Origin of the sequence: Agromyces atrinae (assembly GCF_013407835.1) — a bacterium.
GTDB lineage: Bacteria > Actinomycetota > Actinomycetes > Actinomycetales > Microbacteriaceae > Agromyces > Agromyces atrinae.
Genome location: NZ_JACCBI010000001.1, coordinates 173015 through 227768, shown reverse-complemented (window position 1 = coordinate 227768; position 54754 = coordinate 173015). Strand labels below are relative to the sequence as shown.

The 54754-nt window shown below is 68.8% G+C and carries 60 protein-coding genes, 2 tRNA genes and 1 other RNA gene (2 of these 63 cut by a window edge); 22 read left to right on the top strand and 41 right to left on the bottom strand.

Annotation, left to right across the window (positions count from 1 at the left end):
• The 3 genes in view from BJ972_RS01040 to BJ972_RS01030 are tightly spaced (at most 38 nt apart) and all read right to left on the bottom strand, a layout consistent with a single transcriptional unit that may run on beyond the window.
• On the bottom strand, nucleotides 1-169 hold the 5' end (the start) of the coding sequence (locus tag BJ972_RS01040; RefSeq protein ID WP_129176568.1) for a fumarylacetoacetate hydrolase family protein. Its footprint begins 602 nt before the window's first position; the window shows 169 of its 771 coding nt (coding positions 1-169); the start codon lies at nucleotides 167-169; its stop codon lies beyond the left edge, outside the window.
• 20 nt (nucleotides 170-189) lie between these two features.
• On the bottom strand, nucleotides 190-1296 hold the full coding sequence (locus BJ972_RS01035; RefSeq protein ID WP_129176566.1) for a branched-chain amino acid aminotransferase: 1107 nt from the start codon (nucleotides 1294-1296) through the stop codon (nucleotides 190-192).
• A 38-nt stretch (nucleotides 1297-1334) separates the two neighbouring features.
• On the bottom strand, nucleotides 1335-2393 hold the full coding sequence (locus tag BJ972_RS01030) for a 3-isopropylmalate dehydrogenase (protein ID WP_129176564.1): 1059 nt from the start codon (nucleotides 2391-2393) through the stop codon (nucleotides 1335-1337).
• A gap of 131 nt (nucleotides 2394-2524) precedes the next feature.
• Here BJ972_RS01030 and BJ972_RS01025 point away from each other — a divergent pair, with 131 nt between their 5' ends.
• Entirely contained in the window at nucleotides 2525-2779 is a 255-nt protein-coding gene (locus tag BJ972_RS01025; RefSeq protein ID WP_129176562.1) for a DUF6458 family protein, read from the top strand.
• 27 nt (nucleotides 2780-2806) lie between these two features.
• Here BJ972_RS01025 and BJ972_RS01020 read toward each other — a convergent pair whose 3' ends face one another.
• Nucleotides 2807-4345, bottom strand: a complete 1539-nt coding sequence (locus BJ972_RS01020; protein WP_129176560.1) for an MFS transporter — start codon at nucleotides 4343-4345, stop codon at nucleotides 2807-2809.
• An 87-nt stretch (nucleotides 4346-4432) separates the two neighbouring features.
• Here BJ972_RS01020 and BJ972_RS01015 point away from each other — a divergent pair, with 87 nt between their 5' ends.
• Nucleotides 4433-4990 carry a TetR/AcrR family transcriptional regulator gene (locus BJ972_RS01015; protein WP_129176558.1) on the top strand — a complete coding sequence of 186 codons (558 nt, stop codon included), beginning with the start codon at nucleotides 4433-4435 and terminating at the stop codon, nucleotides 4988-4990.
• Nucleotides 4991-5069: 79 nt separating this feature from the next.
• Here BJ972_RS01015 and serA read toward each other — a convergent pair whose 3' ends face one another.
• The 8 genes from serA to BJ972_RS00975 all read right to left on the bottom strand — a co-directional run bounded on the left by serA (nucleotide 5070) and on the right by BJ972_RS00975 (nucleotide 15114).
• Complete coding sequence (serA, locus tag BJ972_RS01010; protein ID WP_129176556.1) at nucleotides 5070-6659, bottom strand: phosphoglycerate dehydrogenase; 1590 nt, start codon at nucleotides 6657-6659, stop codon at nucleotides 5070-5072.
• A 124-nt stretch (nucleotides 6660-6783) separates the two neighbouring features.
• On the bottom strand, nucleotides 6784-7149 hold the full coding sequence (locus BJ972_RS01005; RefSeq protein WP_129176554.1) for a bacitracin resistance protein: 366 nt from the start codon (nucleotides 7147-7149) through the stop codon (nucleotides 6784-6786).
• Entirely contained in the window at nucleotides 7146-7619 is a 474-nt protein-coding gene (locus tag BJ972_RS01000; RefSeq protein WP_129176552.1) for a DNA polymerase III subunit gamma/tau, read from the bottom strand. Before BJ972_RS01000 ends, BJ972_RS01005 begins: the two co-directional genes overlap by 4 nt.
• Nucleotides 7620-7692: 73 nt before the next feature.
• Complete coding sequence (gene ilvC / locus BJ972_RS00995) at nucleotides 7693-8718, bottom strand: ketol-acid reductoisomerase (RefSeq protein WP_129176550.1); 1026 nt, start codon at nucleotides 8716-8718, stop codon at nucleotides 7693-7695.
• Nucleotides 8719-8783: 65 nt separating this feature from the next.
• Complete coding sequence (ilvN, locus tag BJ972_RS00990; RefSeq protein WP_129176548.1) at nucleotides 8784-9293, bottom strand: acetolactate synthase small subunit; 510 nt, start codon at nucleotides 9291-9293, stop codon at nucleotides 8784-8786.
• A 3-nt stretch (nucleotides 9294-9296) separates the two neighbouring features.
• A complete protein-coding gene (locus BJ972_RS00985) occupies nucleotides 9297-11093 on the bottom strand; it encodes an acetolactate synthase large subunit (RefSeq protein ID WP_129176546.1) in 1797 nt (598 codons plus the stop codon).
• A 59-nt stretch (nucleotides 11094-11152) separates the two neighbouring features.
• Nucleotides 11153-12847 carry a dihydroxy-acid dehydratase gene (gene ilvD, locus BJ972_RS00980; protein WP_129176545.1) on the bottom strand — a complete coding sequence of 565 codons (1695 nt, stop codon included), beginning with the start codon at nucleotides 12845-12847 and terminating at the stop codon, nucleotides 11153-11155.
• Nucleotides 12848-12888: 41 nt separating this feature from the next.
• Nucleotides 12889-15114 (bottom strand): bifunctional alpha,alpha-trehalose-phosphate synthase (UDP-forming)/trehalose-phosphatase, encoded by a 2226-nt coding sequence (locus tag BJ972_RS00975; RefSeq protein ID WP_129176544.1) that lies wholly within the window; start codon nucleotides 15112-15114, stop codon nucleotides 12889-12891.
• A 111-nt stretch (nucleotides 15115-15225) separates the two neighbouring features.
• Between BJ972_RS00975 and BJ972_RS00970 the strand changes: the two genes are divergently transcribed.
• Nucleotides 15226-16170, top strand: a complete 945-nt coding sequence (locus tag BJ972_RS00970; RefSeq protein WP_129176543.1) for a glycosyltransferase — start codon at nucleotides 15226-15228, stop codon at nucleotides 16168-16170.
• A 28-nt stretch (nucleotides 16171-16198) separates the two neighbouring features.
• Here BJ972_RS00970 and BJ972_RS00965 read toward each other — a convergent pair whose 3' ends face one another.
• From BJ972_RS00965 to BJ972_RS00955, 3 genes are read right to left on the bottom strand one after another with little or no spacing between them, the layout of a single operon-like run.
• A complete protein-coding gene (locus BJ972_RS00965) occupies nucleotides 16199-18112 on the bottom strand; it encodes a YhgE/Pip family protein (RefSeq protein WP_129176542.1) in 1914 nt (637 codons plus the stop codon).
• Nucleotides 18109-20994: an MMPL family transporter gene (locus BJ972_RS17615; protein WP_129176540.1), complete on the bottom strand. Its 2886-nt coding sequence runs from the start codon at nucleotides 20992-20994 to the stop codon at nucleotides 18109-18111. The genes BJ972_RS00965 and BJ972_RS17615 overlap by 4 nt, the downstream gene beginning before the upstream one ends.
• A 7-nt stretch (nucleotides 20995-21001) precedes the next feature.
• The gene (locus BJ972_RS00955; protein ID WP_129176538.1) at nucleotides 21002-21586 is read right to left on the bottom strand and encodes a TetR/AcrR family transcriptional regulator; all 585 of its coding nucleotides are present in this window, start codon (nucleotides 21584-21586) and stop codon (nucleotides 21002-21004) included.
• A gap of 98 nt (nucleotides 21587-21684) precedes the next feature.
• Between BJ972_RS00955 and BJ972_RS00950 the strand changes: the two genes are divergently transcribed.
• The 5 genes from BJ972_RS00950 (at nucleotide 21685) to BJ972_RS00930 (ending at nucleotide 24206) form a co-directional block, all read left to right on the top strand.
• Nucleotides 21685-21873: a hypothetical protein gene (locus tag BJ972_RS00950; protein ID WP_129176536.1), complete on the top strand. Its 189-nt coding sequence runs from the start codon at nucleotides 21685-21687 to the stop codon at nucleotides 21871-21873.
• A gap of 130 nt (nucleotides 21874-22003) precedes the next feature.
• Nucleotides 22004-22354: a hypothetical protein gene (locus BJ972_RS00945; RefSeq protein ID WP_129176534.1), complete on the top strand. Its 351-nt coding sequence runs from the start codon at nucleotides 22004-22006 to the stop codon at nucleotides 22352-22354.
• Between the two features lie 65 nt (nucleotides 22355-22419).
• Nucleotides 22420-22818, top strand: a complete 399-nt coding sequence (locus tag BJ972_RS00940) for a linear amide C-N hydrolase (protein WP_129176532.1) — start codon at nucleotides 22420-22422, stop codon at nucleotides 22816-22818.
• On the top strand, nucleotides 22815-23108 hold the full coding sequence (locus BJ972_RS00935) for an Ntn hydrolase family protein (RefSeq protein WP_129176530.1): 294 nt from the start codon (nucleotides 22815-22817) through the stop codon (nucleotides 23106-23108). The genes BJ972_RS00940 and BJ972_RS00935 overlap by 4 nt, the downstream gene beginning before the upstream one ends.
• Nucleotides 23109-23156: 48 nt before the next feature.
• Nucleotides 23157-24206, top strand: coding sequence for a mechanosensitive ion channel family protein (locus BJ972_RS00930; RefSeq protein WP_129176528.1), 1050 nt, complete (start codon nucleotides 23157-23159; stop codon nucleotides 24204-24206).
• An 88-nt stretch (nucleotides 24207-24294) separates the two neighbouring features.
• Here the strand turns inward: BJ972_RS00930 and BJ972_RS00925 are convergent.
• A tRNA-Lys gene (locus tag BJ972_RS00925) sits at nucleotides 24295-24367 on the bottom strand.
• Nucleotides 24368-24463: 96 nt separating this feature from the next.
• Between BJ972_RS00925 and BJ972_RS00920 the strand changes: the two genes are divergently transcribed.
• Both BJ972_RS00920 and BJ972_RS00915 read left to right on the top strand, forming a co-directional pair.
• Entirely contained in the window at nucleotides 24464-25273 is an 810-nt protein-coding gene (locus BJ972_RS00920) for an inositol monophosphatase family protein (protein WP_129176526.1), read from the top strand.
• Nucleotides 25274-25416: 143 nt separating this feature from the next.
• Nucleotides 25417-25932 (top strand): septum formation family protein, encoded by a 516-nt coding sequence (locus BJ972_RS00915; protein WP_129176524.1) that lies wholly within the window; start codon nucleotides 25417-25419, stop codon nucleotides 25930-25932.
• Between the two features lie 93 nt (nucleotides 25933-26025).
• Here BJ972_RS00915 and ssrA read toward each other — a convergent pair.
• Nucleotides 26026-26395: a transfer-messenger RNA gene (gene ssrA, locus BJ972_RS00910) on the bottom strand.
• Nucleotides 26396-26516: 121 nt separating this feature from the next.
• Here ssrA and BJ972_RS00905 point away from each other — a divergent pair.
• The gene (locus tag BJ972_RS00905) at nucleotides 26517-27176 is read left to right on the top strand and encodes an SIMPL domain-containing protein (RefSeq protein WP_129176522.1); all 660 of its coding nucleotides are present in this window, start codon (nucleotides 26517-26519) and stop codon (nucleotides 27174-27176) included.
• Here the strand turns inward: BJ972_RS00905 and BJ972_RS00900 are convergent.
• The 5 genes from BJ972_RS00900 to prfB all read right to left on the bottom strand — a co-directional run bounded on the left by BJ972_RS00900 (nucleotide 27173) and on the right by prfB (nucleotide 31665).
• Nucleotides 27173-27907: a tyrosine-protein phosphatase gene (locus BJ972_RS00900; protein WP_129176520.1), complete on the bottom strand. Its 735-nt coding sequence runs from the start codon at nucleotides 27905-27907 to the stop codon at nucleotides 27173-27175. The genes BJ972_RS00905 and BJ972_RS00900 overlap by 4 nt on opposite strands.
• A 29-nt stretch (nucleotides 27908-27936) precedes the next feature.
• Nucleotides 27937-28413: an SsrA-binding protein SmpB gene (gene smpB / locus BJ972_RS00895; protein ID WP_129176518.1), complete on the bottom strand. Its 477-nt coding sequence runs from the start codon at nucleotides 28411-28413 to the stop codon at nucleotides 27937-27939.
• A 109-nt stretch (nucleotides 28414-28522) separates the two neighbouring features.
• Nucleotides 28523-29437 carry a permease-like cell division protein FtsX gene (gene ftsX, locus BJ972_RS00890; protein ID WP_129176516.1) on the bottom strand — a complete coding sequence of 305 codons (915 nt, stop codon included), beginning with the start codon at nucleotides 29435-29437 and terminating at the stop codon, nucleotides 28523-28525.
• The gene (gene ftsE, locus BJ972_RS00885) at nucleotides 29434-30495 is read right to left on the bottom strand and encodes a cell division ATP-binding protein FtsE (protein ID WP_129176514.1); all 1062 of its coding nucleotides are present in this window, start codon (nucleotides 30493-30495) and stop codon (nucleotides 29434-29436) included. The genes ftsX and ftsE overlap by 4 nt, the downstream gene beginning before the upstream one ends.
• Nucleotides 30496-30558: 63 nt before the next feature.
• A complete protein-coding gene (prfB, locus tag BJ972_RS00880) occupies nucleotides 30559-31665 on the bottom strand; it encodes a peptide chain release factor 2 (protein WP_129176512.1) in 1107 nt (368 codons plus the stop codon).
• Between the two features lie 26 nt (nucleotides 31666-31691).
• Here prfB and BJ972_RS00875 point away from each other — a divergent pair, with 26 nt between their 5' ends.
• Entirely contained in the window at nucleotides 31692-32948 is a 1257-nt protein-coding gene (locus BJ972_RS00875) for an MFS transporter (RefSeq protein ID WP_241830881.1), read from the top strand.
• Between the two features lie 14 nt (nucleotides 32949-32962).
• Here the strand turns inward: BJ972_RS00875 and BJ972_RS00870 are convergent, their stop codons facing one another.
• The 8 genes from BJ972_RS00870 to BJ972_RS00835 form a co-directional block, all read right to left on the bottom strand.
• A complete protein-coding gene (locus tag BJ972_RS00870; RefSeq protein ID WP_129176510.1) occupies nucleotides 32963-33394 on the bottom strand; it encodes a pilus assembly protein TadG-related protein in 432 nt (143 codons plus the stop codon).
• The gene (locus BJ972_RS00865; RefSeq protein ID WP_129176508.1) at nucleotides 33391-33870 is read right to left on the bottom strand and encodes a hypothetical protein; all 480 of its coding nucleotides are present in this window, start codon (nucleotides 33868-33870) and stop codon (nucleotides 33391-33393) included. Before BJ972_RS00865 ends, BJ972_RS00870 begins: the two co-directional genes overlap by 4 nt.
• A complete protein-coding gene (locus BJ972_RS00860) occupies nucleotides 33833-34186 on the bottom strand; it encodes a TadE/TadG family type IV pilus assembly protein (RefSeq protein ID WP_277871237.1) in 354 nt (117 codons plus the stop codon). The genes BJ972_RS00865 and BJ972_RS00860 overlap by 38 nt, the downstream gene beginning before the upstream one ends.
• 35 nt (nucleotides 34187-34221) lie before the next feature.
• Nucleotides 34222-34398, bottom strand: coding sequence for a hypothetical protein (locus BJ972_RS00855; RefSeq protein WP_164989974.1), 177 nt, complete (start codon nucleotides 34396-34398; stop codon nucleotides 34222-34224).
• A gap of 92 nt (nucleotides 34399-34490) precedes the next feature.
• The gene (locus tag BJ972_RS00850; RefSeq protein WP_129176506.1) at nucleotides 34491-35426 is read right to left on the bottom strand and encodes a type II secretion system F family protein; all 936 of its coding nucleotides are present in this window, start codon (nucleotides 35424-35426) and stop codon (nucleotides 34491-34493) included.
• Complete coding sequence (locus BJ972_RS00845; RefSeq protein WP_241830879.1) at nucleotides 35423-36286, bottom strand: type II secretion system F family protein; 864 nt, start codon at nucleotides 36284-36286, stop codon at nucleotides 35423-35425. Before BJ972_RS00845 ends, BJ972_RS00850 begins: the two co-directional genes overlap by 4 nt.
• Nucleotides 36283-37512, bottom strand: coding sequence for a TadA family conjugal transfer-associated ATPase (locus BJ972_RS00840; RefSeq protein WP_179419907.1), 1230 nt, complete (start codon nucleotides 37510-37512; stop codon nucleotides 36283-36285). Before BJ972_RS00840 ends, BJ972_RS00845 begins: the two co-directional genes overlap by 4 nt.
• A 78-nt stretch (nucleotides 37513-37590) precedes the next feature.
• Nucleotides 37591-38184, bottom strand: coding sequence for a hypothetical protein (locus tag BJ972_RS00835; protein WP_129176502.1), 594 nt, complete (start codon nucleotides 38182-38184; stop codon nucleotides 37591-37593).
• 160 nt (nucleotides 38185-38344) lie between these two features.
• Here BJ972_RS00835 and BJ972_RS00830 point away from each other — a divergent pair.
• Nucleotides 38345-38424: transfer RNA gene (locus BJ972_RS00830), tRNA-Leu, on the top strand.
• 26 nt (nucleotides 38425-38450) lie between these two features.
• On the opposite strand, the gene ccmI is transcribed toward BJ972_RS00830, so the two are convergent.
• On the bottom strand, nucleotides 38451-38702 hold the full coding sequence (gene ccmI, locus BJ972_RS00825) for a c-type cytochrome biogenesis protein CcmI (RefSeq protein ID WP_129176733.1): 252 nt from the start codon (nucleotides 38700-38702) through the stop codon (nucleotides 38451-38453).
• Nucleotides 38703-38799: 97 nt separating this feature from the next.
• On the opposite strand from ccmI, the gene BJ972_RS00820 reads away from it, so the two are divergent.
• The 3 genes from BJ972_RS00820 (at nucleotide 38800) to BJ972_RS00810 (ending at nucleotide 40626) form a co-directional block, all read left to right on the top strand.
• On the top strand, nucleotides 38800-38973 hold the full coding sequence (locus BJ972_RS00820; RefSeq protein ID WP_129176500.1) for a multidrug transporter: 174 nt from the start codon (nucleotides 38800-38802) through the stop codon (nucleotides 38971-38973).
• A gap of 91 nt (nucleotides 38974-39064) precedes the next feature.
• Nucleotides 39065-39706 (top strand): biliverdin-producing heme oxygenase, encoded by a 642-nt coding sequence (locus BJ972_RS00815; protein WP_129176498.1) that lies wholly within the window; start codon nucleotides 39065-39067, stop codon nucleotides 39704-39706.
• Between the two features lie 158 nt (nucleotides 39707-39864).
• Entirely contained in the window at nucleotides 39865-40626 is a 762-nt protein-coding gene (locus tag BJ972_RS00810) for a DedA family protein (RefSeq protein WP_129176496.1), read from the top strand.
• A 90-nt stretch (nucleotides 40627-40716) separates the two neighbouring features.
• On the opposite strand, the gene BJ972_RS00805 is transcribed toward BJ972_RS00810, so the two are convergent.
• The 5 genes from BJ972_RS00805 to BJ972_RS00785 form a co-directional block, all read right to left on the bottom strand.
• Nucleotides 40717-41631, bottom strand: coding sequence for a cation diffusion facilitator family transporter (locus BJ972_RS00805; RefSeq protein ID WP_129176493.1), 915 nt, complete (start codon nucleotides 41629-41631; stop codon nucleotides 40717-40719).
• Nucleotides 41632-41697: 66 nt separating this feature from the next.
• Nucleotides 41698-42312 carry an RdgB/HAM1 family non-canonical purine NTP pyrophosphatase gene (gene rdgB, locus BJ972_RS00800; RefSeq protein ID WP_129176491.1) on the bottom strand — a complete coding sequence of 205 codons (615 nt, stop codon included), beginning with the start codon at nucleotides 42310-42312 and terminating at the stop codon, nucleotides 41698-41700.
• Nucleotides 42309-43040: a ribonuclease PH gene (gene rph, locus BJ972_RS00795; protein WP_129176489.1), complete on the bottom strand. Its 732-nt coding sequence runs from the start codon at nucleotides 43038-43040 to the stop codon at nucleotides 42309-42311. The genes rdgB and rph overlap by 4 nt, the downstream gene beginning before the upstream one ends.
• 11 nt (nucleotides 43041-43051) lie before the next feature.
• A complete protein-coding gene (murI, locus tag BJ972_RS00790; protein ID WP_129176487.1) occupies nucleotides 43052-43870 on the bottom strand; it encodes a glutamate racemase in 819 nt (272 codons plus the stop codon).
• Between the two features lie 11 nt (nucleotides 43871-43881).
• Nucleotides 43882-44745 (bottom strand): LysR family transcriptional regulator, encoded by an 864-nt coding sequence (locus BJ972_RS00785; RefSeq protein ID WP_129176485.1) that lies wholly within the window; start codon nucleotides 44743-44745, stop codon nucleotides 43882-43884.
• Nucleotides 44746-44812: 67 nt separating this feature from the next.
• Here BJ972_RS00785 and BJ972_RS00780 point away from each other — a divergent pair, with 67 nt between their 5' ends.
• Together BJ972_RS00780 and BJ972_RS00775 are read left to right on the top strand one after the other, a co-directional pair.
• Nucleotides 44813-45712: an EamA family transporter gene (locus tag BJ972_RS00780; RefSeq protein ID WP_129176483.1), complete on the top strand. Its 900-nt coding sequence runs from the start codon at nucleotides 44813-44815 to the stop codon at nucleotides 45710-45712.
• Between the two features lie 20 nt (nucleotides 45713-45732).
• Nucleotides 45733-47055: a nicotinate phosphoribosyltransferase gene (locus BJ972_RS00775; protein WP_129176481.1), complete on the top strand. Its 1323-nt coding sequence runs from the start codon at nucleotides 45733-45735 to the stop codon at nucleotides 47053-47055.
• Between the two features lie 4 nt (nucleotides 47056-47059).
• Here the strand turns inward: BJ972_RS00775 and BJ972_RS00770 are convergent, their stop codons facing one another.
• From BJ972_RS00770 to BJ972_RS00760, 3 genes are read right to left on the bottom strand one after another with little or no spacing between them, the layout of a single operon-like run.
• Nucleotides 47060-47368, bottom strand: a complete 309-nt coding sequence (locus BJ972_RS00770; protein WP_129176479.1) for a DUF3039 domain-containing protein — start codon at nucleotides 47366-47368, stop codon at nucleotides 47060-47062.
• 56 nt (nucleotides 47369-47424) lie between these two features.
• Complete coding sequence (locus BJ972_RS00765; protein WP_129176477.1) at nucleotides 47425-49002, bottom strand: hypothetical protein; 1578 nt, start codon at nucleotides 49000-49002, stop codon at nucleotides 47425-47427.
• Nucleotides 48978-50324, bottom strand: coding sequence for an ABC transporter ATP-binding protein (locus BJ972_RS00760; protein ID WP_241830878.1), 1347 nt, complete (start codon nucleotides 50322-50324; stop codon nucleotides 48978-48980). The genes BJ972_RS00765 and BJ972_RS00760 overlap by 25 nt, the downstream gene beginning before the upstream one ends.
• Before the next feature lie 10 nt (nucleotides 50325-50334).
• Here BJ972_RS00760 and BJ972_RS00755 point away from each other — a divergent pair, with 10 nt between their 5' ends.
• The 3 genes from BJ972_RS00755 (at nucleotide 50335) to BJ972_RS00745 (ending at nucleotide 53547) form a co-directional block, all read left to right on the top strand.
• Nucleotides 50335-50793 (top strand): hypothetical protein, encoded by a 459-nt coding sequence (locus BJ972_RS00755; protein ID WP_129176475.1) that lies wholly within the window; start codon nucleotides 50335-50337, stop codon nucleotides 50791-50793.
• Between the two features lie 447 nt (nucleotides 50794-51240).
• The gene (locus tag BJ972_RS00750; RefSeq protein WP_129176473.1) at nucleotides 51241-51933 is read left to right on the top strand and encodes a phosphocholine cytidylyltransferase family protein; all 693 of its coding nucleotides are present in this window, start codon (nucleotides 51241-51243) and stop codon (nucleotides 51931-51933) included.
• 135 nt (nucleotides 51934-52068) lie between these two features.
• Nucleotides 52069-53547, top strand: a complete 1479-nt coding sequence (locus BJ972_RS00745; protein WP_129176471.1) for an SDR family NAD(P)-dependent oxidoreductase — start codon at nucleotides 52069-52071, stop codon at nucleotides 53545-53547.
• 10 nt (nucleotides 53548-53557) lie between these two features.
• Here the strand turns inward: BJ972_RS00745 and BJ972_RS00740 are convergent, their stop codons facing one another.
• Nucleotides 53558-53977 carry an NUDIX hydrolase gene (locus BJ972_RS00740; protein WP_241830877.1) on the bottom strand — a complete coding sequence of 140 codons (420 nt, stop codon included), beginning with the start codon at nucleotides 53975-53977 and terminating at the stop codon, nucleotides 53558-53560.
• A 52-nt stretch (nucleotides 53978-54029) separates the two neighbouring features.
• A complete protein-coding gene (locus BJ972_RS00735) occupies nucleotides 54030-54599 on the bottom strand; it encodes an ECF transporter S component (protein WP_241830876.1) in 570 nt (189 codons plus the stop codon).
• 92 nt (nucleotides 54600-54691) lie between these two features.
• Between BJ972_RS00735 and BJ972_RS00730 the strand changes: the two genes are divergently transcribed.
• Nucleotides 54692-54754, top strand: partial view of an ABC transporter permease gene (locus tag BJ972_RS00730; protein ID WP_129176467.1) — the 5' end (the start) only. The gene runs 735 nt beyond the window's last position; only the first 63 of its 798 coding nucleotides appear in the window; it begins with the start codon at nucleotides 54692-54694; the stop codon falls past the right edge of the window.

The window sequence follows — 54754 nt, the reverse complement described above, 5'->3', positions numbered from 1 at the left end:
GCGGGATGACGGGAGCGAGCAGCTTCGCCTCGGCGAGCGGCACGCGCTCCCCCGTCGGGTCGTACCCGGCGAACATCGGGTCGGACTTCAGCACGACGAGGTCGTGCTCCTCTTCATCGATGACACCGAAGGCGATCGACTCGCCGTGACTGAACCGCGCGATCTTCATACCGACAGCCTAACGAGGGCTCAGGCGTCGAGCCGCTGCATCCAGCCGTGACGGTCTTCGACGCGACCGTACTGGATGCCCGTGAGCTCGGCACGCAGGGACAGAGCGAGCTCGTCGGCGGCCGGTCCGGAGTGCACGATCTCGAAGTCCTCGGCGAGCAACCGGCCGATGGGCACGACGACGGCCGCCGTACCGCACGCGAAGGCGCCGACGATCTCGCTCGACGCGACACCGTCGCGCCACTCGGTGATCGTCACGCGCCGACGCTCGACGGTGTGGCCGCGATCGCTCGCGAGCTGCAGGATCGAGTCGCGCGTGATGCCCTCGAGGATCGTGTCGGACTCGGGCGTGACGAGCGTTCCATCACGACGCACGAGCACGATGTTCATGCCGCCGAGCTCTTCGAGGTACTCGCCCTCGTCGAGGAACAGCACCTGCTGGCATCCCTTCTCGTAGGCCTCGGCCTGCGGCAGGAGGCTCGACGCGTAGTTGCCGCCGGTCTTCGCCGCGCCCGTGCCGCCCTTGCCCGCGCGGGCGTAGTCGGTCGAGAGCCAGATGTTGACAGGCTGCACTCCCCCGGTGAAGTACGCGCCGGCGGGGCTCGCGATGACGTAGTACCCGACCTTCTGGGCGGGGCGCACGCCGAGGAACGCCTCCTTCGCGAACATGAACGGCCGGAGGTAGAGGCTCGTGCCGTCGGCGCTCGGCACCCACGCGCCGTCGACGGCGATGAGCTGCTTGAGCGAGTCGATGAAGTAGTCGCTCGGAAGCTCGGGCAGCGCCATGCGGCGAGCCGAGCGCTGCATGCGCGCGGCGTTCTCGTAGGGACGGAACGTCCAGATGGAGCCGTCGCCGTGACGGTAGGCCTTCATGCCCTCGAAGACCTCTTGCGCGTAGTGGAGCACGGCCGCGGCGGGGTCGAGCGGGATGGGGCCGTAGGGCGAGACGCGCGGACGGTGCCATCCGCCCCGTGCCGACCAGCAGACGTCGACCATGTGATCGGTGAAGTGATTGCCGAAGCCGGGGTCGGCGAGGATCGCGTCGCGTTCTTCAGCGCTCTTCGCGTTGTCGTTCGTCGTCACGGCCCACGTGAGATCGGGTCGAGCGAGCGGGAGGTCGATCGTCATGGGTGCTCTTTTCTTCGAAAGCTGATACCAGTGTGCGCTTACGGCGCCGCGGGGGCCAGCCGCGCGGCGATGGCGTCGCCGATCTCGGAGGTCGACCGAGTCGATCCGTCCCGTCCGGCGATGTCGTCGGAGGCTGCTCCACGAACTCGTTCGGCGTCATCCGCCAGGCCGAGGTGGTCGAGGAGAAGTGCTACCGAGAGGATCGCAGCAGTCGGGTCGGCGATGCCCTTCCCGGCGATGTCGGGCGCTGATCCGTGGACAGGCTCGAACATGCTCGGGAACCGGCCGTCGGGGTTGATGTTGCCCGATGCCGCGAGACCGATGCCGCCGCTGATTGCGCCGGCCAGATCGGTGAGGATGTCGCCGAAGAGGTTGTCCGTGACGATGACATCGAATCTAGCAGGATCCGTGACGAGGAAGATCGTGGCCGCATCGACGTGGAGGTAGTCGACGGCGACATCAGGGAACTCGACGGCGACGGCGTCGACCGTGCGCTTCCACAGACCGCCGGCGAAGACGAGCACATTGGTCTTGTGCACGAGGGTGAGCTTCTTGCGACGGCCGGACGCCGCGGCGAACGCGTAGCGCACGACACGCTCGACGCCGAAGGCCGTGTTGACCGAGACCTCGTTGGCGACCTCGGCGGGCGTGCCGACGCGGATCGCACCGCCGTTGCCGACGTACGGGCCCTCGGTTCCCTCGCGGACGACGACGAAGTCGACGTCGCCGGGAGCGGCGAGCGGGCTCTCGACGCCGGGGTGGAGCACGGTCGGCCGGAGGTTCACGTAGTGGTCGAGCGAGAAGCGGAGCTTCAAGAGGAGCCCGCGTTCGATGTTCGCGTTCGCGAGGCGAGGATCGCCGGGAACCCCGCCGACCGCGCCCAGAAGGATGGCGTCGTGCGACGCGACAGCAGCGAGATCGTCGTCGGTGAGCACGTCGCCCGTCTCGAGGAACCGTCCGGCGCCGAGGGAGAAGTGCGTCTCCTCGAACCGGGTCTCGTCACCGACGGCCGCGCGCAGCACCTTGAGCGCTTCGGCGACGACCTCGGGTCCGATTCCGTCTCCGGGAATCACGGCGAGTCTGACGGTGCGGGGCATGGCTCTCCTTCGAAGGTTTCGCCTTCCAGCGTACTGCCGTGCACTACCGCATCCCGTCGCGCGAGTCGACCCGTTGCAGGCGGGAGACCCACGGCCCTACGCTGAGGCATTCCGACAGAAAGGGCTACCCCATGAGCATCGGACTCGGAATCTTCTTGTTCGTCGTCGGCGCCATCCTCGTGTGGGCCGTCGAGGTCCAGCTCGAGTGGATCGATCTCGACATGGTCGGCTACATCCTGATGGGTGCCGGCTTCCTCGTCTTCCTGCTCGGCATTGTGCTCCTCGCGCGTCGCCGTACCTCGTCGACGGTGTCGGCGACCCACGTCGACCCCGCGACCGGCGACCGCGTCACGCGCAACGAGACGCGCGGACCCGACCCGCTCTGATCCATTTCCCGTCGCGTCGGATCGCCCTCAGTCGTGCTCGACCGGCGCGGTCGGGTTACGGAGCGTGATCGCCGCCACGAGGGCTGCCGCGAGCATGAGTCCGACGGCGATCATCGACGTCACGACGACACCCCCGTCGAACGCGTGCGACGCCGAGGCGAGCAGAGCGGCGGCATCCGTCGGCGGGAGCGTCTCGGCGACGTTGACGGCACCCGCGAGCGTTTCGCGCGCGTCGTGCGCCTGGGTCGCCGTGAGCGCGTCGGAGAGCACGATGTTCGCGCGGTAGTGCGCGGTGATGATGCTGCCGAGGATCGCCGTGCCGAGCACGGCGCCGAGTTCGTAGGCCGTCTCGGAGACCGCTGACGCCGCACCAGCCTTGTTCGCGGGCGCGCTCGAGAGGATGAGCTCGTTCGACACGGTCTCGGCCGCGCCGATTCCGAGGCCGAGGAGCACGAAGGCGATGATCGGCGCGACGAGGCCGCCGTCGCTCGAGCCGAGGCCCAGCACGACGTAGCCCGCGGCCGAGATCGACAGCGCCGTCGGCACGAGGATGCGCGGGCGCACGCGGCGCGCGATCGGAACGACACCGAGCCCGGCGATGATCATGACGACGAGGCCCGGCACGAGGGCGAGGCCCGCCTCGACGGGGTCGAGCCCGACGATGAGCTGCAGGTGCTGCGAGACGAAGTAGAGGAAGCCGACGAGCGCGATGACGCTGAAGAGGTTGACCGCGACGGCGCCGCCGAACGAGCCCTTCGTGAAGAGACGGACATCGAGCATCGGCACGGGCCGCCGAAGCTGCCGGCGCACGAAGAGCCAGCCGGAGACGACACCGATGACGAACGTGCCGATCGCGAGCGGCGTGAGGCCCTCCGTCGCGAACTCCTTGATCGCGAAGACGACGGGCGCCATCGCCGCGAGCGACAGGAGGATGCTCACGGGGTCGACCGGTCCCGGCGCGGGGTCGCGGCTCTCCCGCACGAGGAGCGGCACGAGGATGAAGATCGGGATGAGCACGGGCACGGCGAGGAGGAATACGGAGCCCCACGGGAAGTGCAGGAGCAGGATGCCGCCGACGATCGGGCCGAGCGCCGAGCCCGCGGCGAACCCCGAGGCCCAGATCGCGATGGCGAGGCGACGCTGCTCGCGATCCATGAAGATCGAGCGGAGGAGGGAGAGGGTCGACGGCATGAGCATCGCACCGAAGAAGCCGAGACCCGCTCGTGCGGCGATGAGGAGTTCGGCCGTGGGCGCGAAGGCGGCGGCGACCGAGACGAGCGCGAAACCGGCCGAGCCGATGAGGAGCATGCGACGGCGGCCGATGCGGTCGCCGAGGCTGCCCATCGAGACGAGGAGGCCCGCGAGGACGAGCGGGTAGGCGTCGATGATCCAGAGCTGCTGGGCGGCCGTCGGCGACAGCGCGCGAGAGATCTCAGGGATCGCGAAGCTCAGCACCGTGTTGTCGACGGACACGAGCAGCACCGGCAGCATGAGCACCGCGAGCGCCGCCCAGGCGCGCGCGGGCGCACGACCCGTCGTCGGTGCCTCTGTCGTCATCGTGCTCATCTCACTTCGCCTTTCAATACCGTCTAGCCGGTACACTTAAAACCGTCCAGCCGGTATAGTAACAGAATCCCGACAATCGGAGGCACCATGGCCCGGCCACCCCGCGCCCGTGAGGCGATCCTCGATGCCTACGAGAGCATCCTCATCGACGAGGGCGAACGCACCGCGACACTCGACGCCGTCGCGCGCCTCGCCGATGTCTCGAAGGGCGGACTGCTCTACCACTTCGCCTCGAAGGACGCCCTCGTGCACGGTGCGATCGAACGGCTCGACCAGCTCGTCGACGACGACGTCGCGGCGATCGAAGCCGCGGGCGACGACGCGGTCGAGTACTACATCCGCACCTCGGTCGCGCTGCAGAGCCCCCTCGATCGCGCGTTCGTCGCAACGGCCCGACTCGCCCAGGGCGGCGACGTCGCAGCCCAGGAGGCGCTGCAGCGGTGCCGTGATCGCTGGCGCGAGGCGATCGCCCGCTCGGTCGCCGACCCCGGGGCCGTGCTCGCCATCGCCCTCCTCGGCGACGGGATGTACTTCAACACCTCACTGCACGTCCAGGGCGAACACGGCGGAGTGACCCTCTCCCCCGCCGAGGTCGATTCCCTCGTGCGCATCGCGCGCGGCATCGCGGCGACCGGGAACGCCTGACGCGTCATCCCTGCGCCCCGGGAACAGCGCAGCGGGCGGCCGCCTCTCGGCGACCGCCCGCTGACTGCTCGGTGACCGACTACTCGGTGATGTCGACCTCGACGAGGGTGTGCGCCTCGATCGCGGCGCTCACGCGCTCGAGCACCTCGGCGGGGACCACCGAGTCGACGGTGAGCACGCTGAGAGCGGGGCCGCCGGCCTCACGACGCGCGATCTGCATGCCGGCGATGTTGATGCCGGCCTCGCCGAACTCGCGACCGTAGACCGCGACGATGCCCGGGCGGTCGGTGTACTGCATGATGATGTGGCTCTTCGCGAACGGCACCTCGACGTCGTAGCCGTTGATCGCGACGATCTTCTCGATCTGCTTGGTGCCCGTCAGCGTGCCCGACACCGAGATCTGCTCGCCGTCGGCGAGAGCACCGCGGAGCGTGATGACGTTGCGGTACTCGGGCGAGTCGGAGTCGGTGATGAGACGCACGGCGACACCGCGCTGCTCGGCGAGGAGCGGCGCGTTGACGTACGACACGGTCTCGCTCACGACGTTCGAGAAGACGCCCTTGAGTGCGGCGAGCTTCAGCACGCTCACATCGTAGTCGACGAGCTCGCCGCGCACCTCGACGTCGAGGCTCGTGAGCGGGCCGTGCGCGAGGCCGGCGAACAGCTGACCGAGCTTCTCGACGAGGGGGATGCCGGGACGGACGTACGGGTCGATGACGCCGCCCGCGACATTCACCGCGTCGGGAACGAGCTCACCGGCGAGGGCGAGGCGCACCGACTTCGCGACGGAGACACCGGCCTTCTCCTGCGCCTCGTCGGTCGACGCACCGAGGTGCGGCGTGACGATGATGTTGGGGAGGCCGAGGAGCGGCGACTCCTTCGGGGGCTCGCTCACGAAGACGTCGAGACCGGCGCCCGCGATACGGCCCGAGACGAGGGCGTCGTGCAGCGCCTCTTCGTCGATGAGACCGCCACGTGCGACGTTGACGATGTACGCACTCGGCTTCATCAGGTCGAACTGCTCGCGGCCGATCATGCCCGTCGTCTCGGGCGTCTTCGGCATGTGGATCGTGATGAAGTCGCTGCGCTCGAGCAGTTCGTCGAGCGAGACCGTCTGCACGCCGAGCTGCTGGGCGCGCGCCGCGGTGATGTAGGGGTCGTACGCGATGACCTCGGTGCCGAAGGCCTGCAGTCGGGCGGCGATGAGCGCGCCGATGCGGCCGAGGCCGATGATGCCGATCGTCTTCTCGTAGAGCTCGGTGCCCGTGTAGGCGGAGCGCTTCCACTGACCCTGAGCGAGGGCCGCGTGAGCGGCGGGGATGTGACGCGCGAGGCTCAGGATGTGACCGACCGTGAGCTCGGCGGCCGAGATGATGTTCGACGTCGGTGCGTTCACGACCATGACACCGGCGGTCGTCGCCGCTTTGATGTCGACGTTGTCGAGCCCGACGCCCGCACGCGCGACGACCTGGAGCTTCGGGGCCGCGGCGATCGCCTCGGCGTCGACCTTCGTCGCCGAGCGCACGAGGATCGCGTTGGCGTCGGCGAGAGCGGCGAGGAGCGCGGGGCGATCGGTGCCGTCGACCGAGCGGATCTCGAAGTCGGGGCCGAGCGCATCGACGGTGGCGGGAGAGAGTTCTTCGGCGATCAGCACGACCGGCTTAGTCACGAACGGGTCCTTCTTCAACTTCGACGTGCGACGAGGCACGCGGACAGAGGGCGTGCACGCCGTCGTGTACACCGATACCGCAGACACTCTACTGGAGTCGGAGACGCTCCCCCGACGTGTGACATCAGGCGATGAGCGCGCCCGGTCCGAAGAGCATGACGACGTCGAGGTACAGCACCGCCGAGACGGCGAGGCCCGTCACGTAGAGCGCGATGCGCACGGCGAGCGGCCGACGTCGTCCGATGACGAAGGCGAGCGCGAACAAGCCGATCGGAAGGAGGATCGCCGCGATCAGCACGACCCAGCCCGTCGACGAGAGCGTCGAATCGAGGGCCGCGGCGTACTGCGTCAGACCGACGAGGTTACCGACCGCCTCCCACGCGTCGTAGGCGTAGAAGAGACCAAAGAAGACGGCGAGGGCCACGTCGAACCCGAAACGCACGCCGCGCGAGCGGGGCTCGGCGCCCGGCGTCGCGACCTCGCCGGTCACGAGGTGATCCCGGCGACGAAGGGCACGGGCACGAGCACGACGGCCCCGATGACGAGCCACACGATGCGACGGCGCGCACCCGACTCGGTCGCGAGGAGCGTCGTCGCGAACCACGCGGCCGGCGCGAGCACCGCGAACCAGAGGCCGAGCGTGAACATGAACTGCGCGACGGCGTCGACGCCCGGGTTCGGCACCCGGAGAGCCGAGAAGATCCAGCCGATCGTGTACAGCAGGTACACGCCGCCGAAGACGCCGAAGAGGATGAGCGTCGCCGAGCTCGGCTGCGAGGCGTCGACGGCCTCGTCGGAGTGCGGCTCGCGCGCGTCATCCGTCTCGGTACCCGTACCGGCCGCCTCGGCAGCCGTCGGCGGCGCCGGAACGGACGTGCCGACGGTCTTCCACCCGGGAGCGAGCGTCGGGTCGTCGTCGCCCTCCCAGCTCAGGGCATCGTCATCGCGATCGCGCGTCATGCTCTCACCCTACCGACGCCGGGACGACGAAACGGGCCGGGGAGAACCCCGACCCGCTTCGACGTGCTGATGACTAGCGCGCGACGGAACCGTCGGTGTAGTCGTCGTCTTCCTGCTTCCACGCGAAGAGGGCGCGGAGTTCCTTGCCCGTCTTCTCGATGGGGTGGTTCTCACCCTTGGCGCGGAGCTCGAGGAACTCGGGGGCGCCGTTGTCCTGGTCGGAGATGAAGCGCTCGGCGAAGGCACCCGACTGGATGTCGGCGAGCACGGCCTGCATGTTCTCCTTGACGTGCGGGTCGATGACGCGCGGGCCCGAGACGTAGTCGCCGTACTCAGCGGTGTCGGAGACCGACCAGCGCTGCTTGGCGATGCCGCCCTCCCACATGAGGTCGACGATGAGCTTGAGCTCGTGGAGGACCTCGAAGTACGCGATCTGCGGCTGGTAACCGGCCTCGGTCAGGGTCTCGAAGCCGTACTGGACGAGCTGTGAGACACCGCCGCAGAGCACGGCTTGCTCGCCGAACAGGTCGGTCTCGGTCTCTTCGGTGAAGGTCGTCTTGATGACGCCGGCACGCGTGCCGCCGATGGCCTTCGCGTACGACTTGGCGAGGTCCCATGCGGTTCCCGACGCGTCCTGCTCGACGGCGATGATGTCGGGGATTCCGCGACCGGCGACGAACTCGCGACGGACGGTGTGGCCCGGGGCCTTGGGAGCGACGAGGATGACGTCGACGCCCTCGGGAGCCTCGATGTAGCCGAAGCGGATGTTGAAGCCGTGGCCGAAGACGAGCGTCTTGCCCTCGGCGAGCTGGTCCTTGATCGACTCGGCGAAGATGTGGCGCTGGTGCTGGTCGGGAGCGAGGATGACGATGACGTCGGCCCACGCTGCGGCGTCCGCGACGTTCGACACCGTGAAGCCGGCCTCCGAAGCCTTCTGGATCGACTTGGAGCCGTCCTTCAGGCCGACACGCACCTCGACACCCGAGTCGCGCAGATTCTGCGCGTGGGCGTGGCCCTGCGAGCCGTAGCCGATGACGGCGACCTTCTTGCCCTGGATGAGCGAGAGGTCGGCGTCCTTGTCGTAGTAGATCTCAGCCATTGCTGTCTTTCTCTCCTTGGTTGTGCAGGCGACGGAGCGTCGCTCCACCCGCGGTGAATCGTAGGTCAGTTCTTGAAAACGCGCTCGGTGATCGACTTGCCGCCGCGACCGATCGCGAGGAGGCCCGACTGGGCGATCTCCTTGATGCCGTAGGGCTCGAGCACCTTGAGGAGTGCCGTCGTCTTGCCGGAGTCGCCGGTGACCTCGATCACGAGGGCGTCGGTCGACACGTCGACGACACGGGCACGGAAGAGGTTCACCGCCTCGAGTACCTGGGAGCGGGTCGTGTTGTCGACCTTCACCTTGATGAGCAGGTGCTCGCGCTGCACCGACTGCGCGGGGTCGAGCTCGACGATCTTGATGACGTTGACGAGCTTGTTGAGCTGCTTCGTCACCTGCTCGAGAGGCAGCTCGTCGACGTCGACGACGACGGTGATGCGCGAGAGGCCGGGGATCTCGGAGTGGCCGACGGCCAGGCTCTCGATGTTGAAGCCGCGACGGGCGAAGAGACCCGCGACACGGGTCAGGAGACCCGGCTTGTCTTCGACGAGAAGACTCAGAACGTGGCTGGTCATGGTCTAGTCCTCCTCGTCGAATGCGGGGCTGTGGTCACGGGCGTACTGCACGAAGCTGTTCGAGACGCCCTGCGGCACCATCGGCCAGACCATCGCGTCGGCGCTCACGACGAAGTCGATCACGACGGGGCGATCGTTCGTCTCGAGCGCGAGCTTGATGGCGGCGTCGACCTCCTCCTCCTTCGTGACGCGGATGCCGAGAGCCCCGTAGGCCTCGGCGAGCTTCACGAAGTCGGGCACGCGGATCGAGTCGTGACCCGTGTTGAGGTCGGTGTTCGAGTAGCGGCCGTCGTAGAAGAGGGTCTGCCACTGGCGCACCATGCCGAGCGACGAGTTGTTGATGACCGCGACCTTGATCGGGATCTTGTTGATCGTGCAGGTCGCGAGCTCCTGATTGGTCATCTGGAAGCATCCGTCGCCGTCGATCGCCCACACGACGCGGTCGGGCTGGGCGACCTTCGCGCCCATCGCCGCGGGAACCGAGTAGCCCATCGTTCCGGCGCCGCCGGAGTTCAGCCACGCGTTCGGACGCTCGTACTTGATGAACTGCGCCGCCCACATCTGGTGCTGACCGACGCCCGAGGCGTAGACGCCCTCGGGGCCCGTGAGCTCGCCGATGCGGCTGATCACGTGCTGGGGGGCGAGCAGCCCGTCGGTCGTCGGCGCGAACCCGAGCGGGAACTCGGCGCGCAGACCGTTCAGGTAGGTCCACCAGTCGGTGATGTCGGGGGTCGTCTCGCGCTTCGCCTCGAGGTACGCCGCCGTGAGGTCGACGAGCACATCCTTCGCGTCGCCCACGATGGGCACGTCGGCCGTGCGGATCTTCGAGATCTCGGCGGGGTCGACGTCGACGTGCACGACCTTGGCGTTCGGCGCGAAGAGCGCGGCCTTGCCGGTCACGCGATCGTCGAACCGGGCGCCGAGCGAGACGAGGAGGTCGGCCTCCTGCAGGGCGAGCACGGCGGGCACGGTTCCGTGCATTCCGGGCATGCCGAGCTGCTGCTCGTGCGAGTCGGGGAAGGCACCGCGTGCCATGAGCGTCGTGACGACGGGAGCACCCGTCGCCTCGGCGAACGCGAGGAGTTCGGCCGAGGCGCCGGCACGGATGACTCCGCCGCCGACGTACAGCACGGGCTTCTTCGCCTCGACGAAGAGCTGCGCGGCCGCGACGACCTGCTTGCCGTGGGCCTTGGTGATCGGACGGTAGCCGGGAAGGTCGAGCTTCGGCGGCCAGCGGAAGTCCATCATGTCCTGCTGCGCGTCCTTCGTGATGTCGACGAGGACGGGGCCGGGGCGACCGGTCGTCGCGATGTGCGCGGCGGCCGCGATCGTCGCGGGGATCTCGGAAGCGTCCTTCACGAGGAAGGAGTGCTTCGTCACCGGCATCGTGATGCCGACGATGTCGGCCTCCTGGAACGCATCGGTTCCCATGAGCGTCGAGAACACCTGGCCGGTGATCGCGAGCAGCGGCACCGAGTCCATGTGCGCGTCGGCGATGGCCGTGACGAGGTTCGTCGCACCGGGGCCCGACGTCGCGATGCAGACGCCGAGCTTGCCGCTCGAGGACGCGTAGCCCTCGGCGGCGTGGCCGGCGCCCTGCTCGTGGCGCACGAGGATGTGCCGGATCTTCTTGGTGTCCATCAGGGGGTCGTAGACGGGCAGGATCGCACCGCCGGGGAGACCGAAGACATCGGTCACACCGAGCATCTCGAGAGAACGGACGACGGCTTGGGCGCCGGTCATCTTCTCGGGTGTTCTCGGGGAGGCGGGCGACGGCACGGGGATCGAATCCGTGGTCATTGATTCCTCTTCACGGTTGTGTCAGCTCACGGCTGGAGTACGGATGATGGAGCGCGGACTCAGCCCGTCGTTGCGCCTTCTGCGGCAGAGCGAACGAGCTTCGAGTACTTCGCGAGGACGCCACGGGTATAGCGCGGGGGAAGCGGGGCCCAGCCTTCACGGCGGGCGGCCAGCTCAGCTTCATCGACAAGTAGGTCGATCGAGCGAGCTGCGATATCGACCCGTATGAGATCACCATCGCGCACGAAAGCAATCGGACCAGCGTCGACGGCTTCAGGAGCTATGTGGCCGATGCACAGTCCGGTTGTGCCGCCTGAGAATCGACCGTCCGTCAATAGTAGTACATCCTTGCCGAGCCCGGCGCCCTTGATGGCGGCCGTGATGGCGAGCATCTCGCGCATTCCCGGGCCGCCCTTCGGGCCCTCGTAGCGGATGATCACGACGTCGCCGTGAGTGATCTTGCCCTCGGTGAGCGCGTCCATCGCTGCGCGTTCGCGCTCGAAGACCCGGGCGGGACCCTCGAAGACGGCGACGTCGAATCCGGCGGTCTTGACGACGGCGCCCTCGGGGGCGAGCGAGCCGTGCAGGATCGTCAGGCCACCGGTCTTGTGGATGGGGTTGTCGAGCGTGCGGATGACGGTGCCGTCGATGGGGTCAGGGTTCAGCGCCTCGAGGTTCTCGGCGACGGTCTTGCCCGTGACGGTGAGCGCATCGCCGTGCAGGAGGCCCGCGTCGAGGAGGGCCTTCATGATGACGGGGATGCCGCCGTGGCGGTCGACGTCGTTCATGACGAACTGTCCGAAGGGCTTGAGGTCGCCGATGTGCGGGACCTTGTCGCCGATGCGGTTGAAGTCGTCGAGCGTGAGATCGACGTCGGCCTCGCGAGCGATCGCGAGCAGGTGCAGCACGACGTTCGTCGAGCCACCGAGCGCCATCGCGACGGTGATGGCGTTCTCGAACGCCTTCTTCGTCAGGATGTCGCGCGCCGTGATGCCGAGACGGAGGAGGTTGACGACGGCCTCGCCCGAGCGGTGCGCGAAGTAGTCGCGGCGACGGTCGGCCGAGGGCGGCGACGCCGATCCGGGGAGGCTCATGCCGAGGGCCTCGGCGACCGATGCCATCGTGTTGGCGGTGTACATGCCGCCGCAGGCGCCCTCGCCCGGAGCGATGGCGCACTCGATGCGCTTGAGGTCTTCCTCCGACATCGTTCCGGCCTTGCACGCACCGACGGCCTCGAAGGCGTCGATGATCGTGACGTCCTTCTCGGTTCCGTCGGAGAGCTTGACCCAACCGGGTGCGATCGAACCGGCGTAGAGGAAGACGCTCGCGAGGTCGAGGCGCGCGGCGGCCATGAGCATGCCGGGCAGCGACTTGTCACAGCCCGCGAGCAGCACGGAACCGTCGAGGCGCTCGGCGCTCATGACGACCTCGACCGAGTCGGCGATGACCTCGCGCGAGACGAGCGAGAAGTGCATTCCCTCGTGGCCCATCGAGATTCCGTCCGAGACGGAGACGGTGCCGAACTGGAGCGGGTAGCCGCCGCCCGAGTGCACGCCTTCCTTCGCTCCCTGCGCGAGCCGATCGAGGCTCAGGTTGCAGGGCGTGATCTCGTTCCACGAGCTGGCGATGCCGATCTGGGGCTTCTCCCAGTCTTCGTCGCCCATTCCGACAGCACGCAGCATGCCTCGGCTCGTCGTGGCTTCGATGCCATCCGTGACGACCCGACTGCGTGGCTTGATATCAATCTCCGACATGCCACGAGTCTATTGCGATCGGAGGGTCTCCCCCGCCGCGCTCAGGGGCGGCCGGAGCGCTTGGCCGAGAGACGCTCGAGCACCTCGACGATCTCTTCGGGGCCGCGGACACGGTGACCGGCGAGCGTCTTGCCCCGGCCGATCTTGACTCCGACGTCGCCGTCGCCGAGCACGGCGAAGGCGTCTTCGTCGGTCTCGTCGTCGCCCGCGTAGAAGACCGCGGTCGCACCGGTGTGCTGCTTGAGGCGCAAGAGCGCGTCGCCCTTGTTGCCCGCGCGCACGGCGAACTCGACGACGTTCTTGCCGCCGCGGACGGTCAGATCGGGCAGCGCGGCCTCGACATCGGTGCGCACCTTCGTCTGGAGCGCGGCACCGGCGGCCGGCGGCATGAGCCGGGTGTGCAGAGCGAGGCCCGCGGGCTTCCGCTCGAGCCAGGCGCCGTCGACGCCGTCGGTGAGCGCGCCGAGCATGCGCGAGAGTTCCCCGAGGTTGTCGAGTTCGTGCGAGAGCAGGTCGAGTTCGACCTCGCTCGCCCCGAGTCGGAGCTCGATGCCGTGCGAGCCGGTCAGCAGCACGCCATCGGGAGCCTCGGAGACCTCGGCGAGGCTCTCGAGCGCTCGTCCCGACACGAAGGCGATGCGGGTGTCGGGCAGGGCGAGGAGCGAGAGGATGCCGGCGCGGGCCCCATCGAGCGCGCGAGCCTCTTCGGGCCGGTCGACGTGCGGTGCGATCGTGCCGTCGAAGTCGAGCGCGACGAGGAGCCGATCGGTGTCGGCGAGTCGCGAGAGGGCGGAATCGAGGGAATCGGGAACTCCGGGCACGACACTTGCACTTCCTGTCAGGGTGTCGAGGAACGACGCCGACCAGCGGGCGACGTCGTACTCACGGACACGTCGGCGGAGGGCTCGCATACGCCGAGCACGCTCGCGCTTCGGCATCGATGCGGCCTCGATGATGGCATCCTTCAGCCCCTCGATGTCGTGGGGGTTGACGAGGATCGCCTGCTTGAGCTCGTCGGCGGCGCCGGCGAACTCGCTGAGCACGAGGACGCCGTCGTTGTCGCCCGTGCACGCGACGAATTCCTTCGCCACGAGGTTCATGCCGTCGCGGAGCGCGGTGACGAGCATGACGTCGGCGGCGAGGTAGAGAGCGGCCATCTCTTCACGGGGGTAGCCGTGGTGCAGGTACGACACGGCCTGGTGGCTGAGCGTCGAGTAGTCGCCGTTCAGGCGTCCCACCTGCAGCTCGATCTCGTCGCGCAGCTGGCGGTACGTCTCGACGCGTTCTCGCGACGGGCTAGCGACCTGGACGAGGACGGCGTCCTCCACGCTCAGGCGACCGTCGCGGATGAGTTCGCCGAAGGCCTTGATGCGGTGGCGGATGCCCTTCGTGTAGTCGAGCCGGTCGACGCCGAGCATGATCGTCTTCGGATTGCCGAGACCCTCGCGGATCTCCTTCGCCCGCGCTTGCACCTCGGGTCGGGCCGCGAGCTCCTCGAAGCTCTCGGTGTCGATCGAGATGGGGAAGTGCCGCGCGACGACGCGCCGTACCTCGCCGTCGGCGTCGGGCACCTCGATGATCGTGCCTCGCGTCGCGTACCCGAAGAGCCGGCGCACGGCGCGGGAGAAGTTGCCCGCATCGGCGGCGCGCTGGAAGCCGATGACGTCGGCGCCGAGCAGACCCGCGAGCACCTGGCGTCGCCAGGGCAGCTGCGAGTAGATGCCGTATGCCGGGAAGGGAATGTGGTTGAAGAATCCGATGACGAGGTCGGGCCGCACCTCGCGGAGCATCTGCGGGACGAGCTGCAGCTGGTAGTCCTGCACCCAGACGACGGCGCCGACGTCGGCCGCTCGTGCCGCAGCCTCGGCGAAGCGGCGGTTGACGCGCACATAGGCATCCCACCACTCGCGGTGGTAGGTGGGGGGCGCGATGACGTCGTGGTAGAGCGGCCAGAGGGTGTCGTTCGAGAAGCCCTCGTAGTAGTCCTCGAGTTCGGCGGCCGACAGCGGCACGGGGACGATCGAGATGCCGTCATTCTCGAAGGGGTCGAACTCTCGGTCGGCGACGCCCGCCCAGCCGATCCATGCGCCGTCGGACTGCTTCATGACGGGCTCGAGCGCCGTCACGAGACCACCGGGCGAGGTGCGCCACAGTGTCTCGCCGTCGGGGCCCTCGACGTAGTCGACGGGCAGACGGTTCGAGACGACGATCATGGAGTAGACGGCGTCGATGGGCGCAGAGGGCGCCGTCACGGGTGACTCGGTCATGGAGGGCGATCCTTCCGCCGGGCCGATCGAAGCGGGCCGACTCGCCTTCAGCTTAACAGCAGCGGGTCGGGTCCGCTGGGTGCTCCCGTGCACTCATCTAGGCTCGGAGCCATGTCTTCCGCCCCGCCTCTCCGCCCGGTCGTCGCGGTCATCCCCGTCTTCAACGCCCCCGACGACCTCGCCGACCGCCTCGTCGAGATCGCGGCACAGGTCGAGCGCATCGTCCTCGTCGACGACGGCACGCACTCGCTCTCGGAGTCACCGCTCGCGTCGAGCGACGGAATCGACCTCGTCGAGCTCGACCACAACGGCGGCATCGCCCGGGCGCTCAACGTCGGCATCCGCCGTGCCATCGCCGGTGGAGCCGCGTCGATCCTCACGCTCGATCAGGACTCGGCGCTCGACCCCGACTACGTCGATGCAGCCCTCGGCACCATCGAGGCCGCTCGCGCGAGCGGCGCACGAGTCGCGTTCGCCGTACCGGCGATCGTGGGAGGCGCGCCCATCCTCCGCGGCCGCGGCGCGAACGGCGAGGAGATCGCGTTCGATCCGATCCAGTCGGGCGCCGTCATCCCCGTCGACGTGATCGAGACGGTCGGCGGGTTCGCCGAAGCGCTCTTCATCGACGCCGTCGACAGCGACTTCACGCTGCGCGCCCGGAGCGCGGGCTACGAGGTCGTCATCATCGAAGGCACGGCGATGGGGCACGCGCTCGGCGACCTCGTGCCGATCACGTTCTTCGGCCGGGCGCTCGTGCTCGGTGGTCGGCCGCGGCACGTGATCTACCACTCGCCGTTCCGCACGTACTACATGGTGCGCAACAGCATCTATCTCGTGCAGGCGCACGGTCGCGGCAACGTCGCCTGGCACGCGAAGCGATGGTCGAAGCTCGGCTCGATGATCGTCGCGGCGATCATCCTCGCCCCCGGGCGCGGTCAGCAGGTGCGCGCTGCCCAGCTGGGCCTCCGCGACGGCCTGCAGAAGCACTTCGGCAAGGTGAAGCCCGCGACGCTCGCTCGCATCGCGAACCGCCGGCGGGCGTCGAACCGCGCGTAGCACGCGATCCGACGCCCATCCGGTCGCGTCAGCCGAGGACGGCGGCGGCGAACCCGAAGCTCCGCGCGCCGCGCTTCTTCCCGACGACGGCGAGCGCGATGAGCGCGGCGACGAGGGCCAACACGACGAGGAGCGCTGCGGACGCCGCGGCGCCCCCCGCACCCGAGATGATCGCCTGCATGCCCGAGACGGCCCACGTGAGCGGCAGCAGCGGACTCACGAATTGCACCGGCGCACTCAACATCTCGACCGGGTAGAGGCCTCCCGCGGCGATGATCTGCAGCGTCAGCAGCACGAGCGAGACGATGAGGCCTGCTCGGCCGAGCCAGACGGTGAGCACGTAGTGCACCGCCGTGAAGGCGAGGGCGATGACGGCGGCGAACGCGAGGGTCTGCGGCAACAGGGTCCACGAGACGCCGAGCGCGGTGTGGAGGAGGGCCACGACGGCAACGACCTGGGCGAGCGCGACGAGACCGGCACGGAGGAGGCCACGACCGACGATGCGCGCGGTGCTCGCGGTGCTCTGCAGTGCGGGCACCGTGACCGGTCGGAAGACGAGGAAGATCGCGAGCGCGCCGATCCAGAGGCTCACCGGCAGGAAGAGCACTCCCACGACGCCGCCGAGCGAGTCGATCGGGTTCTCACGCTCGGCGCTGACCGTGACCGGTTCTGCGACGACGTCCGCCGTCGCTTCCGCGTCGATGTCGCCGAGCACGGAAGCCTGTTCGGCTCCCGTCGTCAATCCGGAGGCGAGTTCGGTCGCGCCGCCCGAGAGCTGCTGGGCGCCCGTCGCCGACGCGGAAGTACCCGTGGCGAGCGTGTCGAGCCCGCTCGCGAGCTCCGACACGCCGGAGGCGAGCGCGTTCCCGCCGTCGCGCACGGCGGCCGACCCGGCGGAGAGCTGCTGGGCGCCGGTCGCGAGCTGACCGATGCCGCCCTGCAGCTCGGAGACGCCCGCAGCGGTTCCCGCGACGAGTTGGTCGCCACCCGCGGCGAGCGCAGAGAGGCCCTGGCCGAACTCGGCGACGCCGGCGGCAGCCTGACCCGACGGGTCGAGGGCGAGGAGCGGTTGCAGACTTCGTGAGAGCTGCGCGTACCCCGCACTCGCCGCGGCGACGTTGCCGACGTACGACGACACCCCGTCGGTGAGCCCCGAGAGCCCGCCCGCCTGCTGCTGCAGTTGGCCCACGCCGCCCGCGAGCGTATCGACGCCCTGCGTGTAGGTCGTGACGCCCGACGCGAAGTCGCGCGCACCCGACGCGGCACCGGCGGCACCGGATGCCGCTTCGGCCGTTCCCGCGGAGAGCTCGCCGAGTCCGCTCGCGAGCGACGAGACACCCGAGGAGATCTGTGTGGCGCCATCGGCGGCATCCGAGAGCGAACCGCCGACCCCGGCGAGGTTCTCGTAGAAGCCCGTCAGGTACTGGGCGGTGATCTCACGACCGAACGCCGTCGACATCGCGTCGCCCACCGACTGGGCGACGGAGCCCGCGAGGTAGGCGTGCGCATCGTCTGTGACGATCGAGAGGTCGGCCTGAGTCGGGGCGTCGCCCGAGAGCGACGTGACCGACGCCGAGAAGTCGGACGGGATCGTGAGCACGGCGTACGCTCCCCCGTCGCGGAGGGCCGCAGCGGCCTCGTCGGAGTTCGAGATCGTCCAGCGGAAGCCCTCGACGTCGGGCGACGTGAGCTCGGTCACGAGCTGGCGGCCAGCGAGGATGGGGGTCTCTTCGCCGTCGGCGCCCGTCATGGTCACCATCGTGTCGTTGTTGACGACGATCGCCGGCACGGCCTCGAGCCTGCTGCCGTCACCGCCGATCGCTCCCGACACGATGCCGGCGACACCGAGGGGCACCGCGATGACCGCAGCCAGGATCACGGCGATGCGGCCGCGGCGTTGCCCCGGCGTGCGGCCGAGGAGTCGTTCGAGTCGTGCGGTCATCGGAGTGCCGCCTTCCGGGAGTACGAGGACAGATCGAGGGAATGGATGTCGCGTGCGCCGATGTCGCCCGTGGTGATCGAACTCTCGCCGATCAGCAGCACGAGTGTCGTCGTCGACGGCAGGAGGCGGTCGAGCACGTTCGAGAGACGTCGGCCACCGGCATCCGTCGGCTCGTCGTCGCCGAGTTCGACGACGAGCACGCCCGGCTTCTCGGCGAGGGCGGCCGTGATGAGCGCGGCTGCACGCCCGACCGGGCTGAGGGCGGCGAGGCTCGTCGTCTCGCCGACGCTCGGCTCACCGAGCGCCTCGGCGAGCCGGGACGACCAGGTGCGCACGGTGCCCGCCGAGCGGCCGAGGGCGTACCACGCGCCCGACGCGCTGACGCGTTCGCTGATGACTTCGCCGACCGTGAGCGCGCCCGCGGCGGACTCCCCCGACGAGACGTCGACGAGGGCGACCCGGCGGAGCGCCGCACTCGACTGCGAGGGAAGCGCGAGCCCGAGCACCTGCAAGCGACCCGATGCCGGTGCGAAGCGTCCGCCGAGGGTCGCCGCGACGACGCGTCGCTCGGTCTGTGCGCCCGCCGCGACGAGCACGGAGCCCGCCTCGACGGAGACATCGATCGGACCGATCGGCGCCTCGGCGAGACCGAAGACGACGCCCTCCGACGAGATCGCTCCGCGCTGGCCGGTCGCCCACTCGACGTCGTCGAGGTGGGAGCGGAGCCCCTCGCCCTCGATGTCGACGTTCGGCAGCAGGCGGTCGAGCCACTTCGGCAGCCACCACGCGCCGCGACCGGCGAGGGCCATCGCGGCGGGCACGAGTGTCATGCGCACGAGGAACGCGTCGAAGGCGACACCGATGGCGAGCGCGAAGGCGATGCCCTTGATGACGCCCGCCCCTTCGGGGACGAAGGCGAAGAAGACGAAGAACATGATGAGGGCCGCGGCCGTCACGACACGTGCAGCGTGCTGGAAGCCGTGCACGATCGACTCGCGCGCCTTGCCCGTCTTCACGTACTCCTCGCGCATGCCCGAGACGAGGAACACCTCGTAGTCCATCGCGAGACCGAAGAGCACCGCCATCAGGAGGATCGGCAGGAAGCTGAGGATCGGCCCGGGCTGCTCGATGTGCAGGAGGTCGGCGAACCAGCCCCACTGGAAGATCGCGACGGTCGCTCCGATCGCTCCGAACGCCGAGAGGAGGAAGCCGAGGGCCGCCTTCACGGGCACGAAGAGCGAGCGGAACACCATCATGAGCAGCAGGATCGACAGGCCGACGACGATGAGCGCGAACGGCACGAGCGCGTCGGAGAGCCGGTTGGAGATGTCGATCGAGATGGCCGTGTAGCCCGTGACGGCAATGGGGGTGCCGAGGTCGGCCTCGATCGACGGCGCGAGGTCGCGGATCGCCTGCACGAGATCCTTCGTCGCGGGGTCGTCGGGAGCGGTCTCGGGGGTCACCTGGATGATCGCCGTGTCGACGGTCTCGTTCGGCAGTGCGTCGCCGACGTTCGCGACGCCGTCGAGGTCGCCGATGCGGGCAGCGATGTCGTCGAGGTCGTCGAAGATGTCGGTCGTCTGCGTGATGTCGACGGTGACGATGAGCGGGCCGTTGTAGCCCGGCCCGAAGCCCGTGTCGATGAGTTCGAAGGCCTCGCGCTGCGTCGAGCCGGCGGGCTCGGCCGCACCGGTCGGGAGGTTGAGGTCGAGGCTGAGGGCGGGGATCGCGGCCGTGCCGAGGATGCCGACGACGGCGATCACCGCGACGACGGGGGCCTTCAGCACGAGGTTCACCCACCGGCGTCCGAGGGTCGGCTTGCTGCCGTCATCCGTCGCGAGGGCGCGGCGCGACGCGCGGCTGCCGGCCTTCGGGACGAGGCGCGTGCCGGCGAGGCCGAGGAGGGCGGGCAGGAGCGTGACGGCGCAGATGATCGCGAGGAGCACGGCGAAGGCGGCTCCGATGCCCATGACGCTGAGGAACGGGATGCCGACGACGAGCAGACCGAGGAGGGCGATGATCACCGTGATGCCGGCGAAGACGACCGCGCTTCCCGCCGTCGCGACGGCCTCACCAGCGGATTCCTCCGGGTCCATGCCCTTCGCGAGCTGGTTGCGGTGCCGCGACAGGATGAAGAGCGCGTAGTCGATGCCGACCGCGAGCCCGAGCATGACCGCGAGCATGGGGGCCGAGCTCGAGACGGTCGTGAACGCCGAGACGATCGAGATTCCGCCGAACGCGGCTCCGACACCGACGAGGGCGGTGAGGAGCGGCATTCCCGCGGCGAGGAGCGACCCGAAGGTGATGACGAGCACGACTCCGGCGAAGAGCACACCGAGGGCCTCGGTGATGGTGAGGCCGAACGCCGTCTCCTGGAACACCTCGCCGCCGTAGGCGATCGTGAGGCCCGCATCTTCGGCGATCGGAGCCGTCGCGACCACCTCGTCGATCATCGTGTCGGTGACGTCGGTCGTCTGGCCGTCGAACTGCACCTGCACGAACGCGGTGCGGCTGTCGTCGGAGATCTGCTTGCCCGCGTACTCGTCGAAGGGCGTGAGCACGCTCTCGACTCCGTCGACCTCGGAGAGGGCCGCACCGAGGTCGACGATCGCCTCGCGGTAGGGCTCATCCTCGACGGAGTCGCCCTCGGGAGCCTGGACGACGGCCTTGGCGGACGCGCCGGCCGTCTGGGGGAAGACGGCGGCGAGGTGGTCGATCGCGAGCTGCGACTCGGTGCCGGGGATCGCGTACGACTCTTGCGGCTGGCCGCCGAGACCGACGCCGAGACCGACGAGGGCGCCGAGAGCGATGAGCCAGGTGACGATGACGAGCCACGCGCGGCGGAAGGCGAAACGGCCGAGGCGATGGAGGAGGAGGGCCACGGTGGTCCTATCGGTTGATGAGGGCGAGGAGCTCGCCGATGACGGTGATGAGGGCGTCGCGGGCGTCGTCGACGGGCACGATGTCGCCGAGGTCGGGGAACGTCATGTCGGCGACGAGGATGAAGGCGGCACCGCCCAGGGCGACGCCGAAGCGCATGCGGTCGACCGTCGAGGCGTGTTCGTCGCAGACGGCGTCGCCGAGTGCGGCGACGACCGCGTTGGCCCGATCGATGATGGGGATGCCGCGGAGCGAGCTGCCCTGATTGATGAACGTGTGCACTTCGAGACGGTGGCGGATGAGGAAGTCGACGAACTGTTCGATGAACGCGGCTCGCGCCTCGTCGGAGCGCCCGGCGGCGATGTACTCCGAGAAGAGCACCTCGAGGGCGTCGACGGCGGGAGCGATCGCGGCCTCGAGCAGGGCCTCCTTCGACGCGAAGTGGTAGAGCACGCTCGACTTGGAGTACCCGGCGATGTCGGCGATCTGCTGCAGCGACGCCCCGGCGAAGCCGACGGTCGCGAACTGCTCGATCGCGATCAGGCGGAGCTCGTCGTGCGCGCGCAGACGTGTACTGGAATCGACAGAGGGCATGGATCGAGGCTAACTTGACCGATCGGTCAGTTCCTGCACGATCGGTCAGACTCTCGGGGATCTCTCAGCGGAGCGATACGGGCAGGTAGCGTTGACCCATGCGAAAGTACCTCTTCAGCGGAGCCGTTCTCGGTGCGATCTTCAGCGGGATCGGCGTCATCAAGTCGACCGCGAGCGGACCGCGCGACTGGCGCCTGCTCCTCATGTGGGTCTCGTGGGCCGCGAGCCTCGCCGTCGCCATCGGAACAGTCGCCGAAGACGCCCGCGACGGCGAAATCGGAGAATAACTCACACCCCGAGCCCTCCGGCGGCGTGTCTCCCCCGATCACAGCGGAATTCCGCGAGACTGAGGGGCAGTTGAACCACCGAACGAGAGGGGTCGCCATGTTCGGACGTCGCCGACGACAGCGAGCCGAAGTGAGCCCCGTTCCCGTCGTCAACGAATACTCCGGCGAACAGCTCTTCGATCTCGTCAATTCGCGCCTCGCCGACATCATCGGCGTACACGGTCAGTGGACCCTCGTCCGCCGCACCGATGACGACACCGACGAGATCTTCCACGCGATGCTGACGCATCAGATCGCCGCCGAACTGACGCACGCCTACCTCGCCGACCGCTCGGCCCAGCGCGTCGCCGCGGGCGCCGAACCCCTCGCCCTCGGCTGGACGCCGGCCCCGCTCGTCGTGCACACGGATGCCGCCGATCGCGAGCCCGACATCGCGCCCGTCGCCGGTTTCCCGCAGACGCCGATCCACTCGGCGGCCTGAGAACCCGCGACGCCAGCCGATAGCATGGCGCCGACGCACCACGGGGTGCTCGGAGAGGCGACGCCATGTGCACGAGTTTCCAGCTGAGAGCCGACGACGGCAGCGTCTGCGTCGGACGCACGATGGAGGTCCCCGACATGCTCGGCGCGAAGCTCACCGTCATCCCCGGCGGCCTCACGCTGACGTCGACGGCTCCGAGCGGCGCTGGCGTCTCATGGACCACGCGGTACGGGGTCGTCGGCATGGACGTGATCGGGCAGGCCCACCTGCTGACGGACGGCATGAACGAGGCCGGCCTCTACGCGGGCGCCCTCTACATGCCGGGCTTCGCCTCGTACGAGCAGCCGGGTGACAACGCCGGGTCGACCCTCGACGTGCTCGACGCCGTCGCCTACGCACTCACGACGAGCGCGACCGTCGCCGAGGTGTTCGACGCTTCCTCCGCGCCGCCGCGTACGTCATGACCCTCGAGCAGCCCGCCGATGCGACAGAGCTCGAGCACCTCACACTGCACGCGCTCAACAACTTCGACATCCCCGTCGGCATGATGACGGGTGTGGCCGCGACGGGCGTCGAGCAGGACGACCAGACGAAGTGGGTGAGCATCGCGAGCCTCAGCGCGCGCCGCTACATCGTCCGCATCCAGTCGAATCCGACGCCCGTCGTGGTGGATCTCGCGTCGCTCGATTTGACGGGCGACGCGCCCCGCCAGCTCGACCTCCTTCCCGGAGAGTTCACGCCGGTCACCCTCTGACGCCTCGGCGGGTGTGCATTCACGGAGCACCCGACCTACGGTGGAGTGATGCCTTTCTCCATCGATTGGGACTCCTGGGCCGGCGCCGTCGTGGCCGTGCTCCTCGCACTCGTCGGGGCGGCGGCCGCCGTCGCGCTCGTCCGCGCCGCTGTCATCCTCGTGAGCCGCAAGGTGCCCTGGATCCGAGATCTCGGGCGTCGCGCACGGAATGCGGGCCTCGTCGTGACCGGCATCGTCGCCGTCTGGATCGCCTGCTCGACGAGCGTCGTCGCCGCACAGGGCTGGTGGCCCGTCGTCTCTCGCCTCTTCCTCATCGCCACGATCCTCTCGGGCGCCTGGCTGCTCGCCGCTCTCGCCTCGTTCGGCTTCGAGCGCCTCATGGGCCACGAGCGGAAGGTGCTCACGGGGCCCGAGTCACGGCGGAGGACAACCCAGCTCCTCGTCATCCATCGCCTGACCCTCGTGCTCATCGCGATCATCGCCCTCGGAACCGTGCTCTTCACGTTCCCCGAGATGCGCGCCGTCGGAACGAGCCTCCTCGCCTCGGCCGGAATCGTCAGCATCATCGCCGGTCTCGCGGCGCAGTCGATCCTCGGCAACCTCATCGCGGGCATACAGGTCGCCTTCACCGACGCGATCCGCGTGGGCGACGTCGTCGTCGTGGAGGGCGAGTGGGGTCGCGTCGGCGAGATCAACCTCTCGTACGTCGTCGTCTACATCTGGGACGAACGGCGCCTCGTCGTGCCGTGCAACTACTTCACGACGACGCCGATCGAGACGTGGACGCGGCGCTCCGACAAGATCCTCGGCACGGTCTTCATGGACCTCGATTGGCGGGTTCCGATGGACGCCGTGCGAGCAAAGTTCCACGCGATCGTCGAGGCCTCCCCCGCGTGGGACGGCCGCGCCGCGAGCGCCCTCGTGACCGACTCGGTCGGCGGATTCGTGACCGTGCGCTTCGTCATGTCGTCGAAGGACTCGGGCGACCAGTGGGACCTCCGCTGCGAGGTGCGCGAGAAGCTCATGACGTGGCTGCAGCAGGAGCACCCCGAAGCGCTTCCGACGTCGCGGCTCGTCGTCGAGGATCGGGCCGCGTAGGAGCGCGATCCGCGAACGGATGACGCGAGCCGATCGCTCTCGAAACGAAGAAACGCCCCGAACCTGGCGAGAGGTTCGGGGCGTTCAGTGCACCCCCTCGGACTTGAACCGAGAACCCACTGATTAAGAGTCAGTTGCTCTGCCGATTGAGCTAGAGGTGCATTTCATTCACCGAGGCGAACGAGGGTCTACGTTAGCACCCGAATACGGCTGAGCGCCAATCGGCGCCGCGGCGTGTCAGCCGGTAGCCTCGACGGGTGACCGACGCGCACTCCGATGACCTCCGACTCGCCCTCGAACTCGCCGATCTGGCCGACGCGATCTCGCTCGAGCACTTCCGCGCTCGCGACCTCGAGGTCTCGACGAAGCCCGACCGTTCCTACGTCACGGAGGCCGATCTGGCCGTCGAACGCGCACTCCGCGATCGTCTCGCCGACGCACGCCCGGGCGACGGCATCTTCGGCGAGGAGTTCGGCGTCGAGGGCGATTCGCGTCGGCAGTGGATCATCGACCCGATCGACGGCACGGCGAACTACCTGCGCGGCGTGCCCGTGTGGGCGAGCCTCATCGCCCTCGCGATCGACGGCGAGGTCGTCGCGGGAGTCGTGAGCGCTCCGGCCATGGATCGCCGCTGGTGGGCCTCGCAGGGGTCGGGCGCCTGGACGACGTCATCCGTCGCCGAAGCGGGCGCGACGGCCGACGACAGCGCTCCCCGTCGCATCCGCGTGTCGGGCGTCGGTGAGCTCGGCGACGCCTCGCTGAGCTTCCAGAGCCTCGCCCAGTGGGATGACGCGGGCTACCTCGACCGCCTCCTCGCGCTCTCGCGCCGAGTGTGGCGCGACCGGGCCTACGGCGACATGTGGTCGTACATGCTGCTCGCCGAGGGGCTCATCGACATCACGGGCGAGTTCGACGTGAAGCCCTACGACCTCGCCGCCGTCGCGATCGTCGTGGAGGAGGCCGGCGGCCGGTTCACCTCGGTCGATGGCGAGCCAGGGCCCTGGCACGGCAACTCGCTCGCGACGAACGGGCTCCTGCACGACGTCGCCCTCGACGCACTGCGCTGACCGCCCCGCGTTCACCGATTCATCACGAGCGTGTCCCCCAAAAGGGCGACACGATCCGATAGCATCTGGTGGTCGGTTTCACGTTTCACTCGTGAACCGCGCTTCTCCCGGCCGTCCCTACACGAAACCAGAGGACTCTTCACGTGACCAGAAACCGCTTCCCCGCGCGCATCGCACTCATCGCCGCCGCCGCGACCATCGGCCTCGCCCTCTCCGGCTGCAGCGCCATTGAGGGCCTCCTGCCGAAGGAGCAGGCGCAGCGCGACGACGAGACTCAGGAGATCGTCGAGGGCGGCCAGGCCGATGTCTTCACGATCGCCGTGGGCGACTGCCTCAACGAGGTGACCGACGCCGAGGTCTCCGAGGTGCCGACGGTCCCCTGCTCCGAGCCGCACGACGAAGAGGTCTACTTCGACTTCCAGCTCGAGGGCGACGAGTGGCCGGGCGACGAAGCGATCCTCACCGAGTCGCAGACGCGCTGCGCCGCCGAGTTCGAGACCTTCGTCGGCTTCCCCTACGCCGACTCGACGCTCGACTTCTACCCGTACACGCCGACCGAGGCCGGCTGGAACGAGATCGACGACCGCACCGTCTCGTGCGTGATCTACGAGGTCTCGGGCGAGCAGATCACCGGCAGCCTCGCGGGCGCCGCACGGTAGTCGCGACGGGCGGATGACCGTTCGCCCGCCGCACGCAGAAGAGGGTCGCCCGCGGGCGACCCTCTTCTGACTCTGCAGTGCGACAACGGCCGGTGGTGGAGATGGGGGGAATTGAACCCCCGTCCATCGCTGTGATTCTGCGCCTTCTACGGGCGTAGCCTGTGCAAGCGTTCTACTCGGCCCCGACCTTTGCCACAGGCGCCTAGGTCGACGGGCCCAGCCTGATTAAAGTCCCGCACGTCGCTCAGACATCGACGTGAAGCAAGTTCCCTTAATGACGCCAGTGACCGGAGCGGGAACACCCCCGGACTGACGGACTATCGGGCTCGCTTAGGCAGCGAGGGCGAAGTCAGACTGCTTTTTATTGGCAGTTATATTTTTGCAGAGATCGTTTACGAGATAACCCTGCATCCTCGGCCCGCTTCTCGCAGGTACATAGACGATGTCGAAACCGATCATCCCCTCGAGTGGGCCGTTGTCGCACTGTGGAGTTGTGTGCCGCACTCGACAAATCGTGCGCGGCCTTACAGTCTAGAACAGCGCGGGGCGGATAGCCATTCCCTTGCGAGACCGTGAGGAGCGACATGACGACGATCACCGTGGCGGGCGAAGCCGAGTCGATCCATACGGCCGAGGTGGCCACTGCTCATCTCACGGTCTCGATCGACGGACCCGACCGCGACGTCGTGCTCAGTCGTGCGGGAGGCGTGCACTCCGTGGTCCTCGCCGGGCTCGAGGTGCTGCAGTCCGCGGCGACGCCCGCCGTCGCCTCACACTCGAGCGATCGCGTGCACGTCACGGCGCAGCGACCGTGGAACGCCGACGGCGCACAGCTCGATCTCGTGTACACCGCCTCCGCCGGCATCCGCGCCGAGTTCACCGATATCGACGCCCTGTCGTCGTGGCTCGGCCAGGTCGCGACCCTCGACGGCGTCGAGATCCCGTCGATCGAGTGGTCGCTCACCAGAGACACGCGCGAGTCCGCTCGGGCCGCTGCCCAGAGGGATGCCGTCGCGGCAGCCATCCGTTCGGCGGAGGTCTATGCCGAGAGCCTCGGTCTCGCGACCGTCACCGCCGTCGCGATCGGCGACGCGGGCCTGCTCGGCATCGAACCCGGGCCCGCCGGGCAGCCGAAGCTGGTCGCAGCCATGCGGAACGCCGACATGAGTGCGGGCGGCTTCGCGCTCCGCCCCGGCGACATCACCGTGTCGGCGAGCGTGCACGCACGCTTCGAGGCGAGTTAGGCCTTCTCGACGAGCACGTTCTCGAGGGTCGCGAGTTCGTCGAGGGTGAACCCCGAGGCGAGCAGGTACTCGCGCACCGAGCCGTACTCGCGGTCGATGAGGTCGAGCGTCGACTCGAGCGCTTCGCGCGGGCTGCCGCCCATGAGCGTGCGGAGTTCGGGGGTGTCGGGCACCCCGTACGTGCCGATAAGGGCGACCATGCTCTCGAGCCACTCCCCCGCGAGGTTCGCCTGGGTCAACGCGTAGTCGTCGAGCACGTCGTCGCGGTCGACGCCGACGGCGAGCAGGGCGAGCGCGATGACGACGCCCGTGCGGTCCTTGCCGGCGGTGCAGTGCACGACGATGGCTCGGCCGTGCGACGTGTCGATCTCACGCAGGGCATCGAGCACGACCGCCGAGTGGCGCGTCACGATGCGGGCGTAGAGATCGGCGAGCGAGACCCCTGCGCCCTGGGAGGCCCCCGATCCCTCGAAGACCGGGAGGCGCAGCACCTCGACGTCGAGTCCGCCCAGATCGTCGGGCATCGCCGCCGCCTCGGGCTCGTCACGCAGGTCGATGATGATGCCGACGCCGAGGTCGATGAGCTTCTCGCGGCCCGCCTCACCGAGGTTCTGCAGGCCGTCGGAGCGGAAGAGGACGCCGTGGCGGACGGTGCCGCCGGTGGCCGCGAACCCGCCCACGTCGCGGAAGTTGTAGGTGCCGGGAACCGGGACTCGTCGTGAGGTCTCCATCGTGCTTCGAGCCTACCCGGCTTGCCTGACTACTCCCCGAGGTGCTTGCGGCTCGAGATCGCCCGCTGCGCCTCGCGCGTGTCCTGACGCTCGCGCAGGGCCTGGCGCTTGTCGTACTCGCGCTTACCCTTGGCGACGGCGATCTCGACCTTGGCCCGGCCGTCGGCGAAGTAGATGCGCAGGGGAACGAGGGTGTAGCCGCCCTCTTTCGTCTTGTGGCTGATCTTCACGATCTCCTGCTTGTGCAGCAGGAGCTTCCGCTTCCGACGCGGCGCGTGGTTGTTCCACGTGCCCTGCGTGTACTCGGGGATGTGCACGGCATCGAGCCACATCTCGCCGCCCTCGATGAAGCCGTAGCCGTCGACGAGGGACGCCCGCCCCTGGCGCAGCGACTTGACCTCGGTACCGTTCAACACGATTCCGGCTTCATACGTATCTTCGATGAGGTAGTCGTGGCGGGCCTTGCGGTTGGTGGCCACCACTTTCTCACCGCGTTCCCTGGGCACGTCGATCTCCTGGATTCTGCGCTCGGGCGAGCCCCGAGCAGCCTGTCAGTCTATCCGAGGTGAGGATGACTGGTGCACGGCGTTCTCACGCGTCATCCGTCCGGGTCGATCAGACCTTCAGATAGCGCGAGATCGCGAAGTTCGCCGAGAAGGCGGCGAGCACGACACCGACCGCCACGAGCAAGGGCACGACGAGCAGAGCATCACCCACGTTGATGAACGACGTGAAGTCGAGGATGCGCGAGAGATAGCCCTGCACGAAGAAGTGCGCGATCGCGACGACCGCACCGCTCGCGAGGATCGATCCGAAGAGCGCCGCGAAGACGCCCTCGAGCACGAACGGTGTCTGGATGAACCGGTTCGATGCTCCGACGAGGCGCATGATGCCGAGCTCCTTCCGCCTCGAGATCGCCGAGAGGCGGATCGTCGTCGCGATGAGGAGGGCGGCCGCCACGAGCATGATGACGGCGACACCGATCGCCGTGAAACTCGCCGCGTTCAGCGTGTTGAAGATCTGATCGAGGTAGCGCCTCTGGTCGGTCACCGACTCGACGCCCGCGACACCGCTGAACGACTCGACGAGCACGTCGGACTGCGACGGGTCGACGAGGTTCACCCAGAACGTCTCGTTGAGGATCTCGGGCGTGACGTAATCGGCGGCCGACGTGCCCTCGAACTGCTCCTGGAAGTTGGCGTACGCCTGGTCGTGGTCTTCGAAGTAGAACTCGTCGATGAACGGAGCGAGCGTCGGTGATCCGAGCTGCGCCTCGATCTCATCGCGTTGCTCGGGGGTCGCCTCACCGTCGGGGCACGCGATCTCGGGCGAGATGGAGCTGCAGAGGTACACGGCGACCTGGGCGCGGTCGTACCAGAAGCTCTTCATCTGACCGATCTGCAGCTGCAGCAGGGCGGCCGTGCCCACGAACGTGAGCGAGACGAAGGTGACGAGGATGACCGAGACGACCATCGAGGCATTGCGGCGCAGACCGTTCGCGGCCTCGCCCAAGACGAGAGCGAACCTCATCGCGTGGGCCCCACTTCCTGGTCGTCGTCGCCCGGTTTGCCGCCCGGCGCGCGAAGCCCGAGTCTTTCGGCGAGGGAGAGCTGTTCGGGTTCCGGTTGGTCGGTAGGCACCGGCAGGACGGGTCGGGTGATGGCACCCGTGGTCGGGGTCGCGGGCTGAGGTGCGGGCACGATCGGCACCGCGGCCGTCGCCGCCGCGGTCACGGCCGCCGCGGCATCCGTCACGTCGTCGGTCGCCTCGGGCTCGACGTAGAGCGGCTGAGCCTGCTCCATGACGGCGATCGGCACCTTCGGGGCGGAGACGGTCGGCTGTTCGACGACGAGCTCGGGCGTCGGCTCCGTGTCGGGGCGCGCCTCGCGAACGGTGGGGATCGCCTGGGTGGCGTATCCGCCCTGACGCTCGTCACGCACGATCGTGCCGGCCGAGAGCTCGATCACGCGACGCTTCATCTGGTCGACGATGCCGGCCTCGTGGGTCGCCATGACGACGGTCGTGCCGCTCGCGTTGATGCGCTCGAGGAGCGTCATGATGCCCGCACTCGTCGTGGGGTCGAGGTTTCCGGTGGGCTCATCGGCGAGCAGCACCTGCGGCTTGTTGACGATGGCGCGCGCGATGGCGACGCGTTGCTGCTCACCGCCCGAGAGTTCGTTGGGGTAGCGCTTCGCCTTGCCGTCGAGACCGACGAGCTTGAGCGTGTCGGGCACGGCCTCCTGGATGAAGCCGCGCGACTTGCCGATGACCTGCAGCGAGAACGCGACGTTGTCGTAGACGGTTTTGTTCGGCAGCAGACGGAAGTCCTGGAAGACCACGCCGAGGTTGCGGCGGAAGTACGGGATCTTGCGGCTCGAGATCGAGCCGAGGTCTTGGCCGAGCACGTGGATCTGCCCCTTGGTCGGCTTCTCTTCCTTGAGAATGAGCCGGAGGAAGCTCGACTTGCCCGAACCGGAGGCGCCCACGAGGAACACGAACTCGCCCCGGAGGACCTCGATCGTGATCGCGTTGAGGGCGGGCCGTTGGGTGCCCGAGTATTGCTTGGTGACGGTGTCGAAGCGGATCATCGCTGTCGAGCCTAAGCACCCGGAGCGCGAATGTGCTGAGCGACTCGCGTTCTCGGCGAGTCGCTAGTCGGTCTTCTGCTTCCGCCAGCGGATGCCGGCGGCGATGAAACCGTCGAGATCGCCGTCGAACACGTTGGAGGGGTTGCCGACCTCGAACTCGGTGCGGAGGTCCTTGACCATCTGGTACGGCGCGAGCACGTACGAGCGCATCTGGTCGCCCCAGCTCGCGGTGATGTTGCCCGCGAGCTCCTTCTTCTGGGCCGCTTCCTGCTCGCGCTGCACGAGGAGGAGGCGCGACTGCAGCACGCGCATGGCGGCGGCGCGGTTCTGGATCTGGCTCTTCTCGTTCTGCATCGAGACGACGATGCCGGTCGGCTGGTGCGTGATGCGCACGGCCGAGTCGGTCGTGTTGACCGACTGACCACCGGGGCCCGACGACCGGAAGACGTCGACGCGGATGTCGGATTCGGGGATGTCGACCTGGATCGTCTCGGGCATGAGCGGGATGACCTCGACGGCCGCGAAGCTCGTCTGGCGCTTGCCCGCCGCACCGAAGGGCGACATGCGCACGAGGCGGTGCGTACCCGCTTCGACGCTCAGTGTGCCGAACGCGTAGGGGGCGTCGATCTCGAACGTCGCCGACTTGATGCCCGCTTCTTCGGCGTAGCTCGTGTCCATCACGGTCGCCTTGTAGTTGTGCTTCTCGGCCCAGCGCAGGTACATGCGCATGAGCTTCTCGGCGAAGTCGGCGGCGTCGACGCCGCCGGCTCCCGCGCGGATCGTGATGACGGCGGGGCGCTCGTCGAACTCGCCGTCGAGCAGCGTCTGCACTTCGAGCTCGCCGATGGTCTTCTGCAGGGCGATGAGCTCGGCGCGGGCCTCTTCGGCGGATTCTTCGTCGTCGGCCTCGTTCGCGAGCTCGATGAGCACCTCGAGGTCGTCGAGTCGGCGGTCGATGCCCGTGATGCGCGCGAGCTCGGACTGGCGGTGGCTGAGGGCGCTCGTCACCTTCTGCGCGTTGTCGGTGTCGTCCCAGAGGTCGGGCGCACCGGCTTCTTCACTGAGGCGGTCGATCTCGCTCTGGAGCGCGTCGACGTCGACGACGGCCCGGATGTCGCGGAAGGTTGATCGGAGGGCGCCGATCTCGTCGGAGAGGTCGAAGTCAAGCATGTTCCGTCCAGCCTAGTATCGAGAGAGTGACTGCCGCCGCGCCCGGGTTCTCCTGGCGCTCGGTGATCCTTCCCGCATTCCTGCCGACGGCCCTCTTCGCCCTCGGTGAAGGAGCCCTCATCCCCATCATCCCGATCGTCGCCGACGACCTCGGCGCGACACTCGCGATCGCCGGCCTCATCGCGGCGATGATCATGGTGGGGCAGCTGCTCAGCGACATCCCGAGCGGATGGCTCGTGAGCCGGATCGGTGAGCGGAACGCGATGATCTGGGGCGCGATCTTCGCGCTGCTCGGTGTGCTCGTCTCGGTGTCGGCGCCGTCGCCGCTCGTGCTCGGCCTCGGAATCCTCATGATCGGCATCGCGACGGCGGTGTTCTCGATCGCGCGGCACGCGTTCCTCACGACGTTCGTTCCGGTGAGCCACCGCGCTCGCGCCCTCTCGACGCTCGGCGGGGTGTTCCGTGGCGGCTGGTTCGTGGGGCCCTTGCTCGCGTCGCTCGTCATCGGGCTCACAGGTTCGGCGCAGACGGTGTTCTGGATCGCGGTCGGCGGCTTCGTCGCCGTCATCCTCGTGCTGCTCCTCCTTCCCGACCCCGAGGCGACGTTCGGCCGCGCGCCGGTCGTGCGGGAGCCGAGCGGCGAGGTCGTGACGACGGGTGAGGCCGAGGTGGAGGCCGAGTCGCGCGGCATCTTCTCGACGCTCTGGCACCATCGCGGCGTGCTCGCCCGGGTCGGTACGGCCGCAGGTCTCATCTCGGCGCTCCGCGCGAGCCGCACCGTCGTGCTGCCACTGTGGGCCGTCTCGATCGGCATCTCGCCCGCCGATACGGCCCTCATCATCGGCATCGCCGGCGGCATCGACTTCGCGCTCTTCTACGTGAGCGGGCTCGTCATGGACCGGTTCGGGCGTCTGTGGAGCGCGATCCCCGCGATGATCGGTCTCGGCATCGGCTTCCTCACCCTGTCGTTCACGCACGATCTCGAGGGAGCCGCGGTGTGGTTCGTCGTGATCGCCGTCGTGCTCGCCCTCTCGAACGGGCTGAGTTCGGGCGTCGTGATGACGCTGAGCGCCGACCTCGCTCCCCCGGACGACCCGGCACCCTTCCTCGGCGGCTTCCGCTTCATCACCGATGCGGGCGCAGCAGGTGCGCCCCTCGTCATCTCGGCGGCGACGTCGCTCGCGTCGCTCTCGCTCGGCGTCGGCGCGATGGGTGTGCTCGGCTTCGTCGGCGCGTTCCTGCTGTGGCGGTATGTGCCGCGCTACGTGCCGAAGCGGCGCTGAGCACTCTCCGTCGGTCAGCCGAAGACCGACCGCGCCGTCGACGTCACGGTCACGGGTATCTCGATCGGCAGTAGCTCCCCCGCGACCGGTGGACGCCAGACCGACCGGAGGGTCACGACGGCGCTCTGCCCGTCCGGACTCGTCGCTGCGACGATCTCGATGGCGTCGTCGGGCGTTGCCGCGATCGCGAGGTGTTCTGTCGTAGCGCGGGCGACACGATCGCTCGTGAGCTCGACCTCGAGCGAGTCGCCGTCGATGCTGATCTCGTCGAGGTCGAACGACTCGGCTGCGGCGAGCGCCGCACCGTCGGCGAGGGTGAAGAGCCGTTTGCGCTCGAGGTACAGGGATGTCGCGGCGACGACGACGAGGATGACGCTGAGACCGACAAACGCGTAGAAGATTGTGATGAGCAGGGTCGACCCCTCGTCGTCGCGCAGTCTCGTCATCGGTTGCCACCCCCGAAGACCGAGACGGTCTGCGTGGCCTTCGCCTCGAGCGGGACCGACGCGATGGTCTCGAGCCCGAGCACCGGAGGCACGAACGGCAAGGTGACGCTCGCGCGCACGACGACCGCGACCGTCGACCGTGGCTCGAGACAGTGGATCGGGTTCGGCGAGCACTCGATCGCGGCATCGGCCGTGTCCGGGTCGACACCGTAGTCCACGAGGCCGACGTGGAGCGCTCGCTCGACCGCCGCGCGGCCGTGCTCCGCCGAGTCGGAGAGCACGTAGGCGCGAGCGGCCTGCCGGGCGGCGCCTTCCACGGCGAGCGCCCCGCTCTGGATCTGGGCGAGGGCGACGACGAGGTAGACGAGCGGCACGAGGAGGATGAGACCCGCGGTGACGAACTCGAGCGATGCGGAACCGCTCTCCCCGCGCGCGAGCTCAGTCCATCGATTCGAGTGCGGCGTGTCCCGAGACATCCAACCCCCTCTCGACCCCGAGAAGGCCGACGAGCGGGATGCTCGTGACGACCCGCACTCCGACCGCGGGCACTCCCGCGAACTCGACATAGGCGGCGCTGACATCGGTGGTGTACGCCGGACCGACGGCCGTCGCGATGAGGTCTTTCGTGCGTTCGATTCCCGCGTCGAGCCCGGTATCGGCGAGGGCCGCGTACCGAGCACCCTCCGCCGCCGCATCGAGCGTCGTATTGCGCACGTGCAGTGCGAGGGCGAGTTGCACGACTCCGAGCACGAGTGCCGTGAGCAGCACCGAGACGAGACTGAACTCCGCGATCGCAGACCCGCGATCCTCGGTGAGCAGACGGGAGGTCAGAAACTGATGACGCGGTCGATCGCCTCGTTGAAGACGTTGGTGAGTGCCGGCCCCGCGAGCGCCCAGATGAGGACGACGAGTCCCGCGGTCATCAGCGTGATCAGCACCCACCCGGGCACGTCGCCGCGCTCGTCGGCGAATCGGGGTCGGGCGCGGAGTGCGGCTTTCAGCATGGGTGGGTCCCTTTCTCTCGGTGGTGGTGGGTGCTGTGGTGGTCGGCGCGGTGGTCGGTGAGTCGTGGTGAGCGCAACGGGTCGTCATGTCGTCAGAACCCCGCCTGCAGGACCATGACGCCCGGGAAGACGGCAAAGAGGATCGTGATCGGCAGGATGAGGAAGACGAGAGGGAACAGCATCGCGACCTCCTTCTTGCTCGCGGTCTCGAGGAGCTGTCGCTTGCCCTCGCCGCGGATGTCGGCGGCTTGAGCGCGCAGCACGTCGGCAAGCGGTGTGCCCCTCTCGAGTGCTCCGGCGATCTGATCGACGCAGCGCGTGAGAGCCGGATGCGCCATGGCGACACTCATCTCGCGGAGTGCGGTGATGATCGGCACACCGCTGCCGACAGCGGAGATCACAGCGGCGAACTCGGCCGCGACCACGCCACCGCTCGACCGCGATACCCGCCGGAGCGAGTCGACGATGCCCTCGCCCGCGGCGAGACTCAGGCTCAGGAACTCGACGACCGACGGAAGCTCGCTCGACAGTCGTGCCAGCCTGCTCTTCGCGGCGCGCTGCAGCACGAGGTCGCGGCCGACCGCACCCAGAAGGCCGAAGATCACGGGCACGGTGACGCGCAGAACGCCCGGCGCACTCGCCGCAGGGAGGAGGAGCGCGATCGCCGCGCCCGCCGCGACACCGATACCGGCCCACGCGAGCTGCTGCACGCGGAATCGGGGCACGGTGACCGGCGATCCCGCCTGCCGCAGACGGTGTTCGGTCACGGTCGCCGAACCGAAGATCGTCGAGGCGATCACCCCGAGTGAACCGGTGAGGGGTGACGCGAGGATCGCGAGCACCGGCACGGGGTGCACCGTGCGCCGCGCCATCATCTCGCGGGCCTCGTTGAACGTGTCGACGAGATACGGGGCGAGCCGATCGACGAGTCGCGCCCGCCCGATCCTCGGGATGACGGCCACGATCGACCAGAGCCCGAGGCCGAGACCGGCGCCGCACACGATCGCGAGGGCGATGCTCGCCGTCATCCGAACCACCGCCGTTCGGCGGGCAGTCGGCCGATCGCCATCATGATGCGGTACGCCACGATGCTGACCACGAGGCCGCCGACGATGAGTGTCGCTCCGGCCGGCGAGTTGTAGGCGACGGCCGCTTCGGGACGGCTCGCGAGCATGAACAGCAGGACCCAGGGTGCGGCGACGCCCAGCCGGGCCGCGTTCGTCACCCACGACTGCCGGCCGGCGACTTCGGTTCGGATCGCCTGGTCTTCACGGAGGTAGGCCGCGAGCGACCGCAGCACGGCGACGAGATCGCTGCCGCCGACCTCTCGCGCCATGCGCAATGTCTCGAGGATGCGGTCGGCGATCGCGTCGCCGAGGCCGTCCTTCAGTTCATCGATGCTCGCCGAGAAGTTGCCGCTCGCTCGATACGACCTCGCGAAACGGCGGAACTCCGCCCGGGTCTCCTCCGGGCCGACCGAGGCGAGACTCATCACGGCATCCGGCAGAGCGAGACCTGAGCGGACGGCGGAGACCAGATGGTCGACGATGTCAGGCCACACGCCCCGGTGGGACGCCCTCCGCTGATTCGCTCGCGCGCGAACGACCAACCAGGGTGAGGTGCCGCCGACGAGCAGAGCCGCAACGGCGAGCGGCATCACAAGTGTCACCGCGAAGACGACGGAGGCGACGACGATGCCGACGAGGAGCGAGATGAGCAGGAACGCGATCGGCGGTACTCGACTCACCCCGGCGAGCGCGAGGTCGGTGCGCAGCACGGAAATCGGACGGGACTCGGGTCGCCGTTCGCCCGTGTGCGGCCAGAGCCACGGCGACGCGATGAGCAGCGCGCCGACGCCGAGCACGGCGCCCCACGCAATGGAGTTCACGATCGCCTTGACAGCACGATCGCGGGGTCGAAGCCCGCGGCCTCGAACTTCTCCGTGCGCACCGGATACCCGCCGGTCGCGCGGAGCTCTCCCCCGTCGAGCGCGAAGATGGGGCTCGCCTCGATGACTGACCCCGAGTGTCGCCCGCTCGGGGCGACGATCTCGCTGACTCGCCGCCGGCCGCCCCTCTCCATGCGGCAGTGCACGACGAGGTCGACGCACGTCGCGACCGTCGGCACGACGAACGCGGAATCGATGTTGCGACCGGCGAGCAGCGGCAGGGTGCAGAGCTTGGTCAGCGCGTCGCGCGCGGTGTTGGCGTGGATTGTGCACATGCCCGGCACGCCCGCGTTGAGTGCGATGAGCAGGTCGAGGCTCTCGGCCTCCCGCACCTCGCCGACGACGAGGCGGTCGGGGCGCATGCGCAGCGCCTCTTTCACGAGGCGCCGCAGCGTGATCTCGCCCGTGCCCTCGAGGCTGGGCTGTCGGCACTGCAGCGCGACCACGTCACGCGCGGCGACATCGAGCTCGAACGTCTCCTCGACGGTGACGATGCGATCGGTGGGACGTGCACCCGAGAGGAGTGCGTTGACGAGCGTCGTCTTGCCCGCCTGCGTCGCCCCGGAGACGAGGATGTTGAGCCCGGCGAGCACGCTCATGCGCAGGAATTCGGCCGCCTGCTGCGTCAGCGAGTCGAGAGCGACGAGGCGGCTGAGATCGCCGATGCGGCGGTGGAACTTGCGGATGTTGACCGAGATGTGGTCGCGCGTGATGTCGGGGATGACGACGTGGATGCGCGATCCGTCGGGCAGCGATGCATCGACGAACGGCGTCGAGAGATCGACCCGGCGCCCGGAGGCCTGGAGCATGCGCTCGACGAGATCGCGGATCTCGGACTCGGCGAGCACGAGCGGAGTCAGTTCGGGCACGCCGTTCCGTGCGACGAAGACGCGCGTCGGCCCGTTGATCCAGATCTCCTCGATCGTGGGGTCGTCGAGGAACGGCTGCAGTGGCCCGTACCCGGTCAGCGACGCGACGACCGCGCGCGCGGTCTCGGCCTCGTCGGGAAGGGTGTCGTGCGCTCCGGCGAGCGCGCGCTCGCTGTACGCCCGAACCGCGTCGGCGACGTATCGCTCAGCCGCCGCATCGTCGCCCGACAGATCGACGCCGTCGCGTCGCACGCGCGACCGCACCTGCTCGGCGATCGCCAGAATCTCCCCACCCATGACGACCATCCTGAGCGAGCAGGATGACGCCCAGACGGTTATCCACAGGGCAATCTGCGCGATCCGGGCCTTCGCTCGTCAGCTCGTGGGGAGGTCGACCCGCCCCGTGCATGCGCCTTGCTGGTACCCCTTCTCGACGCCCGCACGATCGCCGTCGCGCGCAGACTGAGCGAACCCGAGTATCGCGTCGACGACTCCGCCCCCATCGGCGGCCGCGATCGCGGGGAAGCTCTCGGGCGTACTCAGCCAGTCGACCGCGGTACTCAAGCGCGCGTCATCCGCTGCGCTCTCGGCGCCGAGCCACTCGACGATCCACGCGCAGTACGCGAACGACTCGTACGACTGCGTGACGAGCCCGTCCTGGGCGCGGGCCTGACCGCCGGCCTCGGCGCTCATCCTGTCGAAGATGCGCGCGACGTCCTCCATCGCGGCGTTCGGCGAGACTCCCTCCGGCAGGGTGAGGTACGTCGGGTAGGCCTCGACGATCACCGCGGGAGCGTCGGGCGCGGCGATATCGAGCCACTCCGAGTCATCCTCTTCTGTGCTCGAGGACGGATCTCCCATCACTCCCGTGCGAGCGACCCAGGTCGACACGGCGACCGCCGGCACGGCAACGGCGACACCGAGCCCCACCGCGAGAACCCCGATCCACCATTTCGTCTGCGTCGTCATGCCCCGACGTGTCATACGCGTCTCATCTCCCCCGGTGATGTTCCCCACACTCTGTATGTTGCCGCCCACGACCGAAATGTGACAGCGATGCGAGAATTCGGCCTCGGCGGCTGCGATGCCTCATCGGGAGCGAGGGCCGCCGTAGACTATCGACGCACTCGCGGGAGTGGTGGAATTGGTAGACACGCAGGATTTAGGTTCCTGTGCTTCGGCGTGAGGGTTCAAGTCCCTTCTCCCGCACCCACTGAACTGAGCGACGTGACGCCTCAGATCTCGCCGAGGATGACCCGGCGCTGCCGCGCGTACTCGTCGTCGGAGATCACGCCGCGCGTGCGGAGCGACTCGAGCTCGGCGAGGCGACTCTCGATCGATTGCGGCATCGCCTGGGGAGATGTCGTCTGGTCGGTCACGGCTCGACTGCGCGTGACGACGTAGATGATGATCGCGGCGATACCGACGATCAGCAGCAGCACGCCGATCACGATGATGAGGTGCCATCCGGCGAATCCCTGGAACATCCGGCGAGTGTAGCGCGGCGCGCCGACGCCCGCCCGAGACCGAACCGCCTCTGTCAAGGGGTGATGCCGTGTCATCCGTTCGGCCTACGCTCGCGACATGACCGACATGACCCCCGAAGAGAAGCGCCACGACCAGCTCACGACGGCGCCGAAGGCGAGCGAGAGCGACGCCGCCCCGCGCATCACCGTGACGGAAGATGACGGAGTGAAGCGCATCGACATCGCCGACACCGCCGCGGTACGACCGGGCGAGCCGCCTGCGAAGGGCTGACCCCCGAAGGGATGCCACGGGCGAGGTGACGCGGAGGGAAGCGTCCGCCTAGGATGTTAGGCAGACCTAACACCGAACGCGAAGGCCTGCCATGACGATCGCTCCCCCGACCGAGACCACCGACGACCTCCTCGACGTCGCCGCGCTGATCCGTGCCGCTTCCGCCGACGACCACAAGGCTGCCGAGTCGCGGGGCTTCGTGACGCGCCTCATGAAGGGCGAGCTGTCGCTCGACGACTACACCCGCTACCTCGCTCAGTACGCCTACGTGTACGAGGCGCTCGAGTCGCGCACGCGTCGTGCCGACGACCCTGAGATCTTCACGGCCGAGCTCGACCGTTTCGCCTCGATCGAGAGCGACCTCGTCGCGCTCGGTGCCGCCGACTGGCGCGAGACTCACCCGGCACTGCCCGCGACGCAGGCCTATGCCGACCACCTCCGCGCGATCGCCGACGACGACGTGCTCTACCTCGCGCACCACTACACGCGCTACCTCGGCGACCTCTCGGGCGGACAGGCGATCGCCGCCCTCGTCGCCCGCCACTACGGCGCGACCCCCGAGCAGCTCTCGTTCTACCGGTTCGAGGGCATCGCGCCGGTGCCGTTCAAGCGCACGTACCGCGAGGGAATCAACGGTCTCGCACTCGCGCCCGAGCAGGTCGACGCCCTCATCACCGAGGTCCGCGCGTCGTTCCGATTCAACAGCGCCCTCTTCGACGCTCTCGCCGCCTGATCGGGGGGATTTCCCCCATAGGGTCTACCCAGCTGAATCGGTAGACTCACCTACGCGCCCGCGGCGCGTCACGAGCCTCCGGGTTTGCTCGCACGCGGCATCCGTGTCGACCTCGCCGGGGTCCGCCGCGTTCCTGCCGATGACTGGAGCCTCCCCCCATGATGCCCACCGCCCTCATCCCCTGGCTCGACCCCGAGACGATCATCTCGGCGGCCGGCCCCTGGGCCCTCGTCGTCGTCTGTCTCATCGTCTTCGCCGAGACCGGGCTGCTCGTCGGGTTCCTCCTGCCGGGCGACACGCTGCTCGTCATCTCGGGCCTGCTGACCCACACGTCGCTCGTGTTCGGCGTCGACATCTGGTGGGTGTGTCTCGCGATCGGCCTCGCGGCCTTCGTCGGCGGTGAGGTGGGCTATCTGATCGGCCACAAGGCCGGCCCACGCATCTTCGAACGTAAAGAGTCGGGCGTCTTCAGCGTCAAGAACGTCGAGCGCACCAACGCATTCTTCGAGCGTTTCGGCGGCATCGCGATCATCCTCGCGCGCTTCGTGCCGATCGTGCGCACGTTCGCCCCCGTCGCCGCCGGCGTCGGCCACATGAACTACAAGAAGTACACGCTCTACAACTTCATCGGCGCCGTCATCTGGGGTGTCGGCCTCACGTACTTCGGCTTCCTCATCGGCTACATCCCGCCCGTCGCCGACTTCGTGCAGTCCTACATCGACGTCATCCTGCTCGGTGCCGTCGTCATCACGCTCATCCCGACGCTCTGGCACTACTTCCAGTCGATGCACAAGGCGCGGAAGGCCGAGGCCGCGGGCCTCGACGTCGTCACCGATCACGCCGAAGCCGAAGAGCTCGTGCTTGACCCCGAGGTCTTCGAGCGCGGCCCCGAGCACAGCGACGGTCACGACAACCGCTGACCTACCCCAGTCTCGGCGTCACGACACGCCGGTAACACCCGCGCGAACCGCCACTTCGTGACGCCGAAACGGGGTCTACGGGGGTGAGGCCTAGGCGTGGTGCTGGTGCTCGCGCTGCTCGCGACCGGCGGGTTCGAGCTGGAACGTCGAGTGGTCGACGTCGAAGTGCTCCGACAGGCATCCCCCGAGTTCGTCGAGGATGTCGCCCGCCCGGCCCGACTCGAAGATCTCGGGTTCGACGACGACGTGCGCACTGAAGACGTGTGAGCCCGACGTGATCGCCCAGACGTGCACGTCATGCACGGCGACGACACCGGGCGTTCGCAGGATGTGCGCACGGATCTCCGCGACATCCGTCTCGGCGGGAGCCGACTCGCTGAGGACGCGCGCCACGTCGCGAAGCAGCACGAGGGCGCGCGGAACGATGAGGGCGGCGATGAAGAGCGACGCGATAGAGTCGGCCGCAGCGAAGCCCGTGACCATCATGACGACGGCCGCGACGATGACGGCGACCGAGCCGATGAGGTCGCCGAAGACCTCGAGGTAGGCGCCGCGCATGTTGATCGACTGCTTCGCGCCGCCGCGCAGCACGACGAGAGCGACGAGATTCGCGGCGAGACCGATGACGGCGACGATGAGCATCGGCGTGCTCTGCACCTCGCCCTGCGCGCCGTCGATGAGTCGGCTGACACCCTCGAACGCCACGAATCCGGCGACGACGAGGAGGATGACGCCGTTGATGAGCGCCGCGAACACCTCGACCCGCTGATACCCGTAGGTCTGCCGGTCGGTAGCAGGGCGTGCGGCGATGATCACGGCGACGAGGGCGATGATGAGACCGATGAGGTCGGAGAGCATGTGCCCGGCGTCGGCGAGCAGCGCGAGAGAGCCCGAGATGATCGCGCCGACGACCTCGACGACGAGCACCGTGCCGATGAACGCGATCGCGATCAGAAGTCGCGTGCGGTTGGCCGTCGAGTGCCCGTGGTCGTGAGAGTGTGCCATGTCGATTCCAGCGTAAGACGGAATCGCGTCATCGGCCCAAGATAGGAATGAGAGCCGTTATCGGCCTCAGAGTTCCGCGTGGATCCGCTCGAGTTCGGGCAGCAGCAGCTCGAACGCACGGGCACGGTGCGAGTGCTCGTTCTTCACCTCGGGAGCGAGTTCGGCGGCCGTGACCTCGAAGCCGTCGGGCTCGAACACGGGGTCGTAGCCGAACCCGTTCGCACCGCGCGGTTCGTACGCGAGCGAGCCGCGCCAGATGCCCGTCGCCTCGAACTCGTGGCCGCCCGCCACGATGTTCGTCGGCACGACGAGCGCGATCGTGCAGTGGAAGAACGCACCGCGATTCGGGCGGCGGATGTCGCTCATCTGGTCGAGGAGCAGCCGCACGTTGTTCTCGCCGTTCAACGACGATCCCGACCAGCGCGCCGAGAAGATTCCGGGGGCGCCGCCCATGACGTCGACTCCGATGCCCGAGTCGTCGGCGAGCGCGATGCGGCCGGTGTGGGCCGCGGCCGCGCGGGCCTTGACGAAGGCGTTCTCGATGAACGACGTACCGTCTTCGATCGGTTCCGGCCCGTCGTAGGGCAGCACGGTCACCTCCGGCATCCGCCCGCCGATGATGCGCTGGAACTCGCTCACCTTGTGAGCGTTGTGGGTCGCGAGGACGATCTCGAGGCTCATGCGCCGAGGGCCTCGAGCTGGATGCGCGTCAGGTCGGCGGTGCCCGCGAGGGCGAGGTCGAGCAGCGAGTCGAGTTCGCGGCGGTCGAAGGGTGCGCCCTCTGCCGTGCCCTGCACCTCGACGAAGAGGCCGCGGCCCGTGGCGACGACGTTCATGTCGGTCTCGGCGCGCACGTCTTCGACGTAGGCGAGGTCGAGCATGGGGGTGCCGTCGATGATGCCGACCGAGACGGCCGAGACGCTGTCGATGAGCGGCACGGCCTTCTTGGCGATGAAGCCCTTCTCGCGGCCCCACTCGAGCGCGTCGGCGAGCGCGACGTAGGCGCCCGTGATCGCCGCGGTGCGCGTGCCGCCATCGGCCTGCAGCACGTCGCAGTCGATGACGATGGTGTTCTCGCCGAGCGCCTTGACGTCGACGACGGCGCGGAGGCTCCGGCCGATGAGACGGCTGATCTCGTGGGTGCGCCCACCGATCTTGCCGCGCACGGCCTCACGGTCGTTGCGGGTGTTGGTCGAGCGGGGAAGCATCGCGTACTCGGCCGTGACCCAGCCCTTGCCCTGGCCGTTGAGCCAGCGCGGCACGCCGTTCGTGAACGACGCGGTGCAGAGCACCTTGGTGCGTCCGAACGAGATGAGGGCGCTGCCCTCGGCGTGCTCGCTCCAGCCGCGCTCGATCGTGACGGCGCGGAGTTCGTCGGGCGTACGCCCGTCCTTGCGGATGTCGGTCATGGGTGATCCTCTCAACGGGGAAGGGTGATGTCGCCGGTCTGTACGAGATCGACGCTGCCGATCTCGCGCCCGAGCAGTCGGTGGGCGAGATCGAGGAATGCGGTGGCGTCGTCGCCGGTGGCTTCGTACCGGTGCGTCGCGGGGGTCGTCGCGGTGCGCAGCAGCCCCTGCGAGACGAGCACGCGGTACACGTCGTTGGCGGTCTCGACGTCGCTCGAGACGAGGCTGACGTTCTCGCCCATGACGTAGGAGATGGCGCCCTTGAGGAAGGGGTAGTGGGTGCAGCCGAGCACGAGCGTGTCGACCTCGGCACGGCGGAGCGGCTCGAGGTACTCGGCGGCGACCGCGAGGAGCTCATCGCCCGTCGTGATGCCGGCCTCGACGAACTCGACGAATCGCGGGCAGGCCTCGGTGAAGAGCTCAAGGTGCGGGGCCGCGGCGAAGGCGTCGTTGTAGGCACGCGAGTTGATCGTGCCCTCGGTGCCGATGACGCCGACGCGTCCGTTGCGCGTCGTCGTGACCGCGCGACGAACCGCGGGCTGGATGACCTCGACGACGGGCACGTCGTAGCGCTCGCGCGCATCGCGCAGCATCGCCGCCGACGCCGTGTTGCAGGCGATCACGAGCATCTTGACGCCCTGCTGCACGAGGTCGTCGAGCACCGCGAGCGCGTAGCCGCGCACATCGGCGATCGACTTCGGGCCGTAGGGCGAGTGCTCGAGGTCGCCGACGTAGAGGATCGACTCGCCCGGGAGCTGATCGGTCACGGCGCGAGCGACGGTGAGCCCGCCGACCCCCGAGTCGAAGATCCCGATCGGCGCGTCTGTCACGATCACCAAGCTTACGACGTGCGTGCGTAGGCGGCCGCGACCCGCCGGGCGATGCGGTCGGTCGAGGGATGACGACGCGACTTCGCCCACGCGAGGCGCACCTCGATCGTGGGAGCGTCGCGGATCGGCACGAACACGACTCCCGGACGCGGGTAGTGGTGCGCGGTCGCGGCCGAGGTGACCCCGACGATCTCCTCGGCGGCGATCGCCTCGAGCCATTCCTCGACGTCACCGGTCGGCACGAGACGCGGAGGCGCGAGGCCGGCGTCGTGCCAGAGAGCGGCGGTCGTGGTGCCGGTCGCTCCGTCGGAGCCGACCATCTCGGTGATGAGGTCGGCGAGCGAGATGCTCGCCGAGTCGGCGAGGCGATGGCCGACGGGGAGCGCGGCGAGGCGGCGCTCGCTTCCCACGATCGTCGACTCGATCGCCGGGTCGGTGATGAGGTGGCGGGTGACGGCGACATCGACGAGTCCGTCGTGCAGACCGACATCCCGCCGGTTCAGCCGCACGACGCGCAGCGGCTCGGCGGGGTGACGACGATTCCACTCGCGGAGCACGGGAGTCGTGTGCCGACCGAGCGCGGCCCACGCATACCCGAAGCGGATGGCGGCCGAATCGCCCCGCACGCGCGCGATCGAACGCTCGAGATCGTCGAGGATGCGCCGGGCATCGACGACGAAGGCGAGGCCGGCCGCACTCAGCGACACGTGCCTCGTCGTGCGGTGCACGAGGCGCGCGCCGAGGTCGCTCTCGAGCGAGGTGATCGCGCGCGAGACGGCCGCCTGCGAGACGCCGAGCACGCGAGCGGCGTCGGTGAACGACTCCTCGTCGGCGAGCGCGACGATCGCGCGCAAATGGCGCACGTCGATATTCATGCGATGAGCGTATCAATGGGTCGAGATTGCATTTCTCAGCGACGCCAATCGGTTCTACCGTGAGCGCATGAGGAGTCAGAAGATCGCCGCGAGCGCGGTCGTCGTGAGCGCCGTGTCGGTGCAGATCGGCGCGGCCCTCGGAGCGACCCTCTTCCCCCTCCTCGGGCCCGCAGGAGTCGTCGCCCTGCGTCAGGCGGTCTCGGCCGTCGTGCTCATCGGCATCGCCCGGCCGACGCCGCGCACGCTCGTGTCATCGGCTGCGCGCCCCGCACTGCTCCTCGGCATCACCCTCATCGTGATGAACCTGTCGCTCTACGCCGCCGTCGAGCGCATCGGGCTGGGTCTCGCCGTGACCCTTGAGTTCCTCGGGCCGCTCACGCTCGCCCTCCTCGGCTCTCGCCGCCGCAGCGACCTCGCGTGCGCCGCCCTCGCCGGGCTCGGCGTCGTGCTCCTGACGGGGAGCGTCTGGGGCATCGATCTGCTCGGAGTGCTCCTCGGGCTCACCGCAGGAGCCGCGTGGGCGGGCTACATCGTCTTCAGCCAGCGTGCGGGGAAGAGCCTGCCCGGCATCCAGGGCACGGCGATCGCGAGCATCGTCGCGGCCCTCGTCACCGCTCCCTTCCTCGTGATCGCTCTGCTCGGGGTGAGCCCAAGCGAGCTCGCTCATGTCGCGCTCATCGGCCTCGCCGTCGGCACGCTCTCGTCGGCCCTGCCCTACTCGCTCGACCTTCTCGTCCTCCGCGTCATCCGTCGCCAGACCTTCGGGGTGCTCCAGAGCATCCATCCCGCCGCAGCCGCGCTCGCGGGCCTCGTCATCCTCGGCCAGGCGCTCACGCTCACGCAGATCATCGGCCTCACGCTCGTGAGCGTCAGCAACGTCATCGTCGTCCTCCGCGGCACTCCCCCGCCCGAGAAGGCACCGCCTCCGCCGCTCGCGCCGCTCGGCACTCCCGGCGCGCCCGCATGAGCTGCCAGTAGGCTGACCGCGTGACCGGTTCAACCGCCCTTCTCACCGACCGCTATGAGCTCACGATGGTGGATGCCGCTCTGCAGAGCGGAGCCGCGCATCGCGACAGCGTCTTCGAGGCGTTCGCGCGACGACTGCCCGACGGGCGTCGCTACGGCATCGTCGCGGGTACGGGCCGGCTGCTCCAGCTCATCGCCGACTACCGCTTCGGCGACGACGAGCTCGAGTGGCTGCGGACAAACGCGGTCGTTCGGCCGGAGACCCTCGACTGGCTCGCCGACTACCGCTTCAGCGGCGACGTGTGGGGCTACGCCGAGGGTGAGGCGTACTTCCCCGGATCGCCCCTCCTCACGGTCGAGTCGAGCTTCGCCGAGGGCGTCGTGCTCGAGACCCTCATCCTGAGCGTCCTGAACTATGACGCCTCGGTCGCGAGCGCGGCGTCGCGCATGGCATCCGTCGCCCTCGGCCGACCGATCGCCGAGATGGGGTCTCGCCGCACCAACGAACGCTCGGCCGTCGCCGCGGCGCGCGCCGCGTACATCGCCGGGTTCGACGCGACGAGCAACCTCGAGGCCGGCCGCACATGGGGAATCCCCACGATGGGCACGGCAGCGCACGCCTTCACCCTCCTGCACGACTCGGAGGAGCAGGCGTTCCGTGCCCAGGTCGACGCGTTCGGTCCTGGAACGACGCTCCTCGTCGACACCTACGACATCGAGAAGGGCGTCGACCTCGCGGTGAAGGTCGCGGGCACCGGGCTCGGGGCCGTTCGCATCGACTCGGGCGACCTGCCGACCGTCGTGCAGGCCGTCCGCGAGCAACTCGACGCGCTCGGCGCCGTCAACACGCGCATCACGGTGACGAGCGACCTCGACGAGTACACGATCGCCGCCCTCTCGGGCTCGCCCGTCGACTCCTACGGCGTGGGCACGGCCGTCGTCACCGGCTCGGGCTCCCCCGCGGCCGGCATGGTCTACAAGCTCGTCGCGCGTACGGATGACACGGGCTCGTGGGTCGCGGTCGCCAAGTCGAGCGCGCAGAAGGCGAGCGTCGGCGGCAGGAAGAGCGCGTTCCGCCGACTCGATTCGACGCGTACGGCTCGCGAGGAGATCGTCGTGCTCGGCGACGGCCCCGGTGGTGCCGCCGAAGACGAGACGGATGACGCGAGCCTGCGCCCCCTGCTCGTCGAGCTCATGCGTGCGGGCGAGGCTGACCCCCGCTTCCTCGGTGCCGACGGTACGGCTCGTGCCCGGGCGCACCGCGAGGCGGTCACGCAGGAACTGCCGATCGAGGCATTCCGCCTCGGACGCGGCGAAGCCGTCATCCCGACGACCTACCGCTGAGCGATCACTCCGACTTCATGCGCTCGTAGACCTCTTTGCAGGTCGGGCACACGGGGAACTTCTCGGGGTCGCGACCCGGGGTCCACTTCTTGCCGCACAGGGCCTTGACGGGCTTGCCCGTGATCGCCGACTCGAGGATCTTCTCTTTCTTGACGTAGTGCGAGAAGCGCTCGTGATCGCCCGGCTCGATGGTCTCCTGCTCGAGGAGCTCCTGGAGTTCGCGGTCGAGGACGGACGTGCCGCCCGGCCCGTCGGGTCCGCCGGGATCGGCGATGCTCACGCGAACGGAAGGGCGGTGTCGTGCGTCGGCCATAGCGTCATTCTACGCGCCGATAGCGAGTGGGAGCCCGGCGAGATCGGGCATACCGCTCAGGCGCGCAGAGCCGCCTCGAGCATTTCGGGGCCGCGCCGGTCGTAGATCGCCGACCCGCCCGCGATGCCGCCGATGAGGGCGACGAGGCCGATTCCGGTGCCCGCGAGGAACGATGCGAAGTACCACTGCGGGTCTTCCTGGAGGAGCCCGAGAACGGCGAAGGCGATGGCCGGTGCGGCGAGCACGAGCGACGCGAGGAGGGTGACGGACTGCACGATCGCGGCGAGGGTTCCCGACGACTGCGGCTGCTGGAAGGGGCTGTCGCCCGGCTTCACGACGGGGTAGGGGAAGCGCGCCGACATGACGCTGCTCACCCCGAATCCGGCGAAGAGGAGACATGTGCTCACGCCGACGATCGCCGGGTAGATGTCCCAGTCGCCGTGGACGAGTGCGCTGACGACCGAGCCACCGGCGATGGCGATGATGCTGACGACGAAGAGCGGCAGGAGACGCCCGACGCGGTCGGCGATGCCGCGCACGCCCGACGAGACGTGCAGCCAGATCGCCGTCGAGTCGTACGCGACGTCGTTGTGGAGCGTCCAGCCGAGGAAGATGCTCATGAGCGGCACAGGGATGAGGGCGATGTACTCGACCGGGATGCCCGCGATGGCGAGCGGGATGACGATGAGGATGGGTGCGATCGGGATGATGAGCACCGAGACCCAGTAGCGGGCGTCGCGCGTCCAGTAGGTGAGCGCTCGCGCGGTGACGGCCCACATCGGGCCGGAGGGCAGTCGATCGAACCAGCCGAGGCCCGCGTACGACTTCGACTCGGCCTCGCGGCCCGGGGTGACGAGCATGCGAGCGACGAGCGCCTGCCAGAGCAGCCACGCGGCGCCGAGAGTAGCGAGTGCGACGATGAGGCGGAGGAGCAGCGGCCCGAAAGCGCCAGCCGCGGCGTCGGAGGCCAAGCCCCACATCGCTCCGAGCGGCGTCCAGCCGAGCACGCCCGCGAGGTTCTCGAGCACGCGCACACCGTCGCGCGACCAATCGGTCGTCGCGAGTCCGAGGATGACGGGCGAGAGCAGGACGATGAGGAGGATGCCGAGCACGCCCGTGAGGTCTCGTGCGCGACGCGTCGAGAGGGCGAACGACGCGAACGAACTCGCGATGCGCGTGAGGAGCATGCAGGTGGCGAGAGTGATCGCCGCCGCGAGGACGGCCACGATGATCTCGAGCGGGCCGCGCGACCACGTGACGACGGTACCGAGCAGCACGATCGTGAAGATGACGGCGGGGATGCCGACGAGGGAGGCGACCGCGAGCCCGAGCGTCAGGGTGCGGTTCGGCATCCCGAAGAGCGCGAAGCGACGCGGGTCGAGTGCGTCGTCGACACCGAAGGCGATGGGAGCGACGATGAAGCCGAGGGTGATGATGGAACCCGCGACGATGAAGACATCGCCGAGGAGTCCGACGTCGGTGAACAGACGGAGCGACGCGAGCAACAGGAAGAGCGCTCCCGCGAGGGCGAGCCCGTAGAGCAGTCCGATGCCGATGCCGATCGCGGGCCAGATCTGGCGCCGGAACAGATTGCCGAGAAGCTGGAGCCTCAGTCGGAGAAGCTGTGCAACCACTCCATGCCCTCCGCTGCCTTGCGTCCGCCCGCGAGCTCGACGAATCGATCTTCGAGCGTGCCCTTACCCCGCACCTCGTCGAGGGTGCCGGATGCGAGCACCTTGCCCTCGACGATGATCGCGACGCTGTCGCAGACCCGCTCGATGAGTTCCATGCCGTGGCTCGAGAGCACGACGGTGCCGCCGCCGTCGACGTAACGCTCGAGGATCTCGATGACGTTCGCCGCCGACACGGGGTCGACGGACTCGAACGGCTCGTCGAGCACGAGCAGGCGCGGCGAGTGGATCATCGCGCACGCGAGGGCGATCTTCTTGGTCATGCCCGCCGAGTAATCGGCGACGAGTCGATCGACCGCGTCCTCGAGGCCGAGCGCCGTCGCGAGGTCGGCGCTCCGAGCGCGCACCGTGCGCGGATCGAGGCCACGCAGCACGCCCGAGTAGTAGAGGAGCTGTGAGCCGGTGAGCCGGTCGAAGAGACGGAGGCGGTCGGGAAGGACGCCCGTGGCGCGCTTCGCGTCGCGCGGCTTCTTCCACACGTCGATTCCGCGCACGTGGACGGCGCCGGAGTCGGGGCGGAGAAGACCGGTGATGATCGAGAGCGACGTCGTCTTGCCCGCGCCGTTCGGACCGACGATTCCGTAGAACGAGCCCTCGCGCACCTGGAGGCTCACGCCGTCGACCGCGGTCTTATCGCCGTAGCGCTTGACGATCGAGTCGATGTCGAGCACGACGGGGGCGGTCGCCGGCGGAGCGACGCGCACGGTGCGAGTGCTCGGCCGACGCTTCTTGGGCGTGCGCGGTGCCCGAGCGACGGGTGCCGCGACGGGCTCGTCGGCGATCGCGCCGTCGTTCGCGTCGGGATCGGAGAACTGCTCGAGCAGCGACTCGACGTCGGTCGCGGGCTCGGCGCCAACCTGAACTGTGGAGGGAGGGATGACGTCGACGATCAGCTCGTCGTCGGCCGCGTCGACGATCTCGATCTCGATGTCGACGTCGTCGGCCTCAGCGCTGTCTTCAGCGGCGAGCGGCTCGGCGGGAGGGATGACCTCGAAGTAGTCATCGGGGTCGTCGGCCGGCTCAGCGGCATCGTCCGGTTCGGCGGGCTCGGCCGATTCAACAGGCTCGGCGGATTCGGCGGATTCGGCGGGTTCGGCCGATTCGGCGGGCTCGGCGACGTCTTCCGGGGCCGGCTCGACCGCTTCTTCCGGGGCCTGCTCGGAAGCGGTCGGCTCGGCCTGAGGCTCTGCTTCGGCTTCGGGAGAGCTCGGCGCCACCGAGTCCTGCGGCGCTGCCTGCGACGTCGGCGTCTCGACGACCTCCACGATCGGGTCGATGTCGTCGGCAGTGGGCGCCGAGCGCTCCGCGGCCGTCGTCTCGGTGACGAGTTCGGCGGCGACCGTCGGGCTCTTCTTCGCGGCGGGGCGCGCGGCTGCCGGCTTCCTGGCCGCCGTCGGGCGCGGCTGGGCGGGCGCCGAGCCTGCAGCCTTCGCCGCGGCGGTCTTCGCCGCCGTCGATCGCGCGGCCGTCGTCTTCGATGCCGCGGTCTTCGAGGCAGCCGTCTTGGACGCCGCGGTCTTGGAGGCAGCCGTCTTCGCAGCGGTCGTCGTGCGCTTCGTGGTCGTCTTCGCCGCGGTGGAGGACTTCGCCGCCGTCGTGCGCTTCGATGCCGCCGACGTCGACGCCGCTCGCGACGCCGTCGATCGGGTGGATGACGTCGAGCCCGCGTCATCCGTCGATGAATCGGGGGTCGGGTCGTCGTTCGCCGAGGCCGATGTCGACTCCGCGCGTTGAGCGGCAGCCCGGGCAGCGGCGGCGGATCGCACGGCCGTCTTGGCCCGCGGAGTCGTCGATCGCGGCTTCCGCGGAGTGGCCCCCGGTGTGGGGGCAGCAGAGTCTTCGGCTCGTTCGTCGTTCTGAGGGGAGCGCGAAGCGGAAGTCACGTGTCCAACCTACCAACCGGGCCCACCCCTCCCCATCCCTCTCAGGGATGATTCGGGGACCTCCCCGACAAGGATCCGCGCCATCAGCGGGAAGCGCAACGTATCCTGGGAGTCGACTGAGTGACTCATCACGAAACAACTACGGTCATCCGTTCATCTGGCGTGCACCGTGGCCCTCCCGGTAGTCTGGCCACGGCATAACGGAGTGTCCATACGTGAACTTGCGGGTGAACGTTCGGTTAAGAGAGGCGACGAGCGCCACCGACCACGACGAACCCGCCCAGAACTGAGGAGTACCGTGAGCACGCAGATCGTCATCCTGGCCGCCGGAATGGGCAGTCGCCTGGGTCGTTCCTTGCCGAAGCCGCTGACCGAGCTGAGCGACGGCCGCACCATCATGGGCCAGCAGTTCGACAACGTCGCCCACGCGTTCGGTCGCAACGCGAGCGTCACCATCGTCGTCGGCTACAAGCTCGAGCACATCATCGAGGCGTTCCCGCAGGCATCCTTCGTCTACAACGAAGAGTACGACCAGACCAACACCTCGAAGAGCCTCCTGCGCGCCCTGCAGGCCTCCCCCGCGGGCGGCGTGCTGTGGATGAACGGCGACGTCGTCTTCGACCCGCGCATCCTCGACCGCGCCGTCGCCCTCATCGCACGCGACCAGTCGTTCGTGACCGTCAACACCTCGAAGGTCTCCGACGAAGAGGTCAAGTACACGACGAGCGCCGAGGGCTACATCAAGGAGCTCTCGAAGACCGTCAAGGGCGGTCTCGGCGAGGCCGTCGGCATCAACTACATCTCGAGCCGCGACAAGGGCATCCTCATGCGCCACCTCGCTCAGGTCGGCGACCAGGACTACTTCGAGCGCGGCCTCGAGCTCGCGATCGAGAAGGACCGCATCCTCGTCGAGCCGATGGATGTCTCCGACCTCTACGCGATCGAGATCGACTTCGCGGAAGACCTCGAACGGGCCAACCTGTTCGTCTAGGTCGAGTACCGCATTCGTGCGCGAGTGTCGGCCCGCTCAGGCGGGCCGACACTCGCGTTTTAACGCCGGTGGATACCCGGCGACCCGTTCCCCGCGGCCCCACGAGGCCCGAGACCAGAATCGATAGAATCTCCCGTGCCCGAAACGACGCCTGAGCCGACCACTGTGCCGACGACCATCGACCCCGCAGAGCTCGAGATCGCCCTGCGCGTGATCGAGGCGACCGCCGATCTCGATCACGACGATCCCGCATACATCGCGCTCCGACGCCAGACCGGCAAGATGTACAAAGAGGTCAAGCGCCGCTCGCGCACCGCGAAGCGTCAGCGCGTCGCCGACGCCGATCGCGCCGTCATCGCCGCGACCGCCACGGGCGCCCCAGACCGAATCGACGACGAGACCCGCGGCATCCCGCTCGCCGTGCGGACTGCCGCCCCGGTCGCCGGCGAGCTGCTCAAGTCGCGCGCCTGTTACATCTGCAAGCAGCACTACACGACGGTGGATGCGTTCTACCACCAGCTGTGCCCCGACTGCGCGGCGATGAGCCACGCCAAGCGTGATGCGCGCACCGACCTCACGGGTCGCCGCGCCCTGCTCACCGGCGGGCGCGCGAAGATCGGCATGTACATCGCGCTGCGCCTGCTGCGTGACGGCGCCCACACGACGATCACCACCCGCTTCCCCCGCGACGCCGTGCGCCGCTTCTCGGCACTGCCCGACAGCGCCGAGTGGATCGATCGCCTCACCGTCGTCGGCATCGACCTCCGCGACCCGGCGCAGGTCATCGGGCTGACCGACGCCGTGGCCGCAGCGGGCCCCCTCGACATCCTCATCAACAACGCCGCACAGACGGTTCGCCGCTCGGCCGGCGCATACAAGCCGCTCGTCGATGCCGAGCTCGCTCCGCTGCCCGACGGGCCGCTCCCCCAACTGCTGACCTTCGGTCACACGAACGACGCCCACCCGCTCGCCCTCGCGCAGTCGGTGTCGGCGCACCCGATCCTCGCCTCGGCGGCGCGCACGGCCGAGGAACTGACCGCCGAAGCGATGGCGGCAGGATCGTCATCGCTCGAACGACTCGCCGCCGGCACCGCGATCGACGCCGGCGGCCTCGTGCCCGACGAGAACCACATCAACAGCTGGACGCAGTCGGTCGACCAGGTCGAGCCGCTCGAGATGCTCGAGGTGCAACTCGCGAACATGACCGCGCCCTTCCTGCTCGTCTCGCGGCTGCGCGCCGCTCTCGCGGCCTCTCCCGCGCGTCGCACGTACGTCGTCAACGTCTCGGCGATGGAGGGCGTCTTCGGACGCGGCTACAAGGGCCCCGGCCACCCGCACACCAACATGGCGAAGGCCGCACTCAACATGCTCACCCGCACGAGTGCGCGCGAGATGTTCGAGACCGACGGCATCCTCATGACGGCCGTCGACACGGGCTGGATCACCGACGAGCGACCCCACTTCACGAAGGTGCGCCTCGCCGAGGAAGGCTTCCACGCCCCGCTCGACCTCGTCGACGGTGCGGCGCGCGTCTACGACCCGATTGTGCGTGGCGAAGCGGGCGAGGACCTCTTCGGCGTCTTCCTCAAGGACTACCGCCGCGGCGACTGGTAGCCCCCGGCCCTCACACGGTCGGCAGGAAGTACGCCGCGGCGAGCGGCGCGATCTCGATGTCGGCCGAATCGGTGGCATCGACCCAGCGGTGCGCCTCGATCTCGGCATCCGTCACGGGCTGCTGCGAGCCGATATCGACCCGGAAGACGTCGGCGACGACGCGGAAGCCGGGTTCGTTCGCGGCCGGTGCGACGAACTCGCCGAGCGACGTCAGATCGTCCTCGGTGACGCGCACGCCGATCTCTTCGGCGAGCTCTCGGATGAGGGTCGCCGCCGCGCTCTCCCCCGACTCGGGCTTGCCGCCGGGCTGCATGAAGGCGGTCGTTCCGGCCTTCCGCACGAGGAGCAGACGACCGGCACCGTCGGTGATCACTGCAGCGGACACCCGGATCGTGCGGTCGGGCGAGAATGATTCGGCAGCATCGGTCACCCTGGCACGCTAACACTCGGCGGAGGCACGGCGACGACGGCCGTCGTGCGAGTCAGAGGCGCTTCCGCGCACCCGCCGTCGAGGATGACAGCTGGCGGGCGACCCCCGTGCGTTCGAGGGCGCGCGCGATCACTCGGCCGATCCACGTGAAGACGAGCGGGCTCGCGACGAAGAGGGCGATGTAGGCGAGCCACACGGGCGCGGAGTAGTGCTCGGCACCGAGGGCGATGAACACGCCGCCCGCCAGGATGACACCGGCGACCGCCGCGGACACGTAGAAGAGCCAGGGCGACCAACGCCGGTAGCGCGAGATCAGGAACGGCAATTCGATGAGCGCGCCGACGAGCAAGCCCGTGCCGACGTATCGCCCGAGCCACATCGGCGCGAAGGCCGCACCGACGAGGCCAGCGATCACTCCCGTGAGGAGTGCGACGCCGGGCCGACGCAGCAGGGCGAGCGCGACGACGCTCGGAAGGAAGTGCGCCCCGATGGTGATGCCGTAAAGCATGGGTGCTATCGCCGCGATGAGGCCGGCGAAATAGCCGGACCCGGCCGCGACGAGACCGCCGCCGACGCCGATCGCGGCGCAGCTCAGCAGGACGCGCGTGCTGACTCGATTCACACCCATACTCTACTCTCTGTAGAACAAATCACGACGCCTCGGGCTTGTGAGGTCGATATCGACGTCGCAGCGCCGTCTACGATGAGAGCGTGATGAGCTACGCCGACGCGCACCCCTACGAGCGGTCGCCGTGGTCACGTTATCGTCACGCGCTG

Coding starts and splice junctions, on each gene's coding strand:
- BJ972_RS01035 (WP_129176566.1), bottom strand. CDS start 1,296: ATGACGATCGACCTCCCGCTCGCTCGACCCGATCTCACGTGGGCCGTG.
- BJ972_RS01030 (WP_129176564.1), bottom strand. CDS start 2,393: ATGCCCCGCACCGTCAGACTCGCCGTGATTCCCGGAGACGGAATCGGA.
- BJ972_RS01025 (WP_129176562.1), top strand. CDS start 2,525: ATGAGCATCGGACTCGGAATCTTCTTGTTCGTCGTCGGCGCCATCCTC.
- BJ972_RS01020 (WP_129176560.1), bottom strand. CDS start 4,345: ATGAGCACGATGACGACAGAGGCACCGACGACGGGTCGTGCGCCCGCG.
- BJ972_RS01015 (WP_129176558.1), top strand. CDS start 4,433: ATGGCCCGGCCACCCCGCGCCCGTGAGGCGATCCTCGATGCCTACGAG.
- BJ972_RS01000 (WP_129176552.1), bottom strand. CDS start 7,619: ATGACGCGCGATCGCGATGACGATGCCCTGAGCTGGGAGGGCGACGAC.
- ilvC (WP_129176550.1), bottom strand. CDS start 8,718: ATGGCTGAGATCTACTACGACAAGGACGCCGACCTCTCGCTCATCCAG.
- ilvN (WP_129176548.1), bottom strand. CDS start 9,293: ATGACCAGCCACGTTCTGAGTCTTCTCGTCGAAGACAAGCCGGGTCTC.
- BJ972_RS00985 (WP_129176546.1), bottom strand. CDS start 11,093: ATGACCACGGATTCGATCCCCGTGCCGTCGCCCGCCTCCCCGAGAACA.
- ilvD (WP_129176545.1), bottom strand. CDS start 12,847: ATGTCGGAGATTGATATCAAGCCACGCAGTCGGGTCGTCACGGATGGC.
- BJ972_RS00975 (WP_129176544.1), bottom strand. CDS start 15,114: ATGACCGAGTCACCCGTGACGGCGCCCTCTGCGCCCATCGACGCCGTC.
- BJ972_RS00970 (WP_129176543.1), top strand. CDS start 15,226: ATGTCTTCCGCCCCGCCTCTCCGCCCGGTCGTCGCGGTCATCCCCGTC.
- BJ972_RS00965 (WP_129176542.1), bottom strand. CDS start 18,112: ATGACCGCACGACTCGAACGACTCCTCGGCCGCACGCCGGGGCAACGC.
- BJ972_RS00955 (WP_129176538.1), bottom strand. CDS start 21,586: ATGCCCTCTGTCGATTCCAGTACACGTCTGCGCGCGCACGACGAGCTC.
- BJ972_RS00950 (WP_129176536.1), top strand. CDS start 21,685: ATGCGAAAGTACCTCTTCAGCGGAGCCGTTCTCGGTGCGATCTTCAGC.
- BJ972_RS00940 (WP_129176532.1), top strand. CDS start 22,420: ATGTGCACGAGTTTCCAGCTGAGAGCCGACGACGGCAGCGTCTGCGTC.
- BJ972_RS00935 (WP_129176530.1), top strand. CDS start 22,815: ATGACCCTCGAGCAGCCCGCCGATGCGACAGAGCTCGAGCACCTCACA.
- BJ972_RS00930 (WP_129176528.1), top strand. CDS start 23,157: ATGCCTTTCTCCATCGATTGGGACTCCTGGGCCGGCGCCGTCGTGGCC.
- BJ972_RS00905 (WP_129176522.1), top strand. CDS start 26,517: ATGACGACGATCACCGTGGCGGGCGAAGCCGAGTCGATCCATACGGCC.
- BJ972_RS00900 (WP_129176520.1), bottom strand. CDS start 27,907: ATGGAGACCTCACGACGAGTCCCGGTTCCCGGCACCTACAACTTCCGC.
- ftsX (WP_129176516.1), bottom strand. CDS start 29,437: ATGAGGTTCGCTCTCGTCTTGGGCGAGGCCGCGAACGGTCTGCGCCGC.
- ftsE (WP_129176514.1), bottom strand. CDS start 30,495: ATGATCCGCTTCGACACCGTCACCAAGCAATACTCGGGCACCCAACGG.
- prfB (WP_129176512.1), bottom strand. CDS start 31,665: ATGCTTGACTTCGACCTCTCCGACGAGATCGGCGCCCTCCGATCAACC.
- BJ972_RS00870 (WP_129176510.1), bottom strand. CDS start 33,394: ATGACGAGACTGCGCGACGACGAGGGGTCGACCCTGCTCATCACAATC.
- BJ972_RS00865 (WP_129176508.1), bottom strand. CDS start 33,870: ATGTCTCGGGACACGCCGCACTCGAATCGATGGACTGAGCTCGCGCGC.
- BJ972_RS00855 (WP_164989974.1), bottom strand. CDS start 34,398: ATGCTGAAAGCCGCACTCCGCGCCCGACCCCGATTCGCCGACGAGCGC.
- BJ972_RS00850 (WP_129176506.1), bottom strand. CDS start 35,426: ATGACGGCGAGCATCGCCCTCGCGATCGTGTGCGGCGCCGGTCTCGGC.
- BJ972_RS00840 (WP_179419907.1), bottom strand. CDS start 37,512: ATGGGTGGGGAGATTCTGGCGATCGCCGAGCAGGTGCGGTCGCGCGTG.
- BJ972_RS00835 (WP_129176502.1), bottom strand. CDS start 38,184: ATGACGACGCAGACGAAATGGTGGATCGGGGTTCTCGCGGTGGGGCTC.
- ccmI (WP_129176733.1), bottom strand. CDS start 38,702: ATGTTCCAGGGATTCGCCGGATGGCACCTCATCATCGTGATCGGCGTG.
- BJ972_RS00820 (WP_129176500.1), top strand. CDS start 38,800: ATGACCGACATGACCCCCGAAGAGAAGCGCCACGACCAGCTCACGACG.
- BJ972_RS00815 (WP_129176498.1), top strand. CDS start 39,065: ATGACGATCGCTCCCCCGACCGAGACCACCGACGACCTCCTCGACGTC.
- BJ972_RS00810 (WP_129176496.1), top strand. CDS start 39,865: ATGATGCCCACCGCCCTCATCCCCTGGCTCGACCCCGAGACGATCATC.
- BJ972_RS00805 (WP_129176493.1), bottom strand. CDS start 41,631: ATGGCACACTCTCACGACCACGGGCACTCGACGGCCAACCGCACGCGA.
- rdgB (WP_129176491.1), bottom strand. CDS start 42,312: ATGAGCCTCGAGATCGTCCTCGCGACCCACAACGCTCACAAGGTGAGC.
- rph (WP_129176489.1), bottom strand. CDS start 43,040: ATGACCGACATCCGCAAGGACGGGCGTACGCCCGACGAACTCCGCGCC.
- BJ972_RS00785 (WP_129176485.1), bottom strand. CDS start 44,745: ATGAATATCGACGTGCGCCATTTGCGCGCGATCGTCGCGCTCGCCGAC.
- BJ972_RS00780 (WP_129176483.1), top strand. CDS start 44,813: ATGAGGAGTCAGAAGATCGCCGCGAGCGCGGTCGTCGTGAGCGCCGTG.
- BJ972_RS00770 (WP_129176479.1), bottom strand. CDS start 47,368: ATGGCCGACGCACGACACCGCCCTTCCGTTCGCGTGAGCATCGCCGAT.
- BJ972_RS00755 (WP_129176475.1), top strand. CDS start 50,335: ATGTCGTCGGCAGTGGGCGCCGAGCGCTCCGCGGCCGTCGTCTCGGTG.